The organism is uncultured Ruegeria sp. (assembly GCF_947489545.1).
Lineage (GTDB): Bacteria > Pseudomonadota > Alphaproteobacteria > Rhodobacterales > Rhodobacteraceae > Ruegeria.
Genome location: NZ_CANLDZ010000003.1, coordinates 343,510 through 401,180, shown reverse-complemented (window position 1 = coordinate 401,180; position 57,671 = coordinate 343,510). Strand labels below are relative to the sequence as shown.

General features: G+C 55.3%; 55 protein-coding genes and 1 tRNA gene (2 of these 56 only partly in view). 27 read left to right on the top strand and 29 right to left on the bottom strand.

From position 1 onward, the window contains the following. From Q1B13_RS06870 to Q1B13_RS06855, 4 genes are all read right to left on the bottom strand, one after another. A protein-coding gene (locus Q1B13_RS06870; RefSeq protein WP_299078744.1) for a xanthine dehydrogenase family protein molybdopterin-binding subunit crosses the window boundary here: on the bottom strand, positions 1–289 show its beginning. The gene continues 2,072 nt to the left of window position 1, outside the view; only the first 289 of its 2,361 coding nucleotides appear in the window; it begins with the start codon at positions 287–289; its stop codon lies beyond the left edge, outside the window. Between the two features lie 79 nt (positions 290–368). Further along, positions 369–854: a (2Fe-2S)-binding protein gene (locus tag Q1B13_RS06865; protein ID WP_299078741.1), complete on the bottom strand. Its 486-nt coding sequence runs from the start codon at positions 852–854 to the stop codon at positions 369–371. A gap of 149 nt (positions 855–1,003) precedes the next feature. Further along, complete coding sequence (locus Q1B13_RS06860) at positions 1,004–2,005, bottom strand: molybdopterin-binding protein (RefSeq protein ID WP_299078738.1); 1,002 nt, start codon at positions 2,003–2,005, stop codon at positions 1,004–1,006. Next, on the bottom strand, positions 2,002–2,970 hold the full coding sequence (locus tag Q1B13_RS06855) for an XdhC family protein (RefSeq protein ID WP_299078735.1): 969 nt from the start codon (positions 2,968–2,970) through the stop codon (positions 2,002–2,004). The genes Q1B13_RS06860 and Q1B13_RS06855 overlap by 4 nt, the downstream gene beginning before the upstream one ends. Positions 2,971–3,203: 233 nt before the next feature. On the opposite strand from Q1B13_RS06855, the gene Q1B13_RS06850 reads away from it, so the two are divergent. Continuing rightward, positions 3,204–3,704, top strand: coding sequence for a hypothetical protein (locus Q1B13_RS06850; protein WP_299078732.1), 501 nt, complete (start codon positions 3,204–3,206; stop codon positions 3,702–3,704). A gap of 4 nt (positions 3,705–3,708) precedes the next feature. Here Q1B13_RS06850 and Q1B13_RS06845 read toward each other — a convergent pair whose 3' ends face one another. Beyond that, on the bottom strand, positions 3,709–4,965 hold the full coding sequence (locus Q1B13_RS06845; RefSeq protein ID WP_299078729.1) for a VWA domain-containing protein: 1,257 nt from the start codon (positions 4,963–4,965) through the stop codon (positions 3,709–3,711). Between the two features lie 58 nt (positions 4,966–5,023). Then, positions 5,024–5,932 carry a MoxR family ATPase gene (locus Q1B13_RS06840; RefSeq protein ID WP_299078726.1) on the bottom strand — a complete coding sequence of 303 codons (909 nt, stop codon included), beginning with the start codon at positions 5,930–5,932 and terminating at the stop codon, positions 5,024–5,026. 180 nt (positions 5,933–6,112) lie between these two features. Between Q1B13_RS06840 and pyrC the strand changes: the two genes are divergently transcribed. Further along, on the top strand, positions 6,113–7,150 hold the full coding sequence (gene pyrC, locus Q1B13_RS06835) for a dihydroorotase (protein WP_299078723.1): 1,038 nt from the start codon (positions 6,113–6,115) through the stop codon (positions 7,148–7,150). Here the strand turns inward: pyrC and Q1B13_RS06830 are convergent. Beyond that, the gene (locus Q1B13_RS06830; RefSeq protein WP_299078719.1) at positions 7,147–8,442 is read right to left on the bottom strand and encodes an MmgE/PrpD family protein; all 1,296 of its coding nucleotides are present in this window, start codon (positions 8,440–8,442) and stop codon (positions 7,147–7,149) included. The genes pyrC and Q1B13_RS06830 overlap by 4 nt on opposite strands. 37 nt (positions 8,443–8,479) lie before the next feature. After that, entirely contained in the window at positions 8,480–8,926 is a 447-nt protein-coding gene (locus tag Q1B13_RS06825) for a type II toxin-antitoxin system RatA family toxin (RefSeq protein WP_299078804.1), read from the bottom strand. Positions 8,927–8,998: 72 nt separating this feature from the next. On the opposite strand from Q1B13_RS06825, the gene hpt reads away from it, so the two are divergent. Both hpt and Q1B13_RS06815 read left to right on the top strand, forming a co-directional pair. Then, positions 8,999–9,541: a hypoxanthine phosphoribosyltransferase gene (gene hpt, locus Q1B13_RS06820; RefSeq protein WP_298932236.1), complete on the top strand. Its 543-nt coding sequence runs from the start codon at positions 8,999–9,001 to the stop codon at positions 9,539–9,541. Continuing rightward, on the top strand, positions 9,542–9,715 hold the full coding sequence (locus tag Q1B13_RS06815) for a hypothetical protein (protein ID WP_298932238.1): 174 nt from the start codon (positions 9,542–9,544) through the stop codon (positions 9,713–9,715). A 5-nt stretch (positions 9,716–9,720) separates the two neighbouring features. Here Q1B13_RS06815 and Q1B13_RS06810 read toward each other — a convergent pair whose 3' ends face one another. Both Q1B13_RS06810 and lipA read right to left on the bottom strand, forming a co-directional pair. Beyond that, on the bottom strand, positions 9,721–10,863 hold the full coding sequence (locus Q1B13_RS06810) for an amidohydrolase (RefSeq protein ID WP_299078716.1): 1,143 nt from the start codon (positions 10,861–10,863) through the stop codon (positions 9,721–9,723). Beyond that, a complete protein-coding gene (lipA, locus tag Q1B13_RS06805) occupies positions 10,860–11,810 on the bottom strand; it encodes a lipoyl synthase (RefSeq protein WP_299078712.1) in 951 nt (316 codons plus the stop codon). Before lipA ends, Q1B13_RS06810 begins: the two co-directional genes overlap by 4 nt. 262 nt (positions 11,811–12,072) lie before the next feature. Between lipA and Q1B13_RS06800 the strand changes: the two genes are divergently transcribed. Continuing rightward, positions 12,073–12,621: a peroxiredoxin gene (locus Q1B13_RS06800; RefSeq protein ID WP_299078709.1), complete on the top strand. Its 549-nt coding sequence runs from the start codon at positions 12,073–12,075 to the stop codon at positions 12,619–12,621. A 45-nt stretch (positions 12,622–12,666) separates the two neighbouring features. Here the strand turns inward: Q1B13_RS06800 and Q1B13_RS06795 are convergent, their stop codons facing one another. Together Q1B13_RS06795 and Q1B13_RS06790 are read right to left on the bottom strand one after the other, a co-directional pair. Beyond that, positions 12,667–13,590: a LysR substrate-binding domain-containing protein gene (locus Q1B13_RS06795; RefSeq protein ID WP_299078706.1), complete on the bottom strand. Its 924-nt coding sequence runs from the start codon at positions 13,588–13,590 to the stop codon at positions 12,667–12,669. A gap of 50 nt (positions 13,591–13,640) precedes the next feature. After that, positions 13,641–14,723, bottom strand: a complete 1,083-nt coding sequence (locus Q1B13_RS06790; RefSeq protein WP_299078703.1) for a DUF6456 domain-containing protein — start codon at positions 14,721–14,723, stop codon at positions 13,641–13,643. A gap of 240 nt (positions 14,724–14,963) precedes the next feature. On the opposite strand from Q1B13_RS06790, the gene Q1B13_RS06785 reads away from it, so the two are divergent. Then, positions 14,964–15,263, top strand: a complete 300-nt coding sequence (locus Q1B13_RS06785; protein WP_299078700.1) for a DUF6477 family protein — start codon at positions 14,964–14,966, stop codon at positions 15,261–15,263. Here Q1B13_RS06785 and Q1B13_RS06780 read toward each other — a convergent pair whose 3' ends face one another. Both Q1B13_RS06780 and Q1B13_RS06775 read right to left on the bottom strand, forming a co-directional pair. Further along, a complete protein-coding gene (locus tag Q1B13_RS06780) occupies positions 15,264–16,808 on the bottom strand; it encodes a trimethylamine methyltransferase family protein (protein WP_298932247.1) in 1,545 nt (514 codons plus the stop codon). A gap of 145 nt (positions 16,809–16,953) precedes the next feature. Further along, entirely contained in the window at positions 16,954–17,652 is a 699-nt protein-coding gene (locus tag Q1B13_RS06775) for an MgtC/SapB family protein (RefSeq protein ID WP_299078697.1), read from the bottom strand. 173 nt (positions 17,653–17,825) lie between these two features. On the opposite strand from Q1B13_RS06775, the gene guaA reads away from it, so the two are divergent. The 11 genes from guaA to Q1B13_RS06720 all read left to right on the top strand — a co-directional run bounded on the left by guaA (position 17,826) and on the right by Q1B13_RS06720 (position 29,668). Next, complete coding sequence (gene guaA / locus Q1B13_RS06770) at positions 17,826–19,385, top strand: glutamine-hydrolyzing GMP synthase (protein WP_299078694.1); 1,560 nt, start codon at positions 17,826–17,828, stop codon at positions 19,383–19,385. A gap of 355 nt (positions 19,386–19,740) precedes the next feature. Next, positions 19,741–20,754, top strand: coding sequence for a hypothetical protein (locus Q1B13_RS06765; protein ID WP_299799742.1), 1,014 nt, complete (start codon positions 19,741–19,743; stop codon positions 20,752–20,754). A gap of 130 nt (positions 20,755–20,884) precedes the next feature. Next, positions 20,885–21,790: a DMT family transporter gene (locus Q1B13_RS06760; protein WP_366525487.1), complete on the top strand. Its 906-nt coding sequence runs from the start codon at positions 20,885–20,887 to the stop codon at positions 21,788–21,790. Between the two features lie 192 nt (positions 21,791–21,982). Next, on the top strand, positions 21,983–23,041 hold the full coding sequence (locus Q1B13_RS06755; RefSeq protein ID WP_298932253.1) for an OmpP1/FadL family transporter: 1,059 nt from the start codon (positions 21,983–21,985) through the stop codon (positions 23,039–23,041). A 100-nt stretch (positions 23,042–23,141) separates the two neighbouring features. Further along, the gene (locus Q1B13_RS06750) at positions 23,142–24,038 is read left to right on the top strand and encodes a DMT family transporter (protein WP_299078688.1); all 897 of its coding nucleotides are present in this window, start codon (positions 23,142–23,144) and stop codon (positions 24,036–24,038) included. A gap of 48 nt (positions 24,039–24,086) precedes the next feature. Continuing rightward, positions 24,087–24,959 carry an ATPase gene (locus tag Q1B13_RS06745; protein ID WP_299078685.1) on the top strand — a complete coding sequence of 291 codons (873 nt, stop codon included), beginning with the start codon at positions 24,087–24,089 and terminating at the stop codon, positions 24,957–24,959. Positions 24,960–24,997: 38 nt separating this feature from the next. Next, the gene (metA, locus tag Q1B13_RS06740) at positions 24,998–25,915 is read left to right on the top strand and encodes a homoserine O-succinyltransferase (protein WP_299078682.1); all 918 of its coding nucleotides are present in this window, start codon (positions 24,998–25,000) and stop codon (positions 25,913–25,915) included. Continuing rightward, on the top strand, positions 25,905–26,858 hold the full coding sequence (locus Q1B13_RS06735) for an alpha/beta hydrolase (RefSeq protein WP_299078679.1): 954 nt from the start codon (positions 25,905–25,907) through the stop codon (positions 26,856–26,858). Before metA ends, Q1B13_RS06735 begins: the two co-directional genes overlap by 11 nt. 49 nt (positions 26,859–26,907) lie before the next feature. Continuing rightward, positions 26,908–27,777, top strand: coding sequence for a polyphosphate kinase 2 (gene ppk2, locus Q1B13_RS06730; protein WP_299078677.1), 870 nt, complete (start codon positions 26,908–26,910; stop codon positions 27,775–27,777). A gap of 130 nt (positions 27,778–27,907) precedes the next feature. Further along, positions 27,908–28,939, top strand: coding sequence for a sterol desaturase family protein (locus Q1B13_RS06725; RefSeq protein ID WP_299078674.1), 1,032 nt, complete (start codon positions 27,908–27,910; stop codon positions 28,937–28,939). 114 nt (positions 28,940–29,053) lie between these two features. Then, positions 29,054–29,668 (top strand): TetR/AcrR family transcriptional regulator, encoded by a 615-nt coding sequence (locus Q1B13_RS06720; protein WP_298932263.1) that lies wholly within the window; start codon positions 29,054–29,056, stop codon positions 29,666–29,668. A 304-nt stretch (positions 29,669–29,972) separates the two neighbouring features. On the opposite strand, the gene Q1B13_RS06715 is transcribed toward Q1B13_RS06720, so the two are convergent. From Q1B13_RS06715 to pyrH, 10 genes are all read right to left on the bottom strand, one after another. Continuing rightward, positions 29,973–30,854 (bottom strand): DUF1989 domain-containing protein, encoded by an 882-nt coding sequence (locus Q1B13_RS06715; protein ID WP_299078671.1) that lies wholly within the window; start codon positions 30,852–30,854, stop codon positions 29,973–29,975. 372 nt (positions 30,855–31,226) lie between these two features. Beyond that, positions 31,227–31,316, bottom strand: a tRNA-Ser gene (locus Q1B13_RS06710). A gap of 158 nt (positions 31,317–31,474) precedes the next feature. Beyond that, positions 31,475–33,910 (bottom strand): DUF3772 domain-containing protein, encoded by a 2,436-nt coding sequence (locus tag Q1B13_RS06705; RefSeq protein ID WP_298932267.1) that lies wholly within the window; start codon positions 33,908–33,910, stop codon positions 31,475–31,477. After that, positions 33,910–34,944 carry a cysteine synthase A gene (locus Q1B13_RS06700; RefSeq protein ID WP_299078668.1) on the bottom strand — a complete coding sequence of 345 codons (1,035 nt, stop codon included), beginning with the start codon at positions 34,942–34,944 and terminating at the stop codon, positions 33,910–33,912. Before Q1B13_RS06700 ends, Q1B13_RS06705 begins: the two co-directional genes overlap by 1 nt. Positions 34,945–35,012: 68 nt before the next feature. After that, complete coding sequence (locus Q1B13_RS06695) at positions 35,013–36,128, bottom strand: NUDIX domain-containing protein (protein WP_299078665.1); 1,116 nt, start codon at positions 36,126–36,128, stop codon at positions 35,013–35,015. A gap of 29 nt (positions 36,129–36,157) precedes the next feature. Continuing rightward, positions 36,158–36,598 (bottom strand): TrgA family protein, encoded by a 441-nt coding sequence (locus Q1B13_RS06690; RefSeq protein WP_299078662.1) that lies wholly within the window; start codon positions 36,596–36,598, stop codon positions 36,158–36,160. A gap of 15 nt (positions 36,599–36,613) precedes the next feature. After that, positions 36,614–37,822 carry a cyclopropane-fatty-acyl-phospholipid synthase family protein gene (locus tag Q1B13_RS06685; RefSeq protein ID WP_299078659.1) on the bottom strand — a complete coding sequence of 403 codons (1,209 nt, stop codon included), beginning with the start codon at positions 37,820–37,822 and terminating at the stop codon, positions 36,614–36,616. A 69-nt stretch (positions 37,823–37,891) separates the two neighbouring features. After that, positions 37,892–39,316: a deoxyribodipyrimidine photo-lyase gene (locus Q1B13_RS06680; RefSeq protein ID WP_299078657.1), complete on the bottom strand. Its 1,425-nt coding sequence runs from the start codon at positions 39,314–39,316 to the stop codon at positions 37,892–37,894. Between the two features lie 48 nt (positions 39,317–39,364). Next, positions 39,365–40,591: an aminotransferase class V-fold PLP-dependent enzyme gene (locus Q1B13_RS06675; RefSeq protein WP_299078654.1), complete on the bottom strand. Its 1,227-nt coding sequence runs from the start codon at positions 40,589–40,591 to the stop codon at positions 39,365–39,367. A 260-nt stretch (positions 40,592–40,851) separates the two neighbouring features. After that, complete coding sequence (pyrH, locus tag Q1B13_RS06670) at positions 40,852–41,604, bottom strand: UMP kinase (RefSeq protein ID WP_299078651.1); 753 nt, start codon at positions 41,602–41,604, stop codon at positions 40,852–40,854. A gap of 97 nt (positions 41,605–41,701) precedes the next feature. On the opposite strand from pyrH, the gene miaA reads away from it, so the two are divergent. The 5 genes from miaA to Q1B13_RS06645 all read left to right on the top strand — a co-directional run bounded on the left by miaA (position 41,702) and on the right by Q1B13_RS06645 (position 49,454). Continuing rightward, positions 41,702–42,595 (top strand): tRNA (adenosine(37)-N6)-dimethylallyltransferase MiaA, encoded by an 894-nt coding sequence (gene miaA / locus Q1B13_RS06665; protein WP_299078649.1) that lies wholly within the window; start codon positions 41,702–41,704, stop codon positions 42,593–42,595. 347 nt (positions 42,596–42,942) lie between these two features. Beyond that, positions 42,943–44,613 carry an ABC transporter substrate-binding protein gene (locus Q1B13_RS06660; RefSeq protein ID WP_298932286.1) on the top strand — a complete coding sequence of 557 codons (1,671 nt, stop codon included), beginning with the start codon at positions 42,943–42,945 and terminating at the stop codon, positions 44,611–44,613. 137 nt (positions 44,614–44,750) lie between these two features. Continuing rightward, complete coding sequence (locus Q1B13_RS06655) at positions 44,751–45,797, top strand: ABC transporter permease (protein WP_299078646.1); 1,047 nt, start codon at positions 44,751–44,753, stop codon at positions 45,795–45,797. Between the two features lie 12 nt (positions 45,798–45,809). Continuing rightward, entirely contained in the window at positions 45,810–47,273 is a 1,464-nt protein-coding gene (locus tag Q1B13_RS06650; RefSeq protein ID WP_299078643.1) for an ABC transporter permease, read from the top strand. 93 nt (positions 47,274–47,366) lie between these two features. Further along, positions 47,367–49,454 carry an ABC transporter ATP-binding protein gene (locus Q1B13_RS06645; RefSeq protein ID WP_298932292.1) on the top strand — a complete coding sequence of 696 codons (2,088 nt, stop codon included), beginning with the start codon at positions 47,367–47,369 and terminating at the stop codon, positions 49,452–49,454. 121 nt (positions 49,455–49,575) lie between these two features. On the opposite strand, the gene Q1B13_RS06640 is transcribed toward Q1B13_RS06645, so the two are convergent. From Q1B13_RS06640 to Q1B13_RS06630, 3 genes are all read right to left on the bottom strand, one after another. Next, positions 49,576–50,562, bottom strand: a complete 987-nt coding sequence (locus Q1B13_RS06640) for an MBL fold metallo-hydrolase (protein WP_299078640.1) — start codon at positions 50,560–50,562, stop codon at positions 49,576–49,578. Positions 50,563–50,691: 129 nt separating this feature from the next. Then, positions 50,692–51,654, bottom strand: coding sequence for a LuxR C-terminal-related transcriptional regulator (locus Q1B13_RS06635; protein ID WP_298932295.1), 963 nt, complete (start codon positions 51,652–51,654; stop codon positions 50,692–50,694). Between the two features lie 98 nt (positions 51,655–51,752). Further along, a complete protein-coding gene (locus Q1B13_RS06630) occupies positions 51,753–52,331 on the bottom strand; it encodes a lytic transglycosylase domain-containing protein (RefSeq protein ID WP_298932297.1) in 579 nt (192 codons plus the stop codon). Between the two features lie 205 nt (positions 52,332–52,536). Here Q1B13_RS06630 and ssb point away from each other — a divergent pair, with 205 nt between their 5' ends. After that, entirely contained in the window at positions 52,537–53,034 is a 498-nt protein-coding gene (ssb, locus tag Q1B13_RS06625; protein ID WP_299078637.1) for a single-stranded DNA-binding protein, read from the top strand. 18 nt (positions 53,035–53,052) lie between these two features. After that, positions 53,053–54,123 carry a site-2 protease family protein gene (locus tag Q1B13_RS06620; protein ID WP_299078634.1) on the top strand — a complete coding sequence of 357 codons (1,071 nt, stop codon included), beginning with the start codon at positions 53,053–53,055 and terminating at the stop codon, positions 54,121–54,123. A 12-nt stretch (positions 54,124–54,135) separates the two neighbouring features. Here Q1B13_RS06620 and aroB read toward each other — a convergent pair whose 3' ends face one another. Continuing rightward, on the bottom strand, positions 54,136–55,248 hold the full coding sequence (gene aroB, locus Q1B13_RS06615; RefSeq protein ID WP_299078631.1) for a 3-dehydroquinate synthase: 1,113 nt from the start codon (positions 55,246–55,248) through the stop codon (positions 54,136–54,138). Next, a complete protein-coding gene (locus tag Q1B13_RS06610; RefSeq protein WP_299078628.1) occupies positions 55,249–55,836 on the bottom strand; it encodes a shikimate kinase in 588 nt (195 codons plus the stop codon). Positions 55,837–55,915: 79 nt separating this feature from the next. Between Q1B13_RS06610 and Q1B13_RS06605 the strand changes: the two genes are divergently transcribed. The 3 genes in view from Q1B13_RS06605 to Q1B13_RS06595 are tightly spaced (at most 2 nt apart) and all read left to right on the top strand, a layout consistent with a single transcriptional unit that may run on beyond the window. Continuing rightward, positions 55,916–56,065, top strand: a complete 150-nt coding sequence (locus Q1B13_RS06605) for a hypothetical protein (protein ID WP_299078625.1) — start codon at positions 55,916–55,918, stop codon at positions 56,063–56,065. Beyond that, positions 56,055–57,575, top strand: a complete 1,521-nt coding sequence (locus Q1B13_RS06600) for a hypothetical protein (RefSeq protein ID WP_299078623.1) — start codon at positions 56,055–56,057, stop codon at positions 57,573–57,575. The genes Q1B13_RS06605 and Q1B13_RS06600 overlap by 11 nt, the downstream gene beginning before the upstream one ends. A gap of 2 nt (positions 57,576–57,577) precedes the next feature. Beyond that, on the top strand, positions 57,578–57,671 hold the 5' end (the start) of the coding sequence (locus tag Q1B13_RS06595) for a site-specific tyrosine recombinase XerD (protein WP_299078620.1). Its footprint extends 863 nt past the window's final position; the window shows 94 of its 957 coding nt (coding positions 1–94); its start codon is at positions 57,578–57,580; its stop codon lies off the right edge, out of view.

Sequence of the window (57,671 nt, the reverse complement as noted above, 5' to 3'; positions counted from 1 at the left end):
GCGGTTCCTGCATCGGCGCGCCGTGCTTGTCGGTGACCTCCCAACCGCAGGGCATACCGCCCACGCCTTCGAAATCCTTGCCGGTGAAGACTTTGACGACACCGGGCATGCCCTCGGCCGCCGAAGTGTCCACTTTATTGATCCGGCCATGTGCGATGTCGGACCGCAGGAAATACACATGGGCTTGACCATGTACGTTGATGTCGTCGGTGTAGTTGCCTGCTCCGGTCAGAAAGCGCACGTCCTCGCGCCGTTTGGAACTGGCTCCGATGCCACTGTCTTTGGGCATTGCTTGTTCTCCTCCCATAAACGGATGCTATGCATCCTATGTCATCCCACGGGCGTCTCCCCTGACGCCCGCAGCGGCATCATTCGGCAGCGATGCTGCTGACGTCCTGACCGGATGCGGCCATGATCGCTTTGACGATATTGTGATATCCGGTACAGCGGCACAGATTGCCTTCCAGGTACTTGCGCACCTCTGCTTCGGTTGGGCGCGGATTGTCCTTCAGCAGCGCAGCCGCGCTCATCACCATGCCTGGCGTGCAAAAACCACACTGCAGGCCGTGATGATCTTGAAACGCCTGCTGGATCACATTCAAGGACCCATCTGCATTCGCCTGACCCTCAATCGTGCCAACATCAGCGCCATCCGCCTCAAGCGCCAGCATGTTGCAGGATTTAACCGCCTCACCATCCACGTGCACAACACACGCGCCGCATTGGGCCGTGTCACAACCGACATGCGTTCCGGTCAGTGACAAGTGATCACGCAGAAAGCTGGAAAGCAAAGTGCGGCCTTCGACGTCACCGCTCACAGACTTACCGTTCACGGTCATGGAGACCTGTGTCATAGATTCCTCCCATTTTATATTTTTGCTTGTTTCGAGTTAAACACGGGAATTTTCGTTTGAGAACAAAAATCTTGTCGCAATACGCAAGACAAAAGTCGCAAAAGTTTCACGGGCAATCAACGCAAAGCCAGCGGCATCTATCGACCGTGTCACTTCTTCCGTTGTGCGCGCGGTTGCGGTCGGGTCGGGATTTCCTTGAGCAAACCGCCAACACCCATCCCGGCGATATCCGTTCCCGTCGTCTCAATTCCGCACGCGACCCGGGACAGAACCCAATCAGCGCCGTTCAATGCCGGAGACCGTGCACATCCCGGCAGTCCAATCACCGGACGTTTCCCAAGTGCGCCCAAAAACAGAAGGTTCCCAGGATCGACAGGCATGCCGAACCGATCTACCGCGCCCCCTGCGACGCGGACGGCCGCGGGCGCAACATCATCAAAATCCGAAGTAGCAGAGCCGGTCAGGATCAGCACCAATTGCCCACCTACGCCCGAGATCGCGGCCGCAAGCGCCTCAGTTTCATGCGGTACGATCTGGACATCACACAAATCCATGCCCAACGCCTCGACCCGCCCGCGGATCGCTGAAACGCCTTTCTCGTTTGGCGGGCCGCCGGGAATATCCGTGACAACCAAACCGGCGCTCTGATGCACCGGGCGGACAAGACGGATCACGTCCCGAGCCAAGTTCGCGGCACGCATTACGTCTGCTCTGGGCACGGCGTAAGAAATAACTTTTATGGTCGCCACCATGCCCGCCACGCCCATTTGCTGGTACTGCGGAACAGTTGCGACTGTGATCATCGGATTGACCTGATTGAACTGCTCTAACGCTGCCACATCCAGCACGGCCACGCCGGGCCCATCCGCCAACAGGTTTACACGACCGGTGAACGCTTCGGTCACCCGAAGATTAGCAGATGCGGGGTCCGTCGCCAGCGCTTCGGCCAGGATCCGTGCGGCTTCGTCCTCATGACAGTCGCCGGGCTCCAACCGGGCTACGATGACCTCTTCGACGCCCGCTTCGGCCAGTTGAGCCACATGTTCAGGCAAAAGGGACAGGCCCTTGCGAAGCTTCCGGCCAGCGGCTGTTACAGAATGCGCCAGGATTGCGCCTTCGGATTGTGCAACCGAGATCGGTCCAAATTTCATACCCGTCCTCTCAGCACGGCGGTCATCTGCGCCAGGATCGCTACCGCGATTTCTGCAGGGTCCGATGCGCCGATATCCAGCCCAACCGGCCCATAAATCCGTGAAATCTGCGCGTCGGTGATGCCCGCATTCTGCATTCGTTCGACACGTTTTGCATGGGTTCGCTTGGACCCCAGCGCACCAATGTAAAACACACCTGCCCCCAGCGCGGCTTGCAGCGCCGGGTCATCTAGTTTCGGATCGTGGGTCAGAAGAACGACGGCCGTGCGCGAATCCAATCCCAATTTGGCGACGGCCTCATCCGGCCAGTCCGTCAGGATCGTTTCGCCGGGGAACCGGTCGTCAGAGGCAAACGCCTCGCGCGGGTCAACGATGGCCGGATCATACCCCGCAATTCGCGCCATCGGCACCAAGGCCTGCGCGATGTGAACCGCCCCAACGACGATCAAACGCAGCGGCGGGTTGTGCACGGCCACAAAAGTCCTGCCATCCTCTTCAAAACCAGAGCGATCCATGCGCAGCCGTTGGCCATAGCCAGTTCGGCGCAAAGCGCGGCGGCCGGTGTCAACATTGACCTCATAGGCCAGCGGTTCGCGTGCCGCCCGGGCCTCGACCAGTTCGGCCAGCATTGGTTCGGGCAAGACCTGACCAATGGGCTCAACCAAAACCCGAATGGTCCCTCCGCAAGCAAGCCCGACAGCGAAGGCATCTTCGTCGCTTACGCCGAACTCAAGCAGGCGGGCTTCCCCCTCGTCGATAGCTTCCAGCGCTTCAACGATTACGGCGCCTTCTACACAGCCGCCCGACACAGACCCTTCGATCCGACCGTCTCCGCCAATGGCAAGTTGCGCGCCAACACGGCGCGGCGCACTGCCCCAGGTTTCAACAACGGTGGCAAGGGCGGCGCCGCGGCCACTGCGAAACCATTCCAGCGCTGTCTCTGGACTGTTATCGAATCGATCCATCGAACCCTCCCGGCGTGTTCCGATCCAACATAAGGCGCTTTGAGGCAATAAAAAGTAAGATCAACCCAAGAAAGTGAAGCGTCGAAACCGACTTCGCGGCTAAGTAGTACGGGAATACCGCCACATTCCCTGAAGCAGAGCATTGAATGTCGATATTCCAGCCTCTAGCCTGCTGCCACAGCCGGTCATCAACCGGCTGCCCGCTTTGACCATTTTATATCGGAGACAAAAAGTTGAAACGCATTCTTACACTGGGAACGGCGATCGGTCTTTTAACCTCAACCGTCGCATGGGCTGATACATTTGAACGCTATGGCGAAGTCGAGGGCTGGAAGGTGTTCATCGACAACGAAAAGAAATCCTGCCTGATAGAAGCTGTCGACGATGCTGAAAACGTGGTCCAGATGGGTCTGACCGAGGACCGTGGCGTTGGTTACGTCGGTGTTTTCACCAAAGCCAAAACCAACATCAAGCGCGGTGAGAAAGAGGCTGTGGCGATCCTGTTGGGTGACAACATCTATCTGGGCGAAGCGACCGGCATGAAAGGCAACATTACCAAAGGGTATTCCGGCGGTTACGTCCTTTCAGACGACCCCCAATTCGCCGATGATCTGGCCAAGAAAAAGGTCATGATCGTTTTCCCCGAGAAAGAGTTCGCTTTCACGGTAGATCTGACAGGCACCTATAAAGCCATCGAAATGGCGCGCGAGTGTAACGAAAAGCAGCTTGGATAAAAGTTCAGGCAGAAAGCGCGGACATCAGCCGCGCTTTCTCACCCACGTCGTCAGGTTTGGAAATAACAGCCGCCAGATTTTCTAGCGAGGCGATTGAGTGTCCCGCGCGGAAACTATCCACATGCGGCAACATTGATACAATTCCCTGCGCCTTGGGCGCAAACTCATCCCAGCGCAGAAGCGGGTTGAGCCAGATCAGACGATGAGAGGACAGGTGTAACCGCTCCATCTCTTTCGCCAACGCATCGGGTTCGCCCCGGTCCAGACCATCCGAGATCAACAGAACCACAGCACCCTGCCCCATGACACGGCGTGACCAATCCCGGTTGAAGGCATGCAGACACTCCCCGATCCGTGTTCCGCCTTCCCAATCCTGAGCCTCTGAGCCCGCCGCAGCCAATGCAGCGTCCACATCACGTTGCCGCAGGTGACGGGTAATATTTGTCAGCCGAGTTCCGAACGTGAATGCGTGAACCTTGGCCCAGCCCGCGCCTTTGGTGTTCGACACGGTATGCAAGAAGTGCAGAATAATGCGGCTGTACTGGCTCATCGAACCCGAGATATCACACAGAGCCACCAGATTGGGCCAGCGCGGCTTGGGTTTCATTAGGGCAATGTCGCGCAGCTCACCCCCCTGCCGCATGGCAGCGCGCAACGTGCGCCCCCGGTCTATGCGATGGCCCAGATGACTGGCCTGCCCCCTGCGACTGGCAATAGGTTTGACGGGCAAATTCAATTGCGCCAGCAGACGTTTGGCCTGCGCAACTTCTGCGGTACTCATCTGTTCAAAATCAAGGCTGCGCAAACGTTCCTCGGATGACGCGGTTTGCGACGCATCGATTTCAAGCTCGGTCTCGCCTTCGTCTTCGCGGGACTCGGGAGGGTCGCGTTCCACACCATCCAACAAAGCTTCGGCCGCGCGCTTTTCTCCGGCATCGGCCTTGCGGTCCTCTTGCACCCCGCGAATTGCAGGCAGCATCATGGACATCATATGTTCAAGGTAACGTGGATCACGCCAGTAGAGGCGGAAAACCTGTGCGAAAACCGTGCGATGCTCGGGGCGAGTAACGAAACAGGCGTGAAGCGTCCAATAGAAATCCTGTTTCTCGGTGAAGCCCGCCACCTGAACCGCACGAATGGCGTCAACGACGCGACCTGTACCAATGGGCAATCCGGCCTTCCGCAAAGCCCGCGCGAAATGCGTTATATTCTGTGCCAGTTTCGGGTCGTCGGGGATATCGATTGGGAGTTGTTCTGCCATCATACATCATGGGGGCGCCGCCCCCATACCCCCGGAGTATTTAGAAAAAGGTGAAGCATCAGGCCGGTTCGAGCGTGGCTTTCGCCTGATCCAGAATTCGCTTCGCCTCGGACCCTTGCAGTTTTTGAATGTCGTCTTGGTATTTCAGGATCGCCCCCAAAGTGTCGCCGATGACTTCCGGGCTCAGATTAATGACATCCAAGGCCAGCAGGCATTTGGCCCAATCGATCGTTTCTGCCACGCCTGGTTTCTTGAACAGATCCTCGGTGCGCAGGCGTTGAACGAACGCTACGACTTCGCGGCTGAGCGCATCTGCAGCTTCAGGCGCGCGTGCGTGAAGAATTTCGATTTCCCGTTCAAAATCGGGATAGTCGACCCAGTGATACAGGCAGCGACGCTTCAATGCATCATGCACTTCGCGGGTGCGGTTCGAGGTGACGATTACGATAGGCGGTTCCGGGGCTTTCACAGTTCCGAGTTCGGGGATGGTCACCTGAAAATCACTGAGCGCTTCCAGCAGGAAGGCCTCGAATGGTTCATCGGTTCTGTCGAGTTCGTCGATCAGCAAGATCGGCGCACCATTTTCGTCGGGCCGCATGGCCTGAAGTAACGGGCGTTCAATCAGATACTCATCCGAGAACAGTTCGGTCTGCAAACTGTTGCGATCTGCCCCGCCAGACGCCTCAGCCGTGCGAATTGCCACCATTTGTGCAGGGAAGTTCCATTCGTAAACGGCCGAGGACGCATCCAGACCCTCGTAGCACTGAAGGCGGATCAACCTGCGCCCGAGACCGCTGGCGAGTGCCTTTGCAATCTCGGTTTTTCCGACACCTGCCTCACCTTCCAGAAACAAAGGTCGGCCCAGTTTCAGGGCAAGAAACACCACCGTCGCCAAGGCCCGACCGCAGACATAGCCTTGGTCGCCGAGAACCTGCTGAACGGCATCAATTGATTGGGGTTGGTGCATATGGTTTCTCCTTGGGCCTAACAGGTCACGACGCACGTCATGCGTCAAGTCACTGATCGATGAACCACTTACGACGATCCGATTGTTTGGCAAGCTTCAGGCATGCCCGCGCCTTGGCTAGGTCTATTTGCTGCAACGCGGCTCTTTCCCGAGGCAAGCGGCTGTGTTAGCGGATGGCTCATGACCGATAGCATCACGATCCGCCGCCCCGACGACTGGCATCTGCACTTGCGCGATGGCGCTATGCTGCAGGCTGTCCTGCCCGAAACCGCGCGCCACTTTGCCCGCGCGATCATCATGCCCAATCTTGTGCCCCCTGTCGTGACAGGCACACAAGCCGCCGCGTATCGGGAGCGTATTCTGGCGGCACTTCCGGACGGCATGACATTTAAACCGCTGATGACCCTGTATCTGACCGAAGATACAGATCCCACTGACGTCGAAGCTGCACATGCCAAGGGTTTGATAAGTGCGGTCAAACTGTATCCTGCCGGCGCCACAACAAACTCGGCCTCGGGCGTGCGGGATTTCGACAAAGTGCGCCCGGTGCTTGAGAAGATGGCCGAAATTGGCCTGCCCCTTTGTGTGCATGGCGAGGTCACAGATGCTGAGATCGACATTTTTGACCGCGAAGCGGTATTCATTGATCGTGTCCTGGACCCGATCCGCAAGTCGACGCCTGGCCTGCGAGTGGTCATGGAACACATTACGACCAAGGACGGTGTAGACTACGTTAAAGCCAATGATACCGATCTGGGCGCAACAATTACCGCGCACCACCTGATCATCAATCGCAACCACATTCTGGTTGGCGGGATCAAGCCGCATTACTACTGCTTGCCCGTTGCCAAACGCGAAGAGCACCGATTGGCGTTGCTCGCCGCGGCGACATCGGGCGATAGTCGATATTTTCTGGGCACCGACAGTGCGCCTCATACCGATGACAATAAAGAAATGGCCTGCGGATGTGCCGGGTGCTTCACCGCGACCAATACCATGTCCTTGTTGGCGGAGATGTTCGAGCGTGAAGGCGCGTTGGACAAGTTAGAAGGGTTTGCGTCGCTCAATGGGCCAGCTTTTTACCGGTTACCCGCAAACGAAGACACGCTGACCCTAACCAAGGGCGGCCCGGTGGATTACCCGGCCAAAATCGAAACAGCTGACGGACCGGTAACCGTTTTTGATCCGGGCTTTCCTTTGCATTGGCGCGTCGACTAATCCGTCAGTCTTTCCGCCAGATCGCGGGCGCGTCCTCCGGTGCGCAGCATCGACCAAATCGCGTCCGCCTCGTCGCTGCCAATCAACTTGGCAGCCTTTCCGCGCACGCGGTCTTCGCGATCAGCCAGTGACACTGGCGCCAATAGGTCATGCGTCGCTTCGCGGCGAACTCCGTCACGACGCAACAGCGAAAGATGGGCTTGGGTTTCGGAAAGAGTATCGTCGGCTTCGACAGTGATGCGATCCCCCAGGGACGTGATACGCGGATTGGTGCAGACCTTCTTGGAATAATTGGTCGGTAAGGCTGTATCAAACCCCAAGGCTTGCATCGCGATAACGGTGCGGTAGGAGAACTTGGCGCCCAAGCCAGTTGTCGGAGCGACCTGATTGCAGACGCTCATCCATCGTAGGTGCGTTTTGATCCTAATTTCAGCCACTTCCGGCTCGGCAATGTCGAGATCCCGCGCAGCCTCAAGCGCGGCATGCAAACCGTGGCAGCAGGCGTGCAGTTTGTGACTGACGGATTCGAACAGCCACTTTTCACCTAGGCCGTCTAGTGCCGCGTCTACATCGGATGCACCTTGATGGGTGGATCCAAACCCGTATTGACCTTCTAACGCACCAGCATTTGGCTCAAAACCGCGTTGTACCAGAAGGGCAGCCTCGACCCCGGCAGAGGACGCAAGTCCGGCGTTATATGGTTTGCCCATGGTCCCGAACTGCGCCTTCAATCCCGCCGCACGTGTTGCCGTCAGTCCCAGGACGTTCTGCATCTGTTTCTCATCGAACCCAAACACCCGCCCAACCGCAACAGCCGCGCCAAAAGCACCGGCCGTCGCAGTTTGATGGAACCCGACCTGATAGTGTCCACGTCCAAGCCACAGCCCAATTCGGATTGAGGTTTCCATCCCGATCAAAGCGGCTTCGAGAAAGTCCACCAATATGCGGTCATCCCATTCCGTAACCGCCAGCGCTGCGGGCAAAACAGCCACTGAAGGATGGCCGATATGGGCGAAATGCGTGTCGTCATAATCCAACGCGTGCGAAACAGTACCGTTAACTAAAGCCGCTGCCCGCAGCGGGGCAGCACCGCCGCCGAAAAGATGCGCCTGGGCTGCGCCTTCTTCACCCATAACCAAATCCCGAACAGTGCTTGAGACGGGTTCGGCCGCACCCGCACGCCCCACAGCGATCCAGTCAAGCGCTGACAAGGAGGTAACAATACGCGCCTGGGCGGATGTCGTTGCAGGACCGGCAGCAAAGGCTGCCAAAGAAGTGGTCAGATCACGCATGCGCACAGTCTAACGTGCGCGAAACATTGGTAAAGGCTTAGCTGTAGAGTTCTTTGGCGCGGGCTTCGAACGCACGAACGATCCGCTGCATGGCCTCGTTGAAGACAACACCGATAATGCCTTGCAGGATGGCGTTTTTGAATTCGAAATCGACGTGGAACGAGATGTCACAGCCACCATCCGCTGCATCCGCGAACTGCCAGTCGGATTTCATGTATTTGAATGGGCCATCCAGATATTCAGTGTCGATTCTCTTTTGATCGCCAAACAACGTAACCCGGCTGCCAAATCGTTCGCGAAACACTTTGAACGAAATGACCAGATCGGCCTCAAGCACATGGGACCCGCCGACTTCGTAGGTCTTCCGGATGCGCGCCGCAGCGCACCAGGGTAGAAACTCGGGGTATTTGGCCACGTCTGCGACCAGATCATACATCTGCTGAGCGGTATAAGGCAGGTGACGTGTTTCCGAATGGATAGGCATGGCGTCCGGTATTTTCAGATGACAATGGCGCGTCATGTCGTATGTTGCGCGCCAAAGATCAAGGGGGCTGGGATGAGTGACCGCGCATATGTGATAGATGAGATGATCTCGGCCAAGGCGATTGCCGCGCGGATTGAGGAGCTTTGCCGCGAAATAACGGATGAGTTTGGAGACACAGACAAGCTTGTTGTTGTCGGCCTTTTGCGCGGCAGTTTTGTCTTCATTGCCGATCTTGTGCGCGAACTGGACCTGCCGATCGAGGTGGACTTCCTTGAAGCTTCATCTTACGGAGACTCGATGGAGAGCAGCAGAGAGGTGCGTATTCTCAAGGACTTGAGAGGCGCAATTGAAGGGCGTGATGTGCTGGTTGTCGAAGATATCGTAGACACAGGCCACACCCTCAACCACGTCACGAATCTGTTGATCAGCCGCAGTCCGAAACGTCTGAAATCCATCGCACTTCTGGACAAACCCAGCCGACGAGAGGTCGATTTCCGCTCTGATTGGATCGGATTTGAAATCCCGGATGAATTTGTCGTGGGCTACGGGATCGACTACGCTCAGCGTAACCGCAACCTGCCCTTCATCGGCAAGGTCAGATTCACCGAGGCATAGATGAACCCGCGCCACTTCCTGCGCATGTCCCAATGGGCGAGAAACCCGCCGTCGAAACGGCGGGTACAACTTGTATTCGGGATCATTCTGCTGTGCTTGCTGATTTTCGGGGTCGAATACATGGGCTGGTGGCCCGATTGGGCCACGGGTGAATGGACGCGCGCGCCGCGCTGATCCGACTACCCCAGTATGCGACGGATCACGGCCAGAAACACCCCTGTGCCGATTGGAATGAGCGCGTCCGGAAAATCATAGTCCGGGTTGTGGAGCTGCGGGTGATCCGACCCCGAACCCAGCCAAAACATAGCCGTTTTTGCATTTTTGCCGAATTGCCCGAAGTCTTCCGAGAATCTTTGCGGTTCGTTCACAAGACGAACCGGGACATTTCGTTCCACGCACGCCTGATTCAGAATGTTTACGGCGTCGATATGATTTGCGCAGGCTTCAAAGACGTCATCATAGGTGACTTCTGAGCTCACACCTTCAGCCTGCGATGTCTTTGCAACCAGCGCCTCTGCTTCGGCAATCAGCTCTGCCATACGCGTGTCCGTGACCGTGCGCAGGGTCACCCACAGTTCCGCTCGTCCGGGTGCGACGCCAAATGTCTGTTCCCCAAGGCTTGCATGGGTCACGGTGGTCAGCGCGTAGTTTTGATCCAGCGGCCCTCCCTGCCCCAGTTTTGTCAGAGCAGGCATAAGCTTCGACAGTGCAGCAGCCGGAGAAACCCCGTCCTGCGGCGCAGCGGCATGCGAAGTTTTACCCGTCAAAACAATCCGCATCCCACGTGACGCGCAATTGGCGGGCCCATCACAGATTTCAACGATGCCAAGATCCAACCCCGGCAGGTTGTGCAGGGAAAATACATGGTCTGGGGCGACGTCTGAAAACCGAGGGTCACTGCGAACCGCAGCGGCGCCTTTGCCGGTCTCTTCCGATGGCTGGAAGATCAAAACCACGCGGCCTGTTTGTGGGCGTGCAATACCCAAAGCCTCAGCCACGCCCACTACCATCGCCATATGCCCATCATGGCCGCACAGATGGCCCTTTCCAGGAATGCGCGATGTGTAAGGAAGATCGGATTCTTCTTGAATTGGCAACGCGTCCAACTCGCAACGAAGTCCGACACCGGGTCCTTCTATGCCGCTGTCAAACACGGCCACAACGCCATGCCCACCTAGCCCCGTCAGGACCAAATCAGCGCCCGCGTTCTGAATCAACTCAGCGATCCGCTCGGCTGTTTTTTGTTCCTGACCGGACACTTCAGGGGATTGGTGAAGCTCTCGGCGCAGGGCCGTAAGGCGCTTGAGAGTTTCCGGCGTCACGCTTGTCCCAGTTTTGCCTGCCGTGCGGCCCGCAAACGGGCGAAATCATCGCCCGCGTGATATGAGGACCGGGTCAATGGTGTCGCCGATACCATCAGGAACCCTTTGCCATATGCTGCTTTTTCGTACGATGCGAACTCTTCCGGTGTGACAAAGCGGTCCACCCCGTGATGCTTGGGCGTTGGCTGCAAATACTGGCCGATTGTCAGAAAATCGACATCAGCCGCACGCATGTCGTCCATCACCTGTCGTACCTGTTGTTCGGTCTCACCCAAACCAACCATGATGCCGGATTTGGTGAAGATCGACGGGTCCAGCTCCTTGACCCTTTGCAGCAGACGCAGCGAATGGAAATAGCGCGCGCCGGGTCGCACTTCGAGATATAGCCCCGGCACGGTTTCAAGATTATGGTTGAATACATCGGGCTTGGCTTCGACCACGGTCTCCAGAACCTTGGCGTCGCATTTTAGAAAATCGGGCGTCAGAATCTCGATCGTCGTTTTCGGAGACCGATGCCGTATCGCACGTATGGTCTGGCCAAAATGTTCCGCACCACCATCCTTGAGATCATCCCGATCGACCGAGGTGATCACAACGTGGTTCAAGCCCAGCTTTTCGACGGCATGAGCCACGCGCCCCGGTTCGAACACATCCAACGCATCCGGACGACCTGTTGCGATGTTGCAGAAGGTGCAACCGCGCGTACAGATTTCGCCCATGATCATCATAGTCGCGTGACCCTGGCTCCAACACTCTCCGACATTGGGGCAGCCGGCTTCCTCGCACACCGTGACAAGGTTATTGTCGCGCATTATACGGCGGGTATCGGCATAGCCTTTACCACCGGGGGCTTTGACGCGAATCCAGCTGGGTTTCTTAGGCTGTGAGTTATCCGGACGATGGGCTTTTTCCGGGTGACGTTGTTCGGGGATCTTCAGATCGCGCACGGGCAGTTTTCCTGACTTTGGGTCAACTTTGTGTACCTATAACATAAACCAGTCGTTGTGATTACACCAGCAGCGCATATCCGCTATGCAATCGTACTTTGCGCTTGCAGAAAACCTCTGACTACGGGGGTATTTATTCATATTTTTCAGCCAGTAATGAACGTATCTACGAATTTGCAAATGCGGCATTTCATCAATTGAAGGCAGTTTAGAACTGAACTAGGTCTCGGTCTAAACACATGTGAATCACAGGAGATTGAACATGAAATCCGGTGCCAAACTGCCCGATGTAACCTTTCATACCCGCGTTCGCGACAGCTCGCTAGAAGGGCCCAATCCGTTTCGCTGGGAAGACATGACAACAGCAGATTTCTTTGCCGGCAAGCGTGTGATCCTGTTCTCGTTGCCTGGTGCGTTCACGCCAACATGTTCGACCTATCAATTGCCGGGATTTGAAAACGGGCACGCTGATTTTACGGCCAAGGGAATTGATGAGATCTACTGTATGTCCGTGAATGACAGTTTCGTCATGAACAAATGGGCAAAGGACCAAGGCTTGGAAAAGGTCAAGGTCATTCCCGATGGATCTGGTGAATTTACTCGCAAGATGGGGATGCTGGTCGACAAGGACAACCTTGGGTTCGGCATGCGGTCTTGGCGCTATGCAGCCATCATCAATGACGGTGTTGTTGAAGCGTGGTTTGAAGAGCCTGGTCTAATGGACAACTGCCCGGACGATCCATACGGCGCTTCATCCCCCGAAAACCTGATAGCACATCTGGAAAGAGCCGCTGAACCAGCGCTGACTTAAGCAAAGACAACATGTTGATTTCAGGCCCGCTCTTGGCGGGCCTTCTTATGCGCGCGTGGCTGATACGATCTTTTCGCCCACATCCTGAATGACCTGCGCCAGTCGACCTGACCAATCCTCCTCAGACGTTGAATTGCGCAGCACCAACCCTACTGTGCGGGCCGGCTGCGGAGCGCCGAAGCGCAGCAGTTTCAAACCGGACACAGCCTCGGTTTCCGAGCGCGCGGCCAGTTCCGGCATCAACGTCAGGCCAAACCCTTCGGCGACAAGGCGCGACAGAGTCGCCAACGACGATGCCCCCATGTTGATCTGCCCACTACCGCGGTCCTGACCACAGACCTCCAGCGCTTGATCCGTCAAGCAATGCCCGTCTTCCAACAGCATCAATTGCGCCGCCTTTAGATCCAGGGGCCGCAACATCTCAGGGCTCGTGGTCACCCTTTCTAACCGCGCCGCACTTCCAGCTAGCAAAAACTGGTCCTGAAACAACGGAATCTCTTGAAACTCACGTCCACCTGCTGGCAATGCCAGAACTGCGGCGTCAATATCGCCACTGCGCAAAAGCGCCAGCAAACGGTCGGTCCGTGCCTCTCGAATCTGCACTCTGAGCGAGACGTCACCGGCCCGCAATCCCGCCAAAACACCGGGAAGCAGATAGGGCGCTATCGTTGGAATGATTCCGATCGAAAGCGATCGATGCCCGCCGGAATGGTCCCGGGCAAACTGATCCAACCGATCCGCAGAACCCAGAACCTGGCGCGCATGATCCAGCACATCGCGCCCCAGTGGGGTCAGCAAGATGTCCCTTGCCTGACGTTCAAACAGAATACCACCCAGAGTTTCCTCTAACGCTTTGATCTGCACAGATAGCGCTGGCTGTGATACATTACATAGCTGAGCCGCTCGACCAAAATTTCGTTGTTCGGCAACGGCTTGAAAGTACTGGAGCTGTCTTAGTGTGAAACCCATAATCCCTGATTATCAATCCAGCGCAAATTCGCAAGCGATCCAAATGGATTTCACCCGATCATGCAGTCACGCTCGGCTTGATCCTCGTAGTGGCGCTTGAGACGTTGCAGCGCGATACGAAGCACGATTTTTCCGGATCTCGCAGACCATCCCATTCGCTTTTCTGCCAGCTCCAACCCTTCAAGATAGCAGCAACACCTGAGGGCAACATCACTCAGACCCGGGCCAAGATCACTCAAGGCACGCGCGACCCGATCCCTTGCATCAGATGACCCTTTGCCGCCGTGAGAGGCACTGTCGAAGCTTCCTCGCGCGCCCCCTGTCAGAAAGCTGTCCCAGTTTTGTGTGACCTGCGGGCCGATTTGCGCCAACTCAAAATCCTCACGAAGACGTTCGCCGGCGCTGACCAAAGCCTCATCCAGAAAAGGTTTTCCATCGCGATCCCGGCGGCGGGACAAGGCGATCAGCGGGCTTTCGGCCGTACTGTAGCGCATGCGCCGGATGCGATCAGGTTGCGCACCCGAAGTGTTCGCCTGAAATGGGCTTTGCACCTCGGCCATTCCGAATTCATTGCGCGCGCGCGCCTTGTTCTCTGCCTCGGCCACCAACAAACTCAACGCGGTTCGACCAGACGTTGATATGCGATACCGGGATATCCGCCCGGGATTGTCGCAGGAAATCCAATCCTTCAACGCCAGAGCCTGCGCAATCTTGCATTCTACAACGGCCGTTCTTGTCGCCCCCGCCTCACCGGTGTCGCGTACAACCACGGCCTTGTCCATATCCTCGGCCACCGCAAGAACCGACCCGGTTTCACACAAGCGTCGGAGAATACGCAAAGCCTCGCGTTCGAATTCTTCTTCTTCCCTGGTTTCGTTGATCTGGGGGGAAAGTGCGCGCCGGTCATCTGCCACAGAAAAATGCGTCTCGGCCAGCGATTGCAAGGCGGCATCTACCAACGGGTCGTCTCGCCGCGTTTCAATACGACGGATTTGCCTGAGGATGGTTGATGCATGGCACCCTGCCGATCTCGCAATATCTCTAATAGACCGACCGGTTTCGGTATGAGCAAGGTATCTTTGTGCCCCTTCTGGTACCCATGCCGGAACGGCTAAAGCCACGTTGTTTTCCATAATTATTTACCCTCGTCGACAAAACAGACTGCCACTTTTCGCCCTCAGAGTTTGAGTTAACCAAATCTAACTAGAGATTCTTTCGTTACTCGTTCGTTAACCCCGATGAGCGGGAACCAGATTTGATTCAAAAAGATAAACAGTCGTGAAACCATCGTTCGGAGTGAGTTCAATCAAAGCAACGCCCGCTAAAGTTGTGTGACAAGCAAGGCGTCAAAATTTGAATAAGGGACACACGACATGCAGGACCTGATGACCATGATCGCAACTCTCCACCGCCCGCGCCTTTTGGCCCGGGCCGCGAAATTCGGGGCGCTGGATTACAATCGGGATCGGCATTTGCAACGCATTCTGGGCTATGGCTCACTCCCGGGAACAGGGTCGGCCCTTATGCGGTTGATGGAAATGGAGAAAGAGGTGAATGAGCAGCGAAAAGAAGAGGATGCAGCCTATTCTCTGGTCCGACATCTGGATCTTTTGATCGCGCTATTGGGCGAGGCGCAGCTGTATCAGGCCAGCCGCGCCTCGCACCTGAATTGATCAGGTGAAGGCATCCGGCATGGAAGCTTTCTTCTCAGCAACATAAGCCTCCAGCGCGGCATTTACGTCCGGATCGATTTGCGGCTGTTGATAGTTGGCCAACAAATGCTCGACCCGCGCAGTGGCGAGTTGACGAGTGTCACGGGACCCTTCTTCCTGCCAGGTCTCAAATGGCTTGTAGTCCAGCATTTCGGATTTCCAGAAGGCTTCCTTGAAGTTGGCCTGCGTGTGATCACATCCAAGATAGTGGCCACCCGGACCAACCTCGCGGATAGCGTCCATGGCTTGAGCGTTTTCGTCATACGTCACGCCCTTGGCCAACCCATGCAATACGCCCAGTTGATCGGCATCCATGACGAATTTTTCGAAATCCGCAACAAGACCACCTTCCAGCCAACCGCAGGAATGCAGCATGAAGTTCACACCAGACAACAGACCCATATTCAGTGAGTTCGCCGTCTCATAGGCGGCTTGCGCGTCCGGCAGTTTCGATCCGCAGAATGACCCGGCTGACCTGTAGGGCAAGTTCAAACGCCGTGCCAACTGGCCCGCGCCGTACGTAATATGTGACGCCTCAGGCGTTCCAAATGTCGGCGCGCCCGAGTTCATGTCAATGGACGTCACCATGGCGCCAAAGATTGCCGGCGCGCCCGGACGGATAATCTGGCTATAGGCGACACCGGCCAGAACCTCGGCCAGCACCTGTGTCAGTGTACCTGCCACGGAAACCGGGGCCATCGCTCCGCCCACGATGAATGGCGAGATGATGCAGGCCTGGTTATTGCGCGCATAGACCTCAAGCGAGCCCATCATCACATCGTCGAAAGTCATCGGCGAGTTGATGTTGGTCAGTGAGGTCATCACTGTGTTTTCCTGAACGAATTCCTTGCCGAAGAGGATTTCGCACATTTCAACCGAATCCTGCGCGCGGCTTGGGTCGGTCACCGACCCCATGAAAGGCTTGTCCGATAGCGTCATATGCGCTTTCAGCATGTCCAGATGCCGCTTGTTCACCGGGACGTCGGTGGGTTCGCACACTGTACCGCCCGAGTGGTGCAGCCACTTGGACATATAGGCCAGTTTCACAAACTTGTTGAAATCGTCCATGGTCGCATAGCGACGTCCGCCTTCGGCATCACGCACAAAGGGCGGGCCATAGACAGGTGCCAAGACCAAAGTGCGCCCGCCGATCTCAACCGATTTCTCAGGATTGCGAGCGTGCTGTGTAAATTGACTGGGGGCTGTCTTGATCAGCTCACGCGCCAGACCACGCGGGATGCGCACGCGTTCACCGTCGATATCTGCCCCAACATCGCGCCACCGGTCCAGAGCGTCGGGGTTGTCAACAAAGTTGACACCGATCTCTTCCAGTACGGTCTCTGCATTGGTTTCGATGATCTCCAACGCTTCTTCGTTGAGAACTTCGAAATTGGGAATGTTGCGTTCGATATACTTTGCTGTTTCGATCCGAACCGCGGTACGCTCCGCCCTGCGGGCGGCTCCGCCTCCACCGCGACCCCGGCGACGTGCTGCTGCTTCAGCCATGTTTTTTCCCCATGATCAGGATGTCTTGATTGAGCTCCTGTCTATCCCGCGGTCGATGACAACCGTTGGAAGATAACGGCGATTGGAACATAAAAGCGACATGCCAGCCGCTTTACCGCCAAACGCGACGCCTAGAATTTAAGCATCAAGTCTCGGGAACCATCTCCCAGTCGACACTGAGAATACCAGGTTCAAGGATAAGAGGCGCCGCAATCTTATGTTGAATATCTTCCAACTGTTCCTCGCTGGACACCAGAATCTCGAGGGTTTGAATACCGTCGTGGTCTTTCGCCCCTTTTTCGAATCCAACAATTCGCACGCCATTTTGCGCCAGAGCTTGCAAAGCTGATGCTCGTGTTTGAGTCTGATCACTGGCAGCACACCGCACCAAAATGCGGAATTCCTGTGTAAGCGGCACACCGGCCCGCGTTGTGCGCTTCAGCCATTTCACTAACGGCCTTAGTCCCAGGTTCACGAAGATGACGAACCCGGTCATCATCAGCGCAAAAATCCAGGCACCGCTGCCAGCCATCATTCCCACCGCTGCAGAACACCACAATGTCGCGGCCGTGTTCAGACCATGAATTGTGAAACCGTGCCGGAAGATGATACCAGCGCCTAGAAAACCGATCCCCGACACAACTTGGGCGGCCACCCGGGTCGGGCTGACTTCGTCCGGATAAAGCGCTGAAAACACCACAAAAGCAGCAGCACTCAACGCCACCAAGGCATTCGTGCGCAGGCCTGCCATTCGTTGCCGAACCTGACGTTCCGACCCGATCAACGCGCCACAAAACAGTGCAAGGGCCAAATTCAGAGCGGCAATTTCAATAGCAATTGGCACGCGCACCTCCCAATTCGTTTTCGCCAACTCTCCCGGTTGGCCGAAGATCGTCATATTTCTGTTACAAATTATTTACAATAGGCCAGTCATTACGGTGCGCCCTATACCATCTGTGGTAGCTGGAAGATGACCTTGCTCTTGCGAAACCACCGTGCTTGGCCTATGGCGCGCACATGAGTGAAAAATCCCATGACCGCCTCCTGATCATCGACTTCGGCAGCCAGGTGACGCAGCTGATTGCTCGCCGTCTCCGCGAACTGAATGTCTACTGTGAAATTCATCCTTATCAAAACGTCACGATGGACTTCGTGCGGGAAATGTCCCCGCGCGCCGTGATATTTTCAGGTGGCCCGGACAGTGTGACTCGCGAAGGCTCTCCACGCGTTCCGCAAGAGATTTTCGACTATGGCGTGCCAATCCTGGGAATCTGCTATGGTCAGCAGGTGATGATGCATCAGCTTGGTGGCACGGTCGAAAGCGGCCATGGCACGGCCGAGTTCGGCCGCGCCTTCGTCACCCCGAACAAGATTGTGGATATTCTGGACGGCTGGTTCGCTGACGGTGATGAACAGGTCTGGATGAGCCACGGCGACCATGTCAGTGAAATCGCTCCGGGATTCGAGGTGTTTGGCACCTCGCCGAACGCACCGTATGCCATCACGGCAGATCCGGATCGCCACTTTTATGCGGTGCAATTCCACCCCGAGGTACACCACACCCCGAAAGGCGCGAAACTCTACGAAAATTTTGTGAAATTGGCCGGGTTCAAAGGCGACTGGACCATGGGTGCCTATCGCGAAGAGATGATCCGCAAGATCCGCGATCAAGTGGGCGATAAGAAAGTCATTTGCGGCCTGTCAGGCGGCGTCGACAGCTCGGTCGCGGCAATCTTGATTCACGAGGCGATCGGCGATCAGTTGACCTGTGTGTTCGTCGACCACGGCCTACTGCGCAAGAATGAAGCCACCGAAGTCGTTGGCATGTTCCGCGACAACTATAACATCCAGTTGATCCACGCCGATGAAAGCGATTTGTTCCTGGGCGAGTTGGACGGTCAGAGCGATCCTGAGACCAAGCGCAAAATCATCGGCAAACTTTTCATCGACGTGTTCCAGAAACATGCTGACACGATCGACGGCGCCGAGTTCCTGGCGCAGGGCACGCTGTACCCCGATGTCATCGAATCCGTTTCATTCTCGGGCGGCCCATCGGTCACGATCAAATCGCACCACAATGTGGGCGGCCTGCCCGAAAAGATGGGCATGAAGCTGGTTGAACCTCTGCGCGAGCTGTTCAAGGACGAGGTTCGCGCACTGGGCCGCGAACTGGGCCTTCCGCCCAGCTTCATCGGACGCCATCCTTTTCCCGGACCTGGCCTTGCGATCCGCTGTCCCGGCGCAATCACCCGCGAAAAACTGGAAATCCTACGAGAGGCCGACGCGATCTATATCGACCAGATTCGCAAGCACGGCCTATATGACGATATCTGGCAGGCCTTTGTCGCCATCCTTCCCGTGCGCACGGTTGGGGTCATGGGCGATGGCCGGACCTACGACTATGCCTGTGCCCTACGCGCGGTGACTTCGGTCGACGGAATGACAGCCGACTATTATCCGTTCAGTCATGAGTTCCTCGGTGAGACTGCCACGCGCATCATCAATGAGGTAAAGGGCATCAACCGCTGCACCTATGACATTACCTCAAAGCCTCCGGGCACGATTGAGTGGGAATAATCAAACAGATTCACGAACGCGTTGATCACGTTGCGCTCGGTGAAGTGCACCGCGCTCAGATCTGATAGAGCAGCCACCCTACCCCAAGCTGATGCTGCACCACGGTTGCGAAGTCAGCCGCAAACAAATCAGGCACCGTTGGACCATCAGACGCTTTGTGACTCAAACTGGTCACAACGACGTTTGGCTTGCATTCCGCATCCCGATCTCACAGCATGTTTTGCTAGAAGACCCCGAAGACAATACCGGACCTTTTTCAAATAGCAGTATCGCAGCAAATTGTAGCAAGTAGCGCCCAAGGTATTTTATGGCACTGATCAAGAACATTTTTTTCGTTTGTCTGTTAACTTTAACGATGTTGGTCGCGCTCGAAGTCATCCTGTTTGCCGCATTTTCAGTTCGGGACCTGGCAAGTGACGGCAGGGCTTCAAAAAAGACCGACAACCCGAACCAAAACGAAGAAACGTTTCAATTTCAAAACGACACTGAAAGCTTTCAGGGTTACCCCTACAAAGCCTTCGTTGGCTGGGAATCCCCCATGATTTCCAGCAAAACCCTGAACATCGACGAAGACCTGAGGCGCGTTACGACGAACCCTGAACCAGAAAGTGCAACGAAAGTCCACTTTTTCGGCGGGTCCACTATGTGGGGCCACAGCGTTTCCGACAAAAACACAATCCCCTCTCAATTTGCGGGATTGTCCGGGAAAACGTCTATTAACTACGGTGAGCAGGCATACAATTCACGACAAAGCCTCAACCGGCTTCTAAACAATCTGTCAGACATTCAAAGCGGAGACACTGTGGTGTTCTTCGACGGCGTGAATGACGTTTACCACAACTGCCTTGGCTTAAACTCCGCCAACGGCCATCCCCGCGAAGGCTTCATAAAGGCGGCTTTGGAAAACAAGTCACAATCTACCTCGGCGCTTTGGAGCATAATTCAATCCTCATCTATCAATCGCTTTGCCAGAGGCATCGGGCAGAAGTTGGATTCCAACTCAAACGACAAAAACTTCTCAGAGCTCAACCGTTGTGACGAAGAGGAATACGCGGAAGACGTAGCCAGTTTCCTTGTAGACAGTTGGGCCGCGACCGAAGCCATCGTCCAATCCAAAGGCGCGCGGTTTGTATGTGTACTTCAACCGAACCCTTACACGTTGAGCTCGGAACCCTTCAGCCATAACGCCAATTACGAAACTCAAATCCATCAAGTATACCCGAAGATACGGGCAAAAGCGCAAAGCCTTGGATGTTTCACAGACTACTCGGCACTTTTTCAAGAAGACCACTACATCGATCATTGCTGCCATGTGAACGCCAAGGGGAACCTGGAAATAGCCCGGCAATTCGCAAAGGACCTGAACTAGCGTTCTGAGCGCGCTGGTCTTTCTTCGAAAGGTCATCAACCCTGGAAAATATTGATTTTGGGTGACTTTCCGGTAAATCCAAGTCAGACAAACCTCTGACAGGCAAGATAACGCATACGGAGGCGTCAGGGTGGAAAGTTCGTCACCTCAGGTCGGAAAAGCGGCCGCTTGGATGATCGGGGCCATCGCGTCTTTCTCGTCAATGGCGGTCGCCGGGCGCGAGCTTAGTCTCTATCACGATACATTCGAAATTATGATGTACCGCAGTTTTGTGGGCTTTGTCGTCGTCGCGCTGGTCCTGACTGCGACTGGTAAATGGTATCAGGTCAAAACCAAACGTTTGGGCCTGCACGCTGTAAGAAACACACTGCATTTCACCGGGCAAAACCTTTGGTTCTATGCGGTCGGCGTAGCTCCTCTGGCGCAGGTGTTCGCGCTTGAGTTCACACAACCCATTTGGGTCATCCTGCTATCACCGCTTTTGCTAAAAGAACGCCTGACACTACTGAAAATGACGGCCGCTTTGATTGGGTTCGCAGGAATATTGGTTGTGACCCGACCTGGGGCCGCACCGCTAAGCCCCGGCATCTTGATGGCCGCCGCGTCAGCCATATTCTTCGCCTTTACAACTATCACGACAAAAAAGCTCACGAGATTTGCCAGTATCGGATGTATCGTGTTCTGGTTAACGGCCATGCAGGCGGTGCTGGGCACCGCGGCAGCTGGGTTTGACGGGCAGATCACCATTCCCAATGCACAAACGGCTCCGTTTCTGCTGCTTGTAGGACTGGCGGGGTTGTTGGCGCATTTCTGCATCACAAACGCTCTGGCCATCGCGCCGGCGACTGTGGTGATCCCCTTTGACTTCGCGCGCCTGCCCACCATCGCTGTGGTCGGCATGATCCTATATCACGAGCCGATCGATCACTGGACGCTTTTGGGTGCGGCAATAATTTTTGCCGGCATCTTTTTGAACGTGTGGTCAGAGAATCGTAACAGTTTGGCAACAGTTCGTAACGTAACAACTCCCAAGTAACGCATGGTCACCAGTTGACGTTAAAATGAGTCACGAGTGAGTATCGGGCACCACAAATAATGGGCCCGGCGATGCACACTCAGGCACTGCCAATAAGGCCCACGAGAGACAGTATGGGAGGAATAAATGAAAAAGGCGCTTCTACAAGCTTGCGCCCTATGCGTAGGGGCAACGACAGTGCAGGCGGGTGGCTTGGATCGCAGTGGTCAGGGCATCAATCTTATTTTTGAAGAAGGCACCGCCGTTCAGTTTCGACTTGGCTACACCAATCCTACAGTGTCAGGCACGCTAGGCGGAGTAGATTCTGGAAATATCGCGAAGGACTTCTTCACACCCCACCTGGGCTACAAAACTTCGCTGACCGAACAGCTCGATTTCGCGCTCGTGTATGATCAGCCCTTTGGCGCTGATGTGGCCTACGGTTCGAATTATCCATTGTCGCAGAACCCTACGTCAGTGGCAGGTGGCCGTACCGACGTTTTGCGTGCCTCAGCCGATACAGATGCGGTTACCGCATTGTTTCGGTACAAGTTTGACGGCGGCTTTAGCGCAATAGGTGGCTTACGCGCGCAGCGCCTGACAGGCAACGTGGCTGTTCCCGCTGCAGCGGGTTATGAGGTCGACATCGATCCGGAAATCGATTTTGGATACGTGGTCGGTGTAGCATGGGAAAAACCAGAAATTGCCGCCCGGGTCGCCCTAACGTACAACTCCAAAATCACGCACAATCTGTCGCAAACAGAATCTAACAATGTGGTGCCTCCAATTCCTGCGGGTCTTTCTGTCAACAACACAGAAACGGAAGTGGTAACACCGCAGTCGGTGAACCTCGACTTCCAGACGGGTGTGGCACCGAAGACGCTTTTGTTTGGATCAATACGTTGGGTTGATTGGCCGCAATCTATCTACGCCCCGCCTGTGTATGTTGGCATAACCGGAAACAACCTACTTGACTACGACGATGCTACGTTCACCTACACACTTGGCTTAGGCTATCAGTTCTCAGAGGAATTTTCCGGAGCAGTTACAGTTGGGTATGAGACTTCTACCGGCTCCACTGTTTCAGACTTGGGTCCGACTGATGGTTTCTGGAGCGTCGGTTTGGGCGGCACTTATTCGATCGAGCAAGCGAAGATTTCCGGTGGAATTCGCTATACCGATATTGGAGATGCTACGACAAACCAAGGAGCGCGGTTCACTGGAAACAGCGCCTGGAGTGTCGGTGTTCAGGTCACTTACGCCCTAAACTAATCAGCGTTAAGTCATGGATGAAAAGCCCCGCTGTTCAGCGGGGCTTTTTTTTCGCAAGTTTCGGGTCGCTTCAGTGGTACCCAAATGAAAGAGTGGCGCTATGGAAACTCAGAAACACCTCTCCCCCCGCGCTTGGTCCGAACTTTTGTTGCTGGGCTTGATTTGGGGCGCGTCCTTTTTATCGATCCGCATTGCCCTGGATACAATTCCGGTAATGACATCGGTTTTACATCGCACTTTCTGGGCTATGTTGGTGCTGTGGCTCGTTGTTCTAATTCAACGTCACAACATACCAAAAAGCCCCAAGGTCTGGCTGGCTTTTCTGGTCATGGGCCTTCTGAACAACGCTATTCCCTTTACATTGATGGCATGGGGCCAGCTGTATATCGACACTGGGCTGACGGCGATCCTGAACGCGGCCACGGCGGTTTTTGGCGTCCTGATCGCAGCCATGTTCTTCAAAGATGAGCGTCTGACAAAAGCCCGCCTAACAGGCGTCGGGCTGGGATTTCTGGGCGTGTCGATCGCGATCGGCATACAGAATTTCTCAAATTTCAGCCTACAAAGCACAGCCCAACTCGCGATAGTTGCCGGGACCATCTCATATGCGTTGGCTGCTGCATGGGCCCGCAAGTCATTGTCTGGCCTTTCGCCTATCGTCGCAGCAGCTGGGATGCTGACCGGATCGACGCTGCTGATCCTACCGGTCACATTGATGGTCGACGGCATGCCCACCTTGACCCTGCCTTTTGTGACATGGGTTGCCATCGGCTACTACGCCATCATAGCGACCGCTGGCGCGTACCTGTTATACTACCGCGTGCTTGCCATGGCTGGCAGCGGCAATCTGATGCTGGTCACCCTGGTTATCCCGCCCGTTGCCATTGTTCTGGGCGCTGCGGTGCGGGACGAGGCCCTTGAACCGAGGGCTTTCGTCGGGTTCGCAGTCCTTGCGTTGGGCCTGTTGATCTTAAATCGTTCTGGTTCTCGCAATTGACGCCGCCCCCTGCCCGATTTAGCAAAGGCTAAAAAGGGACAGTGGCAAATGATCTACGGCTCGGCAAAAGACTGGCGCAACGCGCCGCGAAAAAAAGTGCTGTTTTTCGGCATGTCGGGTCTGGGCAAAACCTATGTGTCAAACATCCTGAGGGATTCCGGCGGTTGGTTTCACTACTCAATCGACTACCGTATTGGCACCCGCTACATGGGCGAGTACATCACCGACAACGCCAAGGCCGAGGCGATGAAGGTCCCGTTTCTGCGCGATCTGTTACTTTCGGATTCGATCTATATCGGCTCGAACATATCATTTGAGAACCTGACCCCGGTGGCGGCCTATCTGGGCAAGCCAGGGAACCCAGATCTCGGCGGGCTTGAAGTGTCAGAATACCGCCGCCGGCAAGAGCAGTTCCGCCTGGCTGAAATTCACGCCCTGCTGGACACTGAGTATTTCATCGACCGTGCGCAGCGGTTGTACCAATACCCCCATTTCATCTGTGATACTGGCGGATCCATCTGCGAATGGGCAGACCCGGGCGACCCAGGCGATCAGTTGTTGACTGAATTGTCCCGACACACCCTTATGATATGGCTGAAGGGTGACGAAGATCATACCGCCGAGTTGATAAAACGCTTCGACAAAGCCCCTAAGCCGATGTCTTATCAGGGCGAATTTCTTACCCGCGTCTGGCAAGAATACTTGGACCAACACGGCTGCGCCGAGTCTGATGTTGATCCCGATGACTTCATCCGCTGGACCTATGCACAAGCTCTCGCTCATCGTCAACCCAGATACGAAGCCATGGCGAAGAACTGGGGTGTCGCAGTCACTGCAGGCGATATCAGCAAGGTACGCGATGCCCCTGATTTCGATGAGTTGATCGAACGCACCCTTGAGACCAGGCGCAATTGCGCCTAACTACCAGCTTTCTATGACCTCTTTAAAAGCCTGAGCATATGCCCATAAAGATCCCTTCAGACCTGCCCGCTTATGACGTCCTGACCAAAGAGGGCGTTATGGTCATGGACGAAGATCAGGCAATGCGTCAGGATATTCGCCCCTTGCGGATCGGGTTGCTTAACCTGATGCCCAAGAAGATCCAGACCGAAAACCAGTTTGCCCGATTGATCGGCGCGACCCCTTTGCAGATCGATCTGTCACTAATCCGTATGACCGAGCACAGGACCAAGAATACCGCAGCGGTTCATATGGCTGAGTTTTATCGCCCCTTTCAGGAGGTGAAGGATCAGAAATTTGATGGTCTCGTCATAACCGGCGCGCCTATCGAGCATTTGGATTTTGTCGATGTGACTTACTGGGATGAAATCAGCGAAGTCTTCGATTGGACCCAAACCAACGTTCATTCGACATTTGGCGTCTGCTGGGGTGGGATGGCGATGATCAACCACTTTCATGGTGTAAAAAAACACATGCTGGACGCCAAGGCCTTTGGGTGTTTCAGGCATCGAAACCTGAACCAAGCCTCTCCGTTTTTGCGCGGGTTTTCCGACGATTGCGTTATTCCTGTCAGTCGCTGGACTGAAATGAAGCAGGCCGAGATTGATGGTGCACCCGGTTTGACCACGTTGCTGGGCAGCGATGATGTTGGCCCTTGTCTGGTCGAGGACAGATCGCATCGGGCGCTCTATATCTTCAACCACTTCGAATACGATAGTGATACGTTGAAACAGGAATATGACCGTGATGTGACCAATGGCACGCCGATCAACGTGCCGATCAACTATTACCCAGACGACGATCCGGCCCAGACTCCGCAGAACCGGTGGCGCAGTCATGCGCATCTTTTGTATGGGAACTGGATCAATGAAATTTACCAGAGCACCCCTTTCGATATGAATGACATTGGCCGTTAAACTCCTGATATCTTTTGGCCTTGCAGTGTTGGGCCTGGCGCTATTCACCATCTGGCGCGCGACGCAGCAAGAAGCGCTGGCCGAAGCCGCCTTTCCGCCAGAAGGTGAAATGCTGGATATCGACGGTGTCGCGATTCATGCTGTTGTGATGGGCAAAGGCCCGGATGTCGTATTGATCCACGGGTCCAGCGGAAACACCCGTGACATGACCTTCGCCCTCGCCCCGATCCTGGCCGAGCACTACCGTGTTATCGTTTTTGACCGGCCCGGTCTTGGCTATTCCGCCAGTTTCAACCCGGATGGTGAAACCATCATCGAACAGGCGGATGTATTACAGCGCGCTGCTGCACTGCTTGGGGCCGACAAACCGATCGTGGCCGGGCAAAGCTATGGTGGGTCAGTTTCGTTGGCCTGGGCCATCACGCGCCCTGACAACATCTCGGCACTGGTCCTGATGGCTCCGGCTGCGATACCGTGGGAAACACCTCTGGATGGGTTCAACCAGCTCGCCTCAACTTCGGCAGGGAGTTCACTCGCCCTGCCCTTCATTACGTCATATGTTCCTGATTGGTACGTAACGCAGGCTCTGGACACCGTCTTTGCCCCACAAAAAGCTCCTGATGGCTATGCCGAACATTTCGGACCTCAATTGACTGTTCGCCGCGCCTCAATGCACGCGAATGCCAAACAGCGCGCAAACCTTCTGCATGAGATCACCCAGTTACAACCCAGATATGGCGAGATTTCTGTTCCGACCGAAATCGTGCACGGCACGGCAGATGATACTGTCGGGCTGGATTGGCACTCCGAACGTCTGATCGAGCAAATCCCGGGGGCGGAACTGATCGCACTGCAAGGCATTGGACATATGCCGCAGGTTGTCGCCGCACCCGAAGTTGCTGAAGCAATCGACCGCGCCGCCCGACGCGCAGGTTTGCGTTAAGACGACGCCTAATCCATAGTAAGATATGGATTTTATTGCGAGGTAGCACATGGCCCGGTCGGAAAAAGGCTCTATCGAAAAGTATTACCGCAAAGGCGCGCCCAAAAGCGTGCGCGAAGAAATCAAAAAGGCCAGCAAGGGCGATATCCTGAACCCCACCTATCCCTACGCCGAAAAAATGAAATCCAGCGACTACCAAGAACAGATGGACGCGCTGCAGATCGAGTTGGTCAAGATGCAGTCTTGGGTAAAGGAGACCGGTCAGAGGGTTGCCATTATCTTTGAAGGCCGTGATGCGGCGGGCAAAGGCGGAACCATTAAACGCTTTCGCGAAAACCTGAACCCACGCGGTGCCCGTAACGTCGCATTGTCCAAACCGTCGGACACAGAACGCAGCCAATGGTACTTTCAACGCTATATCCCGCATTTACCTGCGGCGGGGGAAATCGTGTTTTTTGATCGCAGTTGGTACAACAGAGGCGTTGTTGAAAACGTCTTTGGTTTTTGCACACCCAAAGAAAGAGAGCGGTTTTTCCGACAGGTTCTGCCGTTGGAGACAGGTTTGGTTAACGACGGCATTCATCTGTTCAAGTTTTGGCTGAACGTCGGGCGGGCCGAACAGTTGAACCGTTTTCTGGCACGCGAAACAGATCCGTTGAAACAATGGAAGTTGAGCCCGATTGATGTCGCGGGTCTGGACAAATGGGACGGGTATACACAGTCCATTTCTGAAACGCTGACACGATCTCATACCGACAGATGTCCATGGACGATCATACGATCTGATGACAAGAAACGCGCCCGGCTTGCGGCGATCCGAACCGTACTTCATGCGCTTGATTACGAAGAGAAAAAGACCAAAGATCTTGGCGCAATTGATCCGAAAATCTGCGGCGGGCCGGAAATCTGGGACGCATAGACTTGCAGTCCTTAGCTAAAGCAGTTTCTCGCATGAAATGACACATCGCTGCCGCATTTCTGCCGCCGAGAAGCCGTCGACATGCATCAAGGTTCCTACTTAAAAAGCGAGATACAGACAGGTGCTCTCGATGGTTGAGGAAGTATTCGCCGCGCTGCGGCATCCCTTTGAGTTGTTCTTTGATCCGACAAACCGCTTGTCCTTGCTTCATTTGGGGACAGCGCTGGCGGCGGCCATTTTCGTATTCTATCGAACCAGAAAAGCGCGGCAGGGCAAAACCTTCAAAGATCTGCTCAATTGGTTGCTTCCTTGGGATGTGCTGACTCATAAGTCAGCAAAAGCCGATTACGTCATGTTTTTCTTGAATAAATCCATCATCGGCGCAATCTATGCATCGATCTTGTTGCAAGTTCCGTTCTGGTACAATGTCGTCGAAAAAATCTTGGGACCTGCAACCGAAGGACCATATGATTCCTCGCTCGCTGTGTCAGTATTCTATACAGCGGTGGCTGTCCTCGTATTCGATGGGGCTCTTTGGTTCGGGCACTATATTTTTCACAAGATCCCCTTTTTGTGGGAATTCCACAAAGTCCACCACTCGGCCGAAGTCATGACACCGCTGACGGCATCTCGCATGCACCCGGTTGAGGAAATCATCTCGTCTTTACTAAGCGGCTTTTTCGTTGGGGTTGCTGTGGCATTGCTTGACCAGTTTTTTGGCAGTGGTGGACGGGCGTTTACCTTGTTTGGACTAAACATCATCGTCTTCGTATTTTTCATAGCTGCCTTCAACTTGCGTCACAGCCATGTCTGGCTGCAATATCCTGACTGGGTGCAGCATGTCTTCGTGAGCCCTGCACAGCATCAGATTCATCATTCCAAGGCCCGTAAGCATTGGGATAAGAACATGGGCTTTATCTTTGCGATATGGGACTGGAGTGCCGGAACACTTTACTCACCAAAATCGAAGGAAAATATTGAATACGGTTTGGGAAATGGCGAAGACGGAACATGGAACGATCCCGTCGTTTTATATCTGCGCCCGTTCCGAAACGCTTTTGCTCTCTTAAAAAAGGATCCCAGAGGTGCTCTTACAGGATCCAACGCCGAAGCCCGCTCGGAACAAGAAGCCACACATGCGAGCTCTGCCGAGAGCAACTAATCCTCATGTTGTGAAATAATGGGTCTGCGACCTCTCAAGCGTTGGACGAACCTATCCTGATACACTATCTCTTTGGTCTCAATTGTCTTTAGCACAAAGGTGCCTGAGCCCGGGATGACGAAACGCGGTTATCACCATGGAAACCTGAAACAAGCCCTGATCGAGGCTGCTTTGTCTCTGATTGAAGAAAAGGGTCCAACGGGTTTCACACTTTCTGAGGCGGCCAAAACTGCGGGCGTGACACCAGCGGCTGTATATCGTCACTTTCAAGGCCGCGAAGATCTGATTGCAGAAGCGGCGCGGCAAGGCTTTGAGATGTTCGCCGATCTGATGCAATATGCCTATGACAAGGGACAGCCGTCAGCCCTGGCGGCTTTTGAAGCCACCGGCCGCGCCTATCTGGCCTTTGCACGAAAACATCCCGGCCATTATATCTCGATGTTCGAAAGTGGTATTTCCCTGAACCGAACCCCGGAATTGTCGCTTGCGGCGAACCGGGCAAAAAGCGTGCTTGAAAAAGCCGCTGACGATTTGTCCCAGCATATTCCACCGGAAAAGCGCCCTCCTGCTGCGATGTTCAGCGCACATATCTGGGCAATGAGCCATGGCGTTGTTGAACTCTATGCCCGCAACACGGGTGCAACGTCCCCTTTTCCGCCTGAAGACCTACTTGAAAGCGGTATTGGCATTTACCTCAGGGGATTGGGTTTGGTTCCTCAGGACAAGTGATCCTAAATCTAGGCCGGACCGAACCCAACGTGGATGCATTTCTGAAGGCCGACGACCGATCCCACGCTGGATCGTGTCCCTAGATGCGATGAACTGCCTCGATCCGGTCATCGCTTAATGAGGCCGGCTAGTCGTTTAGAAGCCACCGTATTTTTCGTAAAGCGTCTGCTCCGTGCGACCACCCTGGCGTTACCCCACAGAGAACATCACGACTTTATGTCAAAACGCTTATTTTGTTAGCTTTATTGATGTTTTTGGGACTACCGACTAGGAGTTAAGGCAGACGCTCGCGTTACTACCTTAGCTAGACCTTTGAATCGTCTGCCTTGCCATGGGTCCGGTCGTAGGAAGATACCTTGGGCTGTTGATGCGCCGCGCGAACATCTTCTCCGGGATCATACACCTCAATCAGCAACGGATAGCAGGATGCAGCGTCGGACGAATGCTCGGATGAACAATCGCCGCCAGGACATGCTGAGATGCCAACCACAAGGTCAATTTCCGCGTGAAATTCCAGATAATCACCGGGGCGCACTGGGCTTGCTTTCATGAAGTACTGACCAGTATCGCGGGTAAAACCGGTGCACATGAAAACATTCAAAACATCATGCACGTACACCTCCGCTTCGTGCAAGGGTAATTCACAATGACTGGCTAATGCGCGCGTCAGGTTGGAATGGCAGCAATGGTGATAGTCGTTGCCCGACAGCAACCGCCCGGTGTAGGGATCGCAACGCGTACCAATGACGTCATGCACTGATCCCCCAAACTCGTCAAAGCCATACCAGTCAAGGGTGTCTTCGACGATGGTCGCCATTGGGCGCATAGCTGGAAAACTTGACCACATTCGGTCGCCGGTCGACAGATGCGTGCCATGCAGTGCCCGTGTTTTTCCCGAGTAGAACCGCTCGTTCAGGTCATGTTTGTTCCAAAGGTTCAAATCACCAACCTGCGCGCCGTCGACCGAAACGATGCGAAAGAACGCTCCGGCAGGTACGTCTATGCAAGCCGCATCTCGTGGCAGCGCCGTAGTTTCTGCAGATTTCTTAGCCTTTTGCCTCAGGTCACTCAGCCCCTTCAAATCAGGTTGGTCGAGGCTGTCCGGCGGGTAACAGATCACCGGCTGAATACCCTTGCGGACATTCGCGTCCTGAGGCGGCGTGAAGCTTGGGTTTTCTGATTTCACGAGGGACTTCCAACTGTTTTGTGACAAGCGCTTAACGTCACCAGAGATAGGACAACTTCATACGAGATGCCATCCGGGTTGACAGATTCAAAATCGGCTCATCGCAATGCCTTGCCGCCGCACCAGTTGGCCAGCCACCTCCGCAGCGCCATGCGTTGCGATCTGTGCCAATTGTGAGGACCAGCAATGAGCAGTCCTATTTGTGCACAAAAGCTTTGAAAACCGTCATCGTGATTGGCCGGCGTATTCACCCAACACCGGCGTCAGTTTGCAATTCAAACAATCGCAGCTGCACCCATGCCTGTTTCGTCCATCGCGGATACAAAAGCGCCATTTCGAGTTTGGAAAGACCACCAATGACAGTCAAGTAAATGGCGGAGAGACAGGGATTCGAACCCTGGAGACGGTCTCCCGCCTACACACTTTCCAGGCGTGCGCCTTCGACCACTCGGCCACCTCTCCGTGAAGGCGATATGTGAACCAACACAATCAGATTTGCAAGGCCCCAAATCGGGGAATTTGGTGCCGTCTGAGTAAATAAATCACGCAAATGAGTCAGCGGGTCACACAGAGAAAACAACCTCACTTTGTGATCGAGCGGATCGTCGTTGGACTACGGATCAGAACTCCTCACCACCATCGGGATCCAGATCCGACTCTTTCATTTCTATTGGGCTGGTCGAGTCTCTTCGGGATTGCCCTTGCGCACTGTCCAACCTGGTTTCGGGGGCGTTATCAGAAGATTGCAAAACCTCTGGGTTCCGTAGCCACAAATCGCGCTGGGCAAATGGAATCTCGATCCCCGCCTCGGCGAAGCGGTGGTTAATCTCATGGTTCATGTCGGATTTCACCGACAAAACCCAGTTCACGTCACGCAAGATGGCCCGTATCTCGAAATCCAGGGAGTCGGCCCCGAAGCCCTGGAACACCACACTGGGCGCCGGGTTGGCCAGAACCATCGGGTGAGTGTTAGCAACCTCTCCCAATATCTCCTCGACCTGTTTTGTATCGGTCCCATAGGCCACGCCAACCGGCACGATCACCCGGCCAATCGTGTTCCCTCGCGTGTAGTTTGTCACCACTCCGCTGATCAGGTCCGAATTCGGGACAATCACATCCGTTCTGTCAAAGGTCTCGATCCGGGTCGACCGCACCGAGATGTCGCGCACATAGCCCATCATCCCGTTCACGTCGATCCAGTCGCCCTTGGAAATCGGACGTTCGACCAAGAGGATAATGCCAGACACGAAATTCGAAACGATAGTTTGCAGACCAAAACCGATGCCCACAGACAACGCACCGGCAACGATGGCAAGCGACGACAGGTCAAAACCCGCCACCATGATGGCGACCAAAGCGGCCAGAAAGACGCCGACATATCCTGACCCGGAAACGATCGCATTCTGGCCCCCCGGGTCGATACTGGTTTTTGGCAGCAGTGAGTTTCGCAGCCCGCTTTGCAAAAGCCGCGTTAAGGCATAGCCAATCGCAAATACTGCAACAAATGTCAGAAAGTTGGTGGGTGAGATCGTCACGCCGCCGATATCGAAACCCTGCAACAGCCGAGACCAAGCTTCGAGCAGATCCGCCTCGCGGGCTCCCCAATAGACTGCAAGGATCGGTAACGCGATGATCGTCAGGGCAAATCCAATCAGCACCGCAAAAAGCGAATCCCCGGCGCCTTCGCCCTGCCCGCTTACCCAACCATAGATCTGGCAGAAGAAGCGCTGGAAGATGATCAATGCGGCAATCAAAACCAGTGTTTTGACGGCTGGAAAGACAATGGCTTCTGCAGCATTGGTATAGCCCAGAAGTGCTAGAAAGGGTGCGGCCATGCCCAGCATGAACAGCGCGCGGCGCAAAAACTCGACCAGTTGGCTGAAACCCGCTGCCCGGGACGAGGTGTTTTGTTCAGACCCCTCCTTCTGAACGTCATTTGTTCGTATGTGACGTGCACGCAGCAGCAACAGAGCAGTTGCCACAATAATTGGAAAACTGACCACGGCCCGTGTCGCATCCGAGATGTTTTCAATCTTCTCGAACAACTTTACCAACTCGTGCAGGATCAGCATGATCGCCAGCAAATCCAGGTAGATACGAAGCTCTGTGATTTTTCTGACCGAAAGGCGTTTGAAGTTGTTCGCCGCACCCATCAGATAAATTTGGCGACCGATCCAGTCGTAAGACAGCACAATTGCTGCCCAGTAGGGGATTTCATCAACCAACAGCGATCCGCGCAGGCCCAAAACATCGGTGAGGTAGAGCGCCACGACCACTGCCAACACACCGATCCATGGCAAGATGATCCGAAGCAGCGAAATGACAAAGGTCCAAACGCCACTGCCAGAACCGCCAAACTGCCGCAGATACTCACCACCCTTCTCTGACCAGTATTTGCCAAAGACCAGCAAGACCGTAGCGATGCCCAGCAATATGAAAATCACCAATCCACGTTCGCGAATTTGCTCGCGAACAACGTCGGTCTTCATATTCTTGACCGTCTCGTTGATCAGGCTGCGGGCCGCACTTTCGACATCCACCCATGCCGGGGCCCAATACGCCGGGTTGATTGGCGACGGGCCCTTCTCCAAAAGCTCCTTGGTTTGTCGATCACGGATAATCTGGTCGATTTCGCTGATCAGCCCGTTGGCGCGGCTATACGCTTCTTCCGAGATGATGCGCGGAACGCGCAAGCTGTTCAGCTGGTTTTCAAGGTGCTGGCGCAGCTTGGCAATGTCTTCTGGTTCAGTCGCATCCCCTTCGGGTTTAGGCCCCAGGGCTTTAAGCTGCCCTTCCAGTGTCTCAATCCGCTCGGTATTTTCTCCGCGAGATTTGTTAAAGGTATCTCGATAACCATTTATTTCTGAACGCAAATTTTCCAACGCCGCGCTCGACGCCCTGTTGACGTCTATCACGGCCTCGGCCCGGTCCGCTGTTCTTATCCATGTCTGATAGTATTCGCTTTGCCGATCTGACAGCTGCGCATCTGCAATACTACCAAACCCGACAAGCGACAGGATAACGAGAGCAAGAAACAGGCGGACCTGTCGCAGCATCATACGTCCTCGAATACGCCCGGAATGCTACGCGGCGCTTCGGTCATCCAGTCGGGTACGGGCAGCTCTTTTTCACGCAGGAATTCTGGGTTGAACAGCTTGGACTGATAGCGCGTGCCGTAATCACACAGAATGGTCACAATGGTATGGCCCGGTCCCATTTCCTTAGCCAAACGCACTGCGCCAGCCATGTTGATCGCGGTTGATCCGCCCATAACAAGGCCTTCTTCGCGCAAGAGGTTAAAGATATAGGGCACCGCTTCATTGTCGGTGATTTGATAAGAATGGTCCGGTGTGAACCCTTCAAGGTTTTTGGTCACGCGGACCTGCCCGATGCCCTCGGCGATCGAGCTGCCTTCCATCGCGATCTCGCCGGTTGTGTAGTAGGAAAAGAGTCCTGCCCCCATCGGATCGGCGAGGCCAATTTTGACGCCTTTGGGCTGCAGGGCATCGGCCACGCCTGCCAAAGTGCCGCCAGATCCGACGGCGCAGATGAACCCATCAACCTTGCCACCTGTCTGTTCCCAGATTTCCGGGCCGGTGGTTTCCACATGGGCTTGTCGGTTGGCCACATTATCAAACTGATTGGCCCAGATTGCGCCATTTGGTTCGGTCTGCGCCAGCTCCTCGGCCAGACGGCGAGAGTAGTGCACGAAGTTGTTCGGGTTGCGATACGGTGCCGCTGGCACCTGCACAAGCTGCGCCCCCGCCAGCCGCAGCATGTCTTTTTTCTCTTCCGACTGGGTTTCCGGGATCACGATCACAGTCTTGAACCCCATCGAAGCACCCACAAGCGCGAGCCCGATGCCAGTGTTCCCCGCAGTGCCTTCGACGATCGTGCCTCCGGGCTTCAGATCGCCGCGGGCGATGGCATCGCGAATGATATAAAGCGCGGCACGGTCTTTAACGGACTGGCCCGGGTTCATGAACTCGGCCTTGCCGAGGATTTCGCACCCGGTTTCGTCACTGATGCGGCGCAGCCGGATCAACGGTGTTTTTCCTACTGCGTCAGCAAGATCTCGTGCAATGCGCATGGCACCCTCATGTCATTATGTCTCAACGAAGATTTACAGATGCAGTGTCCCAACCACAAGCGTCATAGTCATGCGCGCAGGCGGGCCCTGTGACGTGCCAACCAATGGGCGAGCGTCAACAAGGGCAAATCCTTGAAAACACTCTGATCAACAAGGTTCATGAATTCTTCGAACGGCAGAATCTGCGTGCGGATATCCTCACCCTCAGTTTCCACACCGCCTACCTCGGTGGTTTCGGTCAATTCGCCCACTCCAACGTAGAGATAGACATACTCAGTCGACGATCCGCTTGATGAATAAGCGCCGCCCGCATATTCAAGCTTTTCCAAGGTGATTTTCGCCTCTTCTGTCGCCTCGCGATACGCGGTTTGCTCGGGCGTTTCTCCGGGATCGATCATTCCGGCGACGGGTTCCCACATCCAGGGCTCAGGGTCATCGATCAAAAACAACGGCGTTCTGAACTGCTCGACCAACAGGACCGTGTCGCGCACCGGGTCATAAGGCAACACAACTACGGCACTGCCTTGCAACAGTGCATTGCGGCTTAGCACAGGACCCATCGAGCCGTCGTGCTGGCGATGCTGCAGTTCGATTTCTTCCAATCCGAGGTAATCAACATAGGCCCGGGTATGACGATGCACGACGACATCTTCGGCCACATTGCGTGGATCACCGGTTTTGCGTTGTCGCGCAAACAGCTTGGCCCATGCCCGTGTCTGGATCGCAGGCATGCTGCGCGACATCGCGCGGGCGTCGACCTTGCCGAAATAGGCCATTTCTTCTTCAGCGGCGAGCGTAGTTACCTCGCCCAGCCGATCGACCCAATTCTGCAAAGACCAGGGATCGCTAGGTATCCACGCACCGGGAGCTGGATAAAACACCTGCGCGGAAGCTTCGCTATCATCCTGCAGAACAACAGTGACCGGTTCTAGATCATAGTCGAAGCCGCCTTCGTAAAACGCCAGTCTCGCCAAATCCTCAGCCGTCAGTCCACGCACAAGGATACCTTGGGCATTTGCCCGGGCTTCCTGCAGGATCATTGGAAAGTCCTGCCCCTGAACTGCGTAAACCATATGGTCAGGAAGGATTGCAGCATCCATGGACAGCGCGTTGGCGTCGCGCCCCAAAACACGGTGCAGCAAGGGCTCGTGCCGCAACGTGCCATATAAGAAAAGATCAGACACAATTCAGACTTTCACGCCGGACAAAGATATCAGCGCCAACGGCGACTTGCTTCTTCAGTTGCCAATCCAGCAACCACAGCACCAACGCCCAATGTCACTAGGATTTCGGGAACCAGCAACAGCTGACCATAGTCGAGCCCGATCTTGAAGATGGCCAATAATGCCTCGAAGGGGCCGTCGTAGCGGTGACGCATTGCCAGACGGAACATCTCGTAGCAGCCTTGTACAAACAGTGCCCAGAAGACCAACGAGGCAACGCCCGTCAGGCCATTGTTTACCCCCGCTGTCCAGCCACGGCCTGCGCGCTTGCCCATGACCTTCCATCCACAGATCCAGCCCAACGCGATGTTTACAATGGTGAAATAGCCATAATCTTTGCCTTCTTCACCATTTTCTATGATCATGCTCGACACCAAGAAGGCTATTACCACCAGACAAATGGCGGCAACTAGACGTGAGGCACTGGGCATTCTGAATTCCGTTCCTTAACTGGGCTTTGCTACGGTGATCTGTGTCACATCACAATTGCCTGTGTCAAAGGCCGCTCCACATGCGGTCAAATAATAATTCCACATGCGGCGAAAACGCTCATCAAAACCCAATTCTGATACCTGATCCCATTTGGCATTGAACGTCTCGTACCAACGCCGCAAGGTCAGGTCGTAGCTTTTACCAAATTCTTTGGATCGCACTAGTTTCAACCCCGCCTGATCAATTTGTTCACGCAAAACCGTCGGCGATGGCAGCATCCCACCCGGAAAGATGTATTTCTGAATGAAATCAACACCGTTCTTGTAGAATTCCCAGCGGTGGTCTCCGACGGTGATGATCTGAAAAGTGGCTTGCGCCCCGGGTTTCAGCCTTTCGCGAACCGTGTCAAAGTAAACCGGCCAGTATTTCTGGCCCACCGCTTCGAACATCTCGATCGAGGCAATCCCGTCATAGTGCCCACGCTCATCTCGGTAGTCCTGCAGTTTGAAATCAACAAGATCAGAAAGTCCTGCCTTTTCTATACGTTGAGAGGCGAATTTCAACTGTTCTTCACTGATGGTCAAACCTGTTACGCGAAGGCCACGCTCTTTCGCGGCATATTCGGCGAACCCACCCCAACCGCAACCAATCTCAAGGATGTGGTCACCGGGCTTTGCACCCATTTCGTCAACCAAGCTTTCGTATTTCGCGGCTTGCGCTTTTTCCAAGCTTTCCTGCCCTGTTTCAAACAGCGCGCTGGAATAGGTCATCGTGTCGTCCAGCCATAGACCGTAGAAGTCATTGCCCAGATCATAGTGGTACGAAATGTTCTTTTTGGCCTGCGTCCGGTTGTTACGGTGCAGCCAGAAGCGCAACCGCTCGTAGGCCTGAACCAGAAACTTACCCGTGAAACCATCATACACTGTTTCAGTTCCCAGATGGACCAGATCCATAAAAGATCGCAAATCAGGCGTGCTCCAATGTCCGTCCAGGTACGCGTCGGAAAACCCCAGCTCTCCCTCGCGGATTAGTCGGGCAAAAACATCCGGGTCGTGGATATCGACCTGAGCAACGGGACCTGGTTTGGCGCCCTCAGTGCGAAACGTACGGCCATCTGGCAAGGTGATATCCAGGCGGCCAGACTCCATCTTGCCCAGCATCTTGAAAACCTGCGCGAAATATCTGGGCAGATTTTTTTGCCCCTCAGTCGTCACAAAGATCATCCGCTCTCCCCTTTGCGGTGCCTCTAGAAGGCTAGGCCGCGATTCTGTTTCTGGCAAGTTTTCAGTTCCTTACTGGCTTTTTCGGCATTCATACGCGGCCAGCGCACGGCGTCGCCCATCTGGCAATGCGACGACAGGTTTTGGGTAATCTGTGTCGGGCCGGATGTTCCACGATCTCGGAACGGCATCGAAATAGGCAAGTGCGGTATCGCTTGCATCGGCCTGACCCTCTGCAATCCACCGCCGTATGTAAGCGCCATCGGGATCAAACCGCTCCTGTTGTGTCTGTGGATTGAATATCCGAAAAAACGGCGACGCGTCGGGGCCTGATCCGGCCACCCATTGCCACCCCATTGCGTTAGCAGCCGGATCCCAATCGATCAGGCAGTCCGCGAACCAATCCATGCCAATCTTCCAGTGAGTCATGAGATGCTTGGTCAGGTAGCTGCCGACAATCATTCGCGCGCGGTTGTGCATACGCCCGGTGACATACATCTGCCGCAAACCCGCATCGACGACCGGAATGCCTGTTCTGGCCTGCTGCCAAGCCACCACATCAGGATGGTTTGGATCGATATTCCAGGGAAACCCATCCCATTCCGGTTTCCAATTGCCGGTCAAAAGGCGTGGCGTGTGATACATCAGGTGGTACGCAAACTCACGCCAAACAAGCTGGCGCAAGTACGCCTCAGTCCCGGACACGCCCGTCATGGCGGCGCGCTGCACCCTGTGCCACGCGGTACGTGGCCCGATTTCACCTAATGAGAGGTACACTGACAGGTTCGATGTCCCATCCCGGTCCAACCTGTCCCGATCGTTGGAATACCCGCTAACGCGGTCCAGAAAACCGTCCAGATGATCAAGCGCCGCCTTTTCACCCGGCTGAACATACGGCCTGACGACGAAAAGCCCGCGGTTCATAGCCGTTCCTAACTTCCATGAAGCCAGATCATCAGAAGCAGGCCATTGCGTCGGCGCTGGCAGCCGCGTCGGCGCCGCATCTGGAACAGAAACCTCTCGCGACTGAACAGCCCGCCACATTGGCGTGAAAACACGGAACGGCTGTCCCGCTTTGGTTGCAACGGTCCAGGGTTCGAACAGAAGATGACCGGCAAACGACTTTGCCTGCACGCTTTGAGCGCTCAAAGTCGATTTGATCATTGTATCGCGTTCGATCGCTTCTGGATCGTAAGCACGAGACCAGTAAACGGACTTGGCCCCGGTTTCGGAGATCAAATGCTGCAATTGATCCAAGGCATTGCCGCGACGCAGGATCAGTCGAGTCCCAATTTGCCTTAGCGACTGGTCAAACTCTTCCAACCCCAGCCCAAGGCGCCACTTTGGTGCTGCACCCAAATGCTGGGCCAGATCGTCCAATATAAATACTGGGATGATGGGGCGGCCTGTTTCCACAGCCGCCGTAAGTGCCGGATGATCCGACAGACGCAAATCCCGTCGGAACCACAAAATAATCGGAGACTGCCCCTGTGACATACATGTCCTGATGTTTTCTTCGTTATACGAGGCCGAGCAAAATTTGGATCACAAAACGCGTTCAAGTGCCCCTAAAAGTTGATCAATTTCATTTTTCGCGGTGTAATGCGTGAAACTGATCCGAAGAACACCCTGCGCTGGATCGACACCCATAGCTTGCAACGGTCGCGACGCATAAAAGTCTCCGCCGCCAGCCATGATACCATGCTGCGCAAGTTCCGCCGCAACTGGTTCTGCTGGGTGATTCAACGACAACGCGACCGTCGGCGCCCGCACAGACGCATCTGACGGGCCAATCAAACGGACGGCATTTCGATCTTTCACAGCGTCCAGCACCGGTTGCAGCAAAGCAACCTCGTACGACCGCATCAGATCATGAACAAAGGCTCCTTGCTCGGCTGCGCCTGTCTTTGGCCCACCGTGATGGCCACACAGCTGTTCCACATAATCCGCCATCCCGGCGCTTGCTGCAATCTGAGCATGATCCGGGCCGGCCGGAGTGAACCGTTTGTACAAATCATCGCCGTTAAAATAATGCGCCTGGTTGGGCAACAGCTCTCCAAGTGTACGGCGAATGACCATGCAGCCTTGATGCGGCCCATAGGTCTTGTAGGCAGAAAACAGGTAGATGTCCGGGCCTAAATCGCCGACATTCGGGAACCCATGCGGCGCGTATGATACGCCGTCCACGCATACAAACGCACCTGCAGCATGGGCGATTGCAGTGATCTCGGTCACCGGATTGATCTCACCCACCACGTTCGAACAATGGGGAAAGCAGACAAGACGCACTTTTTCATCCAGCAGGTTTTCCAGATCTTGTGGGTTCAGCGACCCGGTATCAGGATCGATCTGCCATTCCCGCACCTCGACTCCAGCGTCTGCCAGACGCCGCCACGGGCCGGAATTGGCCTCATGGTCCTGATCAGTCACAATTATGGCCTCGCCTGGTTTCATCCACTGCCGGAACGCCTGCGCCAGAACATACGTGTTTTGCGTGGTCGAAGGGCCAAAGCTCAACTCATCCGTATCTACACCCAGAATCGTGGCCATCCGGGTGCGTGCCTCATCCATCTCTTGCCCGGCAAGCCGGCTGGCCTCGTACGCGGCGTAGGGTTGAACCTTGCGCTGAGTATAAAACCGCGTCAGCCGGTCAATAACCGGCTTGCAAGTATATGATCCGCCTGCATTTTCGAAAAACGCTTGCCCTGCCAGGCTGGGTTCGGAAAAAGCGGGAAACTGTGCCCGAACGAAATCGATATCCAGAGAGCTCATCGCATCTCACTCCTCAGTCATGCTGCACATCAAAGAGGGGCCGGCGCATGTTTCCGGACACCTCAGAAATCATGGCAGGTCTTCCAGCCTCGCCGAAACCTTGGTCACCAACACATGGCATCGGCAGTTCTATGGATTGATTGCGAACCCTAGGAACGAGGTTACGTTGCCGGTGGACCCCGCGCAGGTCAAGCGTGGCATTCAAACAAAAAAGGCCGGACCCATGGATCCGGCCAATTGCAAATCTCTGGTCGAAATCGTCAGCCTTGAACCTTGGTATAGGTCCCCTCGCCCGCCAGAATGCCGCGGAACCCGCCGGGTTCATCCAAGCTGAATACGATCAAGGGTAGGTTGTTGTCCCGCGCCAATGCAATGGCCGAGGCGTCCATGACCCGCAGGCGTTTGGCCAGAACATCGTCATAGGTCACTGTGTCATAGCGCACCGCATCCGCATGTTCCTTAGGGTCCTTATCGTAAACACCGTCAACGCCATTCTTGCCCATAAAAATAGCCTCGCACGCCATTTCGTTGGCGCGCAGCGTGGCAGCGGTGTCCGTGGTGAAATACGGGTTGCCTGTTCCCGCGGCGAAAATGCAGACCCGCTTCTTTTCAAGGTGACGCACCGCGCGGCGGCGAATATAGGGCTCACACACTTCATCCATGCGAATGGCCGAGATTACACGGGTGAACACCCCAACCTCTTCCAGTGCAGATTGCATCCCCAGCGCATTCATGACGGTGGCCAGCATCCCCATGTAATCCGCTGTCGTCCGTTCCATCCCCTGAGCCGAGCCGCTGAGGCCACGGAAAATGTTGCCACCGCCGATAACCATGCAAATCTCGACACCCAAATCATGCACTGATTTGACCTCTTGCGCGATGCGCTGGACCGTTGGCGGGTGCAAACCGAATCCCTGATCCCCCATCAAAGCCTCACCCGAAATCTTCAACATCACGCGTTTATAGGTTGTTTTAGGGGTTTCTTCGGTGTCGATGGATGGGGAAAGGCTCATATTGCGCTCCGGGCTGGCACGGGTTTATTTTCCGGCGCAAAATGAAGCAAAAGCGCCGCAGGTTCAATGCGGTTGGTAAGGAATGAGGCAACCCCGAATGACCAGCCGTTCAGCATCACAAATCCTAGACCGCCTGCCTACGATCCCAGAGGGTAAACCGGTGCTGATCGCAGGCCCCACTGCATCGGGAAAATCAGCGCTGGCCTTGCAGATTGCCGAGACCTTAGGCGGCGTCATCGTGAACGCCGATGCCAGTCAGGTCTATGATTGCTGGCGGGTCATCTCTGCCCGCCCGTCCGCCGAAGAAGAAGCCCGCGCCCCACACAAGCTTTATGGCCACATCCCCTTTGATCAGGAATATTCGACCGGGCACTGGCTGCGCGAGGTTGTTCCTTTGCTGACAGGCGATCAACGCCCAATCATTGTAGGTGGCACTGGCCTGTACTTTACTGCGTTGACCGAAGGCATGGCGGAAATTCCAACCACACCCGCGGATGTAAGGTCATTGGCCGATCAGATGTCGCTGACCGAACTAATGGCAGGCGTTGACGATCTGACACTTGAACGGCTGGACACCAACAATCGTGTCCGTGTGCAACGCGCCTGGGAGGTGCAGCAGGCGACCGGGCGCAGCCTGCTGTCCTGGCAGTCTGAAACACCCGCCCCGGATCTGACTTTGTCGAATGCCGTTGCCATCGTCTTTGATGTCGACAAGGCCTGGCTGCTGGGCCGGATCACCCGGCGCTTTGATCAGATGCTGGAAATGGGCGCCTTGGACGAAGTAAAGGCCATGCGCGATCGATATGATCCGTCACTACCGGCTTATAAAGCGATAGGTGTTCCCGAACTGACCGCGTATCTTGACGGAGAGATGACACTGGATCAGGCCCGAGAAAAAGCCACAATCTCGACCCGGCAATTTGCAAAACGACAACGGACTTGGTTTCGCGCCCGGATGAAAGAATGGTATCATATTGATTTCTCAAGGTGATACTTTGATAAGGCGTATTCTTTCCTGCGAGCCGCTCCGTGATCGTCGAAGTTCGATAGTGGGAAGGATAACCCACGCTTGCTCATCAAGTGTCTCACTTTGATAAGTGGGCGAATCCCCATCGGATTGTTCTGGCATAGCCCTTTGAACTCGTATCAAAGATGTCGTTTTTTTGCCATCTATGACGATTTCGAACATTGACCTGATGCAAATTCTGGTGCCGAATGCGCCTATGGGGATGCTGAGAATCCAAAAAAGAAAACCCATCGACCTACCTTTCGGCGCCTGCTGCGCCGGGTAGCTCTGATTTTCACAACAAAAAAACTGTGTCACAGGGAGATGCATTTATGACAAATCAAACAACCACCGGAGCACCGGTACACTGGGCGGCTGAGATGCACGCTCAGGAGTATCGGGACGGTAAGTTAAATCGCCGCGAGTTCCTAACTCGCACCACAGGGCTGGGCCTGACGGCCGCCGCAGCCTACGGCATGATCGGTTTGGCTGCACCTGCCCGCGCGGAAGGTGAAGACGCCAAGCAGGAAGGCGGTACAATCCGCGTTCAACAGGAAGTACGCGCTTTGAAAGACCCGCGTACCTATGACTGGTCTCAGATCGCAAACGTAACCCGTGGCACTATGGAATATCTGGTCGAGTATAACTCGGACGGTACATTCCGCGGCATGCTGCTGGAAGGCTGGGAAGTCAACGACGATGCGACCGTTTACACATTGAAAGTCCGTCCGGGCGTCAAATGGAACAACGGAGACGATTTCACCGCCGACGACGTTGCCCGCAACATCGCGCGCTGGTGTGACAAGAGCTCGGAAACCAACTCGATGGCGGGTCGTTTTGCGACCTTGATTGACGCTGACTCAGGTCAGGCAATTGATGGGGCCATCGAAGTTGTGGACGCAAATACGGTTAACCTTAACCTGCCCAACTCTGACATCTCGCTGATCGCAGGTATGGCCGATTATCCGGCCGCTATCGTGCACAGCTCGTTCAGCGAAACCGATCTGCTCAACAATGTAGGCACCGGTGCCTACCTGATTGAAGAGCTGGAAGTTGGTGTGAAAGCATCGCTGGTCCGCAACGAAGACCACACCTGGTGGGGCGAAGAAGTCTTTGGCCGTCCGGCGCTGGACCGCATCGAGTACATCGACTACGGCACCGATCCTTCCGCCTGGCTGGCTGCTTTAGAATCCGACGAAGTCGACATGCTGTACGAGTCGGTCGGTGAATTCATCGATGTGATGGACAGCCTCGGCTATGTGAAATCGGAAGTTGTCACGATGAACACCATCGTTGTTCGACCGAACCAGCTGGCCGAAATCGACGGCAAGAAGCCCTATGCGGACAAGCGTGTGCGCCAGGCTCTGCAGATGGCCGTGGACAACGCGGTTTGTCTCGAACTCGGATATGGTGGCCGTGGGTCGCCTGCTGAAAATCACCATGTTGGCCCGATCCACCCGGATTACTTCGAACTGCCTCCACAGAAAGTCGACCCGGAAGGGGCTCGCGCTCTGATGGAAGAAGCCGGAATGGCCGATTTCGAGCATGAGTTGATGTCAATCGATGATGACTGGCGCCGCAACACTACTGACGCCGTGGCCGCGCAGCTGCGTGACGCGGGAATCAAGGTCAAGCGGACGGTTCTGCCAGGCAACACCTTCTGGAACGACTGGGCCAAATACCCATACAGCTCGACCAACTGGAACCACCGTCCTCTGGGTGTTCAAATCTGGGCGCTGGCCTATCGTTCGGGCGAGGCCTGGAACGAATTCGGCTGGGCCAACCCTGATTTCGATAACTTGCTGACCGAGGCACTGGCCATTGCCGACGCTGACAAGCGTCGCGAAGTTGTCGCCAAGGGCGAAGCGATGATCCAGGAAGAAGGCGTGACCGTTCAGCCGTACTGGCGGTCGCTCTATCGTCACATGAAGGATGGCCTGGTGGGCACTGACATGCATGTGTCGTTCGAACACCATCACTACAAGTGGGGTTGGGCTGCGTAAAACCCGCCTGCTCACCCTCCCGGGGCGCCTGACTTGGGCGCCCCCTTACAGCCGCAGACTTTCCGACACGGGATCGGACGTCCGAGGCCAGAAAATGGTCCACTGATCTGCGGAACACCCGAATAACAGGGGCCAACATGGGACTATTCATCCTCCGACGGTTCGGCGTCATGCTGTTGACAGCACTGTGCTTGACGTTCGTGGTTTTCTTTCTGACCAACCTCTATCCAAACCTTGAAAAACTCGCTAAGACGCAGGGAAACCAGCGTATGTCCGACGAACAGGTCGAGACATGGCTTGAAAACAGGGGATATCTGCAACCGACACTTATTAAGTATGGCCAGTGGCTGGGCGTAATGCCGGGTTACCAAAAGGTTCAGGAGGATGGGCAGGTCTTGGGCACCTGCACGCGCCCCGGGTCAACGGCCGACAACACCCCAAGGTTCTGCGGTGTTCTGCAAGGGGATTGGGGATACTCCAGTGTGTTTAAGGACGAGGTTGGCAGCATCGTCGGCAAACGTCTGGGCAACACCGGCTTTCTGATGCTCTGTGTTCTGGTGCTGATGGTCCCATCTGCCCTTATCGTCGGAGTACTGGCCGGGATGCGTGAGGGATCAGCGCTAGACCGGTCCTTGTCCACTTTCTCGATCATCACCACCGCGACCCCGGAATATGTGTCGGGCGTGATTTTCATCGCGATCTTCACCTCATCCACTGTGGGCCTGAAATGGTTCAAGGGGACAGCGACGCAGGCGATGGACAATCCGACCTTCGAAAACTTCTTCCTGCCGGTTCTGACCATTGCACTTTATGGGATGGGGTACATCGCCCGAATGACCCGAGCGTCGATGACCGAAGTGATGACGGCCCAGTACATCCGAACCGCGCGCCTAAAAGGCGTGTCCTTCCCAAACATCGTGATGAAACACGCATTGCGCAATGCGTTGATCGCACCGTTCACCGTCATCATGCTGCAGTTCCCATGGCTGCTGAATGGTGTTGTGATCGTTGAGACCCTGTTCAACTACAAGGGCTTTGGCTGGGCGCTGGTTCAGGCTGCAGGGAACAATGACATTCAACTGCTGTTGGCGATTTCGGTCGTGTCGGTCTTTGTGGTTCTGGTGACGCAGCTGATCTCCGATATCGGCTATGTCTACCTCAACCCACGCATCCGTATTTCGTAAGGGAGATAGAACATGGAACCTCTTACCTGGACCGGCTCTATCGCCTTTCTAAACCCGCTTTTGATGGTTGCCCTTGCTGCATTGATCCTGTCGATTGTGATCTGGATTTTCGGAAGCATTGTCCTGCCGGAAGAACAAGTTACCGTAAACCCGGATGGAACGATAACATCCAGCAGCGGTGTACGAAACCTGACAAATCTGGCCTTGCGGTACAGCTTTGTAGCCTGTGTGGCATTGGCAGTTGGTTACTTGGTGCTGGGCATCCTCATGGGCACAAGCGCTGGCATTGTCGGGGCAATATCCCAACAATTCCTGCCCGTCTGGATGGCGCTGATCATCATGTTTGCCATGTCTATCGCCTATAAACGGCGGCTGGGTCTTTATGGCAAACTGTATGACAGCCCAATCGGTATGATCGGGTTTGGCCTTGTGATGTTCTGGGTGTTCACCGGGATTTTTGGTGCACTCGACCTGATCGTGACACAGGACCCTCTGGCACAGGTCTCGGGCATGAAGAACAAGGTCCCCGGGACGCCGTTGCCGAGCCCTGAAGACGGACAATACGCCTGGTATTTACTAGGCGGCGACAACCTTGCCCGCGACGTCTTTAGCCGAATGGTCAAAGGGGCCTGGATTGTGGTGCAGATCGCACCTCTGGCAACCATGTTTGCCTTCATGGTCGGTATTACACTTGGACTTCCGGCAGGGTATTATGGTGGTCGCCTGGACACGTTCCTCTCCTTCCTGGCCAACCTGATCCTGGCTTTCCCGGTCATCCTGCTGTTCTATCTTCTGGTCACACCGGAAATCGTGGCAACCGGCGTGCCGAACTATATGGCGGCCGTGTTGTTCGTGTTCCCCATCCTGTTTCTGACCGTTTTGCTGAACTCGCGCTACTACACGAGACCAAGTTTCCGCACGCCTCTGTTAATCGGAGTACTGGGGGTAACGGTCTGGCTGTACTTATCGCTGATTTCTACAAACGGGTACGTGATCAACACGGATGATTACAGCATCTGGGGCCTGCCCACCTATCTGGATCTTTTCGACGTTCCAGGCGGCATTCTGGTGGTGTTCGTTTCGGTGGTCTTCGTGAACTCACCCACCGTGTTTCGCATTGTCCGAGGTTTGGCACTGGATATCAAAACCCGCGACTATGTTGCTGCGGCACAGACCCGCGGCGAAGGCCCTTGGTACATCATGCTGTGGGAGATCCTGCCAAACGCACGTGGGCCACTGATCGTCGATTTCTGTCTGCGCATTGGCTACACCACCATCCTGCTGGGAACCTTGGGGTTCTTCGGATTGGGGCTGCCGCCGGAAAGCCCAGACTGGGGTTCTACGATCAACGAGGGGCGCAAGCTGCTGTCGATCTATCTGCACCCTGCCCTGCCGCCTGCCTTTGCGCTGTTGTCTCTGGTTCTTGGATTGAACCTGCTGGCGGACGGCCTGCGTGAGGAAAGCCTGAAGGACTGATGTGATATCGGCCGGGGGCTTTGCCCCCGGACCCCCCAGGATATTTTTAGCCAGATGACGGGGTTCCCCCGGACTCTCGCGAGGAGATACTAGATGAGCAAAATGGCGGAATATGACGGCCCGATCCTTGAGATTGACAAGCTGTCGATCTCATTTTTCACACGTCTTCGGGAAATTCCCGCCGTGATGGATTTCTCGGTCAGCGTTCAACCCGGTGAGGCTGTTGGGCTGGTAGGGGAATCCGGGTGCGGTAAGTCTACTGTAGCACTTGGCGTAATGCAGGATCTCGGCAAAAACGGTCGGGTCGTGGGAGGCACGATCAAGTTCAAGGGCCGCGATCTGGCCGAGATGAGTTCGGAAGAACTACGCGACATCCGCGGCAATGAGATCGCCATGATCTATCAAGAACCGATGGCGTCGCTGAACCCGGCGATGAAAATCGGCAGACAGCTGATGGAAGTGCCGATGATCCACGAGGGTGTGGGCCAGGATGAGGCTTATGCCCGCGCGCTGGAAGTGGTCACCGATGTACGTCTGCCCGACCCCGAGCGGATGTTGAATTCTTTCCCGCATCAGCTGTCGGGCGGTCAGCAGCAACGTATCGTGATCGCGATGGCGCTGATGTCAAAGCCTGCGCTGTTGATCCTGGACGAGCCAACGACCGCGCTGGATGTGACAGTCGAGGCCGCCGTAGTCGAGCTGGTTAAGGATCTGGGCAAGAAATACGGCACCTCAATGCTATTTATTTCGCACAACCTGGGTCTGGTTTTGGAAACCTGCGACAGGCTTTGTGTGATGTATTCCGGTGAGGCGGTTGAACGCGGATCGATCAAAGACGTGTTTGACGAGATGCAGCACCCGTATACGCAAGCGTTGTTCCGGTCGATCCCTTTGCCGGGCGCGGACAAGAATTCTCGGCCACTGGTGGCCATTCCCGGCAACTTTCCTCTGCCCCACGAACGTCCGTCGGGATGCAACTTTGGCCCGCGATGTGACTATTTCGAAGAAGGGCGCTGCGATTCACAGAATATTCTGATGGAGGCTGTTCCGGGCAATGATCGGCATCACACTCGGTGTCTGAAATTCCAGGAAATCGACTGGAACGCCCCAATCACATTGGCCGAGCAGAAGGAAAAGGGTGAAATTGGCCGGACCGTCCTGAAAATGGACAACCTCAAGAAATACTATGAGGTGGCAGCAAATGCCCTTTTTGGAGGCGGTACAACGAAAGTTGTGAAAGCCAATGAAACCCTGAGTTTCGAAGCACATGAATCCGAGACGCTCGCCATTGTGGGCGAATCCGGTTGCGGAAAATCCACGTTTGCCAAGGTTTTGATGGGTCTTGAAACCGCAACGGATGGTCAGATCCTTCTGGACAATCGCAATATCGAAGACGTGCCAATCGAAGACCGGGACGCCAAGACCGTGGGCGAGGTTCAGATGGTGTTCCAGAATCCGTTCGACACCCTGAACCCTTCGATGACGGTGGGCCGCCAGATCATCAGAGCGCTGGAGATCTTTGGGGTTGGCAATACCGAGGCTGAGCGCAAAAAGCGAATGCTCGAGTTGTTGGATCTGGTGAAACTGCCCCGCGCCTTCGCCGAGAGGATGCCAAGGCAATTGTCCGGCGGCCAGAAACAGCGCGTTGGTATCGCGCGGGCCTTTGCCGGGGATGCACGTATCGTTGTGGCAGATGAACCTGTCTCAGCGCTTGACGTGTCTGTTCAGGCCGCGGTGACCGATCTGTTGATGGAAATTCAGCGCGAGCACAAAACGACCCTGCTGTTCATCAGCCATGACTTGTCCATTGTGCGCTATCTCAGCGACCGGGTTATGGTGATGTATCTGGGTCATGTGGTCGAACTGGGGACAACGGATCAGGTCTTTTCACCGCCCTATCACCCATACACCGAGGCCTTGCTGAGCGCGGTTCCTATTGCCGATACGTCAATTGAGAAGGAACATATCGTTCTGGAAGGCGATATTCCATCCGCGATGGACCCTCCTCCGGGGTGTCCGTTCCAAACGCGGTGCCGCTGGAAATCCGAAGTGCCGGATGGTCGATGCGAGTCGGATGTGCCGCCAGTGAAAACACTGGCAGACGGGCACCAGGTCAAATGCCACCTGGCAGACGACGTGCTGGCCCGAATGCAGCCGGTCATAAAGATCGCCGCCGAGTGAATGAATTAAATTGACCCAAAAGGGCCGGTCAGTGACCGGCCCTTTCCTATTTCGCTCCATTTTCATCTTGGAAAGACGCATATGAGGCAGGTCGTGAGTGGTAATCCCGAGAGCTTGGTCTTTACCCTGTCTGCACGTTATTTCCGAAGTACATGAACTCCTGATTCATTCCCTTCACGTCACCAGCTTCCAGCTGCAAACTGGCATTGTCCAGCATCTTGTAACTCGGCTGAACCTTGACCCATTCATCAGCAGATTGCAGCGTTGTCAGCGTGTAGGAAGTGACGTCGTTCAGGTAATGCGTCGGAATGATGATTTTTGGCTTTAGCTTGGCCACGATGTCGTTGCCTTGATCAAAGCTGAGGATATGCTCGGACCCGTCTACCGGCAAGGTCAGGACATCAACTTCACCAATCGAGTCCCAAAACTCCTGCGGCGGATTGTGGCGATTATCCCCCCAGATCAACGTGCGAATGCCGCCGGTTTCAACCAGATAGACGACCATATCCATGTGGCCAACATTGTTGGGCGGGCAAGCCTCGGCGCCAAACTCGGCCAACGCATTTGTCCAGTCATACCACCCCGGAGCGACGCAGGCATGCTTGTCGGCAAATCCGGTAATCTTCAGATCTGCAAATTCGAAATTGCCCGCCATTCGGTCCAACACCATGGTGGAACTTGGGCGCTCAATCGCATCGTGGTCGAAATGGGCATGGGTGGACATCGTAATATCAACCGGAATCTGCGGAAATTCGTTCCTGAACCACAATCCCCACGCGCCAGACGGATCATCCCGCCAGGGATCAAACAGAACTGTGGCCCCATTTGGGGATGTAATCTTGATGGCACAATGACCGTAGTAATCGATCCCAACGGTTCCCGTGCTGGCCTGACCCGTAGCGCCCTGCAGATCAATCACGTGGTTGTTGTTGCCAGGTTGCAGCCAAGCTTGAGATTGGGCTTGGGCAGGCTTTGCCCCAATCAGCGATGCCCCTGCACCAATACCGGCTGCACCGGCTGCCATGAAAAACGACCGCCGCGACAACCCGGGCGCAAGCGCATCCCTGTTCCCTTTCACAATCGTGGGCTTCAGATCTTTGCGATCCATGTTTGATCCTCTCTGCTGGGTTGGCGCGGCGTGTCCCGCGCTCTGCCAAAGAGGGTAACAAGTCATCTAACCTTGGCTCAGACCGGAAAAATCTGGGGGGAATATGGGGCCAATCCCCATATTTCCTGATCACGAAATCGCGAGCAGATGGCTCCGCAGGTTTTGCGACCGCCCATCAAGGCCAAGCTTGCGACGGATGTTATTGCGATGAAAATCAATGGTCGACGTTTCGCGCGACAGCGCTTTTGCGATGTCTTTTGTCGTCTTTCCAAACATGACCATTTGCGCAACTTCAATCTCAGTCGGCGTCATGACCGCAAAAGCGTCTGTCAGCTTATCCGACATTGATGAGGTAATTTCATTGAGATTGTTTTCCGCCAATTCCAGATACACATGCTGGGCTTCATCTCGCCCCAGATGGCTGCGAACCTTGTCGAGATAGGGCAAGACCCTGTTTCGAACTTGCTCGACGATCTCATGGTCGCGGCTTTTGCGGTCATCATCCAAACTGGACAGCAAAACCCGCAACGCCGTGTTGGTTTCCTGCAATTCGCGCGTGCGCTCTGCAACGCGGTTTTCAAGCTGAGTCAGCGTTTCGTTAAGCTTTTCCTCCAACGCACGGCGCAGGTAAACCTCTTGCAACAAAGCCAAATCCGATTCGACGATGCGAGCGAATTGGCCCAAACCTTCCCGAAACAAAAGCGCCTGACGATTGCGTTTCCGATCCAAGACACAAATGGTGCCAAACACCGTTCCATCGGGCCACTTCAGCGGCAGACCGATATAGAATGACATCCCATGTTCCAAATCGTCATTATCGGCCCAAGCCGGATCACAGCTCGCATCTTCGACGACAAGCTCTCCGTCGCGCTCAAAGACCCCCTGGCAATACAGCTTAGGGTTCAACTGGAAACTTAGCCCGACCGGATAGGGATTGTCTGGATGATCGGAGGTTATGAGAACCGCGTGTTCCGGCGCATCTGTTTTCATAATCAGGCTGGCAGGCACATCCGCCAGCTGCGCGACCAGATCGACTAGCTGCTGCCAGTTGACCAAAGTATCCTTGGGAATGTTCGGGCGATCACGTGGCATCCAGAGCCTCCCCTTTGCCGGGCAGTTCTCTTTCAGACTAGATTGCCAACCGGGCAGCAATCAAGAAACGGGCGCTCTGCACTGCGGCATGGCGGCGCTCAGCCACCCCAGATCACTTTCACGTAGTTCTGGGTTTCTTTGTAGGGTGGGATTCCACCATGTTTTTCAACCGCCTTCGGACCGGCATTGTAGGCGGCCAGCGCAAGGCGCCAGGATTTGAACTTACGATACTGCCACGACAGATACCGTGCGCCGCCTTCAAGGTTTTGCTTGGGGTCATGTGGGTTCACGCCCAACAGCTCTGCGGTCTGCGGCATAAGCTGCGCCAGCCCGAGCGCGCCCTTGTGAGACTTGGCGTGTGGGTTCCAGCCACTTTCCTGCTGCACAAGACGCAAAAACAGCTCTTCCGGAATACTGTGCAGCCGGGCCGCGTCGCGGGCCATTGACAGGTATTGGCCGCGATAGTTGCCGGTGTAGCGTTTGTTGAATGTCCCTTGCGCCGCTTTGGGCTTCAAACGCTCGGACCCGCGGTACTGTGTCGCCGCACGAGAATCCAACACTTTGGCCTGCTTCAGAAAAATGTCCTTACGGCTTTTAGAGGACAGCGTCTGCGCTTCCAAAGGACCTGAAACCAAAGCAAGGCACAGGGCACACAAACCAACAACCAGAGAACGCATAAAAGCCTATCCCGCTCGTTCCAAAATCAGTCGGAGTATATGTATTCCAGTCAAAAATGAAAGCTTGGTAAATGGTGTCGAAAGAATTCTTGCCGACTGTTGTCGTGATCAACTGTGTTTTAACCATGATGCAGGCCGTATAGGGTCGCACAGACACGCAGCGCCAGATTCGGCGCATCTAAGTTAGAACAGAACGGGGAGTTTCATGGCGGGTTCAGTCAATAAGGTCATTTTGGTCGGCAATCTTGGCCGCGATCCCGAGGTCCGGTCATTCCAGAACGGCGGAAAAGTATGCAATCTGCGCATCGCCACATCAGAGAACTGGAAAGACCGCAATACTGGCGAACGGCGGGAACGTACGGAATGGCACTCGGTCGCCATTTTCTCGGAACCTTTGGCCCGTATTGCCGAGCAATATCTACGCAAAGGCAGCAAGGTCTATATCGAAGGTCAGCTGGAAACGCGCAAATGGCAGGATCAGTCTGGTCAAGACCGGTATTCAACCGAGGTTGTTTTGCGCCCCTATCGCGGCGAGCTGACCCTGTTGGACAGCCGTGGTGGTGACAGCGGTGGCAGTCAATCTGGCGGTTATGGTGGCGGCCAGGCCGGTGGAGGCTATGGCGGCGGAGACCCATACGGGGCCCCATCCAACGCACCTGCCCCGGCATCCGGCGGAATCGACGACGACGAGATTCCGTTCTAAACGAAACGGAGACATCAAATGACATGGTCCTTCTCTCTCGGACGGTTGCTCGGCTCCGAACTGAGGGTCCATGTCACCTTTTTCCTGCTGTTGGCCTGGATCGGATTCGCCGCCTATTCCAGCGGCGGATGGCCCGCAGCAATCGAAAATCTGGTTTTTGTGCTTGCTTTGTTTGCATGTGTAGTCGCGCATGAATTTGGTCATGCCCTTATGGCGCGGCGCTATGGGATAAAAACCCCCGACATCACCCTGTTACCCATTGGCGGTCTTGCGCGATTAGAACGGATGCCAGAAAAACCGATGCAAGAGGTCTGGGTGGCGCTTGCCGGGCCTGCTGTCAACGTCGCGATCTGGGTCATACTTGTCATACTCGGCGCTGGGATGCCTTACGAGGCTATCACTCAGATCGAGTCCGCCAATGTCGGGCTTCTGGACAGGCTCGCCTACGTCAATCTGCTTTTGGCTGCCTTCAACATGATCCCGGCATTCCCGATGGACGGCGGCCGCGTGTTCCGCGCCCTACTGTGCCTTCGGATGGACCGCGTCAAGGCTACGCGATTGGCGGCCCTCGGGGGTCAGGTTGTTGCGGTCGGGTTTGGCTTTCTGGGGTTAAGCTCTGGCAACCCAATCCTGATCCTGATCGCCGTCTTTGTTTTCGTCGCAGCCAACGCGGAAAGCCAGGACGTTGCCCTAAGGTCTGTCGCGCGACGTGTCTTGGCACGCGATGCCATGATTACCGAGTTTCACGCTCTGTCTCCCGATGACACACTTAGCACTGCGGCGCAGGCCGTTATTCATACCACTCAGCATGAGTTCCCAGTTTTGGATACAGACGACTCGCTATTGGGGTTTGTGACCCGGGATCGGTTGTTTGCAGCGCTGGCAGGTGATCATCCCCGGTCGGACTTGGCAACGTCGATCATGGAGACCGACATTCCCCAGATGGGCTTAACCGCCGGCCTTGAGGCCGTGTTGGAAGAATTGCACAAAGGTGCCCCTGCCATCGCGGTTCTCGGTCGAACCGGGCGTATGATTGGCTACATCACACGCGAGAACATAGGTGAATTGATGGTGATCAGAGGGCGCTAAAGCTATTTCTTATCAACCCGTTTGAAGCGCATCTTCAAGTACAGAAAAAACCGCCTCGCGCGGCACATCAGCGGTGACAAAGGCCTGCCCGATGCCTCGGGCCAGAATAAACCGCAACTGCCCATCCACGACTTTCTTGTCCTGTGCCATCAATTCCACCAAAGGCGCGGCACCAGGCAATTCACCAGGAATGTCGGTCAGATCGGTCTTCATCCCCATAGCCCGCAAATGTGCCCGCACCCGGCTTGGATCTTCCTGTGAGCACAAGCCCAGACGCGACGACAACTCAAAAGCCAAAGCGCAGCCAATGGCAACCCCTTCGCCATGAAGCAGCCTGTCAGAATAGCCGGTCGCAGCTTCCAGCGCATGGCAGAAAGTGTGGCCCAAGTTCAGCAGCGCGCGGTCGCCTTGTTCCGTTTCGTCGCGGGCCACAATGTCTGCTTTCATCTGAACCGAACGAGTCACCGCGCGAACCCGAGACGCCATATCACCCGACGAAACTGCAGACCCGTTTGCTTCAAGCCACTCAAAGAAATCCGCATCGCCCAGCAGGCCATACTTCACAACTTCTCCGTACCCGGACAGGAAATCCCTTTCTGTCATTGTGCCCAGCACCGATGTATCAGCCAGCACCAGCGACGGCTGGTGGAATGCCCCAATCAGGTTCTTACCTTGTGGTGCATTGATCCCCGTTTTCCCGCCGACGGAACTATCCACCTGCGCCAACAGAGAGGTGGGAATTTGCACAAAGCGGACGCCCCGTCGCAACACGGCAGCAGCAAAACCTACAAGATCGCCAATCACACCGCCGCCCAAGGCCACGACCACGTCCCGGCGCTCGACTTTTTCGGCCAGCAGCCATTCGACAGTGCGTTCAAAATGCGGCCAGCTTTTGGTGGCCTCCCCAGCTGGCAAGGCAAGTGCAGACATCTCGACACCCGCAGCGTTCAGCCCCTCGCGCAACGCGTCCAGATGCAGCGCTGCTACGTTCTCATCCGTGACAACCGCAACCTTTGGGCGTTGCAGCAGAGGTGAAATCCGCGCACCGGACTGGGCCAAAAGGTCAGGTCCGATCTCGACATTATACGAACGCTCGCCCAGCTCTACATTTACGGTCTGATGCATTTACTTCCGTTCCAAAACATCGGGACGCGTCATCAAAGCGACAATCACCCGATCCACCATTTTGTCGATTGAGACCTCACCGTCTGAGGTCACTGTCAGATCGGCCTCGGCATAAACCGGTACACGCGCCTCATACAAGGCTTTCAGGGTCGCATGCGGGTTCTTGGTGCGCAGCAATGGTCGCGTGTCTTTGTGACGAACCCGGTTCCACAAGACATTCAAATCTGCCCGCAGCCACACAGACGCCCCCTGTCGCGTGATCATTTCACGGTTTTCCTGAGACAGAAAAGCGCCGCCACCAGTTGACAGGATGCCCTTTTCCTCGTCCAGCAAACGGCCGATGACCTGACTTTCCTTGGCGCGGAAAAACGGCTCTCCATCCCGTTCAAAAATCTCTGGAATGGTCATATTCGCTGCCGATTCGATCTCAGCATCGCTGTCGACGAACGGAACGCCCAACCTGGCTGCCAGAGCGCGACCAACCGCGGTCTTCCCAGCACCCATCATCCCAACAAGGACCACAGTTTTGCGCAGACAAAAGTGCTGCCCTGTGTCCGCCGAGTGAGTGTTATGCTTTATTTCGCTCATTCTTCCGTGAATGACGTGATCTTGGAAAGAATGCCAGTTATAACTTGGCCAAAATCAAAATTTGAGGCAGCGTGACGCCATGAGCCGTGTGATCAAGTTCCTGATATATTTAGTTTGCCTGGGGTTCATCGGGCTGGTGGCCTATGCCTATGTCGGCCCGTATTTTGGCGCGGATTTTTCGGCCCCGCAAAGTGAAATCCGAGAGCCGGTCGTCCTGGATGTCGACTAAGCAAACGCTTCTGGCATTGGTATTGGCGGGTTCTGCGCAGGCGCAAGAGCCGCTGTCAGTCATTGAATGGCTGACCGAACCACCAGAAAACCTGCCTGGCACCGTATTACTTGAACCACCCGTGGCACAGAACGGAATTCAACCGAATATCGATGTGACACCGCTTGAGGCATTGTCCCAGCCCTTGGGACTTGTATCCTCGTCCGTGACCGGCCTGCCGGTCGATCTGTGGCAAGGCAGCGATCCCGATCGGTTGGCGGAGTTAATTTCGCGCGTTCCCGTCAAATACAACCCTTCAATGCAGCGCCTGCTGTTCACATTGCTGCTGTCCGAAGCCCGGGCCCCCGCTGGTCCCAGCGCGGAAGAAACCCTGCTACTGGCACGGCTGGACAGGCTGATGCAGCTTGGTGCGGCGGATCCCGCGCAATCATTGGTGCAACTCGCTGGCCCAACGAACACGCGAATGCGGTTCCAACGCTGGTTTGACGCGACGCTGTTGACCGGAGATGAAGACCGCAGCTGCACGGCCTTGATTGCGCAACCGCATCTGTCGCAGAACTATGCCGCGCAGGTGTTCTGCAAGGCACGACGGGGCGATTGGGCTTCGGCGGCTCTAACGCTTGAGGCAGCCCATGCGTTGGAAATCCTGCCGCCCGAAGAGCTGGCGGTTCTGGATCGGTTCCTAAGCCCTGAATTGTTCGAAGGCGCAGCCTATCTTCCCCAACCGGACGACCCAGATCCGCTTAGTTTCCGTTTGTTCGAAGCGATTGGAGAGCGCTTGCCATCGGCTCCGCTGCCTCGGGCGTTTGCAAATGCGGACTTGCGCGATGTTGCCGGGTGGAAAGCACAGATCGAAGCAGCCGAACGTCTGACACGAATTGGGGCTTTGACGCCAAATCAGTTACTGGGTCTTTATACCGAGCGTGATCCGGCGGCGTCTGGTGCGGTTTGGGATCGGGTTGCAGCGATTCAACGCTTTGAAAGCGCGCTGGAGAGCGGAAGTCCCGAAGCAATCGGCAAAACACTACCCCAAGTTTGGAAACAGATGCGCAGTGTTGGGCTCGAAGTTTCTTTTGCCGAGCTGTTCGCCGACCGTCTGGCAAGTTTCGCTTTGCCCGTGCCCGCGACAGAGAGCTTGCGCTGGCGCATTCTGATGTTGTCCGAGCTCTATGAAGAGGCTGCATTGGCGGCACCCGATCGCTCAACTGATACCCAGTTCCTGGTTGCTCTGGCTCAGGGTGATCCGGGACGTGCGGTTTCGCCATCCCCGCTGGCCGATGCTGTGTCACAGGGTTTCGAGTGGGCCGCGCCGGTTCCATCTGACATTGATGCTTTGTTGGCCAATGGTCAGCTGGGTGAGGCTATTCTGGAGTCCATGCATCTGTTTGCTCATGGCGCGCGCGGTAACTTAGTGGATCTGACTGCCGCGATCGCCGCCTTTCGACGCGTAGGCCTGGAAGACACGGCCCGACGCGCGGCCCTTAATCTACTGATCCTGCAAGATCGTTGACGATGGGCGCCCCGGCTTCACAGAATCTGTGGATTTCCACGTTTCTTCAGGCTCAGGCCGCCGAATTGGGCGCTGCTACGAATACATTGCTGGCCT

What these genes read in the sequence shown, in the direction of transcription:
- Q1B13_RS06645 (WP_298932292.1), top strand. Translation starts at nt 47,367, where the DNA reads ATGAGCAAAATGGCGGAATATGACGGCCCGATCCTTGAGATTGACAAG.
- Q1B13_RS06800 (WP_299078709.1), top strand. Translation starts at nt 12,073, where the DNA reads ATGAAATCCGGTGCCAAACTGCCCGATGTAACCTTTCATACCCGCGTT.
- Q1B13_RS06865 (WP_299078741.1), bottom strand. Translation starts at nt 854, where the DNA reads ATGACACAGGTCTCCATGACCGTGAACGGTAAGTCTGTGAGCGGTGAC.
- Q1B13_RS06745 (WP_299078685.1), top strand. Translation starts at nt 24,087, where the DNA reads ATGATCTACGGCTCGGCAAAAGACTGGCGCAACGCGCCGCGAAAAAAA.
- Q1B13_RS06610 (WP_299078628.1), bottom strand. Translation starts at nt 55,836, where the DNA reads ATGAGCGAAATAAAGCATAACACTCACTCGGCGGACACAGGGCAGCAC.
- aroB (WP_299078631.1), bottom strand. Translation starts at nt 55,248, where the DNA reads ATGCATCAGACCGTAAATGTAGAGCTGGGCGAGCGTTCGTATAATGTC.
- Q1B13_RS06605 (WP_299078625.1), top strand. Translation starts at nt 55,916, where the DNA reads ATGAGCCGTGTGATCAAGTTCCTGATATATTTAGTTTGCCTGGGGTTC.
- Q1B13_RS06720 (WP_298932263.1), top strand. Translation starts at nt 29,054, where the DNA reads ATGACGAAACGCGGTTATCACCATGGAAACCTGAAACAAGCCCTGATC.
- Q1B13_RS06690 (WP_299078662.1), bottom strand. Translation starts at nt 36,598, where the DNA reads ATGCCCAGTGCCTCACGTCTAGTTGCCGCCATTTGTCTGGTGGTAATA.
- metA (WP_299078682.1), top strand. Translation starts at nt 24,998, where the DNA reads ATGCCCATAAAGATCCCTTCAGACCTGCCCGCTTATGACGTCCTGACC.
- hpt (WP_298932236.1), top strand. Translation starts at nt 8,999, where the DNA reads ATGAGTGACCGCGCATATGTGATAGATGAGATGATCTCGGCCAAGGCG.
- Q1B13_RS06780 (WP_298932247.1), bottom strand. Translation starts at nt 16,808, where the DNA reads ATGGCTGAAGCAGCAGCACGTCGCCGGGGTCGCGGTGGAGGCGGAGCC.
- Q1B13_RS06860 (WP_299078738.1), bottom strand. Translation starts at nt 2,005, where the DNA reads ATGAAATTTGGACCGATCTCGGTTGCACAATCCGAAGGCGCAATCCTG.
- Q1B13_RS06700 (WP_299078668.1), bottom strand. Translation starts at nt 34,944, where the DNA reads ATGCGCATTGCACGAGATCTTGCTGACGCAGTAGGAAAAACACCGTTG.
- ppk2 (WP_299078677.1), top strand. Translation starts at nt 26,908, where the DNA reads ATGGCCCGGTCGGAAAAAGGCTCTATCGAAAAGTATTACCGCAAAGGC.
- Q1B13_RS06660 (WP_298932286.1), top strand. Translation starts at nt 42,943, where the DNA reads ATGACAAATCAAACAACCACCGGAGCACCGGTACACTGGGCGGCTGAG.
- Q1B13_RS06785 (WP_299078700.1), top strand. Translation starts at nt 14,964, where the DNA reads ATGCAGGACCTGATGACCATGATCGCAACTCTCCACCGCCCGCGCCTT.
- Q1B13_RS06795 (WP_299078706.1), bottom strand. Translation starts at nt 13,590, where the DNA reads ATGGGTTTCACACTAAGACAGCTCCAGTACTTTCAAGCCGTTGCCGAA.
- Q1B13_RS06830 (WP_299078719.1), bottom strand. Translation starts at nt 8,442, where the DNA reads ATGCGTGATCTGACCACTTCTTTGGCAGCCTTTGCTGCCGGTCCTGCA.
- Q1B13_RS06815 (WP_298932238.1), top strand. Translation starts at nt 9,542, where the DNA reads ATGAACCCGCGCCACTTCCTGCGCATGTCCCAATGGGCGAGAAACCCG.
- miaA (WP_299078649.1), top strand. Translation starts at nt 41,702, where the DNA reads ATGACCAGCCGTTCAGCATCACAAATCCTAGACCGCCTGCCTACGATC.
- Q1B13_RS06640 (WP_299078640.1), bottom strand. Translation starts at nt 50,562, where the DNA reads ATGGATCGCAAAGATCTGAAGCCCACGATTGTGAAAGGGAACAGGGAT.
- pyrH (WP_299078651.1), bottom strand. Translation starts at nt 41,604, where the DNA reads ATGAGCCTTTCCCCATCCATCGACACCGAAGAAACCCCTAAAACAACC.
- Q1B13_RS06620 (WP_299078634.1), top strand. Translation starts at nt 53,053, where the DNA reads ATGACATGGTCCTTCTCTCTCGGACGGTTGCTCGGCTCCGAACTGAGG.
- Q1B13_RS06685 (WP_299078659.1), bottom strand. Translation starts at nt 37,822, where the DNA reads ATGATCTTTGTGACGACTGAGGGGCAAAAAAATCTGCCCAGATATTTC.
- Q1B13_RS06725 (WP_299078674.1), top strand. Translation starts at nt 27,908, where the DNA reads ATGGTTGAGGAAGTATTCGCCGCGCTGCGGCATCCCTTTGAGTTGTTC.
- Q1B13_RS06630 (WP_298932297.1), bottom strand. Translation starts at nt 52,331, where the DNA reads ATGCGTTCTCTGGTTGTTGGTTTGTGTGCCCTGTGCCTTGCTTTGGTT.
- Q1B13_RS06845 (WP_299078729.1), bottom strand. Translation starts at nt 4,965, where the DNA reads ATGGCAGAACAACTCCCAATCGATATCCCCGACGACCCGAAACTGGCA.
- Q1B13_RS06825 (WP_299078804.1), bottom strand. Translation starts at nt 8,926, where the DNA reads ATGCCTATCCATTCGGAAACACGTCACCTGCCTTATACCGCTCAGCAG.
- Q1B13_RS06680 (WP_299078657.1), bottom strand. Translation starts at nt 39,316, where the DNA reads ATGTCACAGGGGCAGTCTCCGATTATTTTGTGGTTCCGACGGGATTTG.
- guaA (WP_299078694.1), top strand. Translation starts at nt 17,826, where the DNA reads ATGAGTGAAAAATCCCATGACCGCCTCCTGATCATCGACTTCGGCAGC.
- Q1B13_RS06675 (WP_299078654.1), bottom strand. Translation starts at nt 40,591, where the DNA reads ATGAGCTCTCTGGATATCGATTTCGTTCGGGCACAGTTTCCCGCTTTT.
- Q1B13_RS06600 (WP_299078623.1), top strand. Translation starts at nt 56,055, where the DNA reads ATGTCGACTAAGCAAACGCTTCTGGCATTGGTATTGGCGGGTTCTGCG.
- pyrC (WP_299078723.1), top strand. Translation starts at nt 6,113, where the DNA reads ATGACCGATAGCATCACGATCCGCCGCCCCGACGACTGGCATCTGCAC.
- Q1B13_RS06655 (WP_299078646.1), top strand. Translation starts at nt 44,751, where the DNA reads ATGGGACTATTCATCCTCCGACGGTTCGGCGTCATGCTGTTGACAGCA.
- Q1B13_RS06635 (WP_298932295.1), bottom strand. Translation starts at nt 51,654, where the DNA reads ATGCCACGTGATCGCCCGAACATTCCCAAGGATACTTTGGTCAACTGG.
- Q1B13_RS06650 (WP_299078643.1), top strand. Translation starts at nt 45,810, where the DNA reads ATGGAACCTCTTACCTGGACCGGCTCTATCGCCTTTCTAAACCCGCTT.
- Q1B13_RS06705 (WP_298932267.1), bottom strand. Translation starts at nt 33,910, where the DNA reads ATGCTGCGACAGGTCCGCCTGTTTCTTGCTCTCGTTATCCTGTCGCTT.
- Q1B13_RS06790 (WP_299078703.1), bottom strand. Translation starts at nt 14,723, where the DNA reads ATGGAAAACAACGTGGCTTTAGCCGTTCCGGCATGGGTACCAGAAGGG.
- Q1B13_RS06750 (WP_299078688.1), top strand. Translation starts at nt 23,142, where the DNA reads ATGGAAACTCAGAAACACCTCTCCCCCCGCGCTTGGTCCGAACTTTTG.
- ssb (WP_299078637.1), top strand. Translation starts at nt 52,537, where the DNA reads ATGGCGGGTTCAGTCAATAAGGTCATTTTGGTCGGCAATCTTGGCCGC.
- Q1B13_RS06765 (WP_299799742.1), top strand. Translation starts at nt 19,741, where the DNA reads ATGTTGGTCGCGCTCGAAGTCATCCTGTTTGCCGCATTTTCAGTTCGG.
- Q1B13_RS06855 (WP_299078735.1), bottom strand. Translation starts at nt 2,970, where the DNA reads ATGGATCGATTCGATAACAGTCCAGAGACAGCGCTGGAATGGTTTCGC.
- Q1B13_RS06840 (WP_299078726.1), bottom strand. Translation starts at nt 5,932, where the DNA reads ATGCACCAACCCCAATCAATTGATGCCGTTCAGCAGGTTCTCGGCGAC.